At 59.4% G+C, this 55,590-nt stretch carries 59 protein-coding genes (1 of these 59 running past the window's edge); 12 read left to right on the top strand and 47 right to left on the bottom strand.

Annotation, left to right across the window (positions count from 1 at the left end; genetic code table 11):
• Window positions 1-18 precede the first annotated feature (18 nt).
• Window positions 19-711, bottom strand: a complete 693-nt coding sequence (locus GOW56_RS07470; RefSeq protein ID WP_171205474.1) for an HAD family hydrolase — start codon at window positions 709-711, stop codon at window positions 19-21.
• Window positions 712-735: 24 nt separating this feature from the next.
• Window positions 736-1,020 carry a DUF3572 domain-containing protein gene (locus tag GOW56_RS07465; RefSeq protein WP_171115067.1) on the bottom strand — a complete coding sequence of 95 codons (285 nt, stop codon included), beginning with the start codon at window positions 1,018-1,020 and terminating at the stop codon, window positions 736-738.
• Between the two features lie 88 nt (window positions 1,021-1,108).
• On the opposite strand from GOW56_RS07465, the gene GOW56_RS07460 reads away from it, so the two are divergent.
• Window positions 1,109-2,509: a diguanylate cyclase gene (locus GOW56_RS07460; RefSeq protein WP_171205473.1), complete on the top strand. Its 1,401-nt coding sequence runs from the start codon at window positions 1,109-1,111 to the stop codon at window positions 2,507-2,509.
• 5 nt (window positions 2,510-2,514) lie between these two features.
• Here the strand turns inward: GOW56_RS07460 and GOW56_RS07455 are convergent, their stop codons facing one another.
• The 4 genes from GOW56_RS07455 to GOW56_RS07440 are packed head-to-tail and all read right to left on the bottom strand — an operon-like array spanning window position 2,515 to window position 4,422.
• Complete coding sequence (locus tag GOW56_RS07455) at window positions 2,515-2,988, bottom strand: periplasmic heavy metal sensor (RefSeq protein ID WP_171205472.1); 474 nt, start codon at window positions 2,986-2,988, stop codon at window positions 2,515-2,517.
• A complete protein-coding gene (locus GOW56_RS07450; protein ID WP_171115064.1) occupies window positions 2,985-3,338 on the bottom strand; it encodes a hypothetical protein in 354 nt (117 codons plus the stop codon). Before GOW56_RS07450 ends, GOW56_RS07455 begins: the two co-directional genes overlap by 4 nt.
• Window positions 3,328-3,945 (bottom strand): RNA polymerase sigma factor, encoded by a 618-nt coding sequence (locus tag GOW56_RS07445; protein ID WP_171205471.1) that lies wholly within the window; start codon window positions 3,943-3,945, stop codon window positions 3,328-3,330. The genes GOW56_RS07450 and GOW56_RS07445 overlap by 11 nt, the downstream gene beginning before the upstream one ends.
• A 6-nt stretch (window positions 3,946-3,951) precedes the next feature.
• Window positions 3,952-4,422 carry an EF-hand domain-containing protein gene (locus GOW56_RS07440; RefSeq protein WP_171205470.1) on the bottom strand — a complete coding sequence of 157 codons (471 nt, stop codon included), beginning with the start codon at window positions 4,420-4,422 and terminating at the stop codon, window positions 3,952-3,954.
• Between the two features lie 219 nt (window positions 4,423-4,641).
• On the opposite strand from GOW56_RS07440, the gene GOW56_RS07435 reads away from it, so the two are divergent.
• Window positions 4,642-5,040 carry a DUF983 domain-containing protein gene (locus GOW56_RS07435; RefSeq protein ID WP_171205469.1) on the top strand — a complete coding sequence of 133 codons (399 nt, stop codon included), beginning with the start codon at window positions 4,642-4,644 and terminating at the stop codon, window positions 5,038-5,040.
• A 25-nt stretch (window positions 5,041-5,065) separates the two neighbouring features.
• The gene (locus tag GOW56_RS07430) at window positions 5,066-5,767 is read left to right on the top strand and encodes an NUDIX hydrolase (RefSeq protein ID WP_171205549.1); all 702 of its coding nucleotides are present in this window, start codon (window positions 5,066-5,068) and stop codon (window positions 5,765-5,767) included.
• A gap of 10 nt (window positions 5,768-5,777) precedes the next feature.
• Here the strand turns inward: GOW56_RS07430 and GOW56_RS07425 are convergent, their stop codons facing one another.
• From GOW56_RS07425 to GOW56_RS07275, 32 genes are all read right to left on the bottom strand, one after another.
• Window positions 5,778-7,445, bottom strand: coding sequence for a ribonuclease J (locus GOW56_RS07425; RefSeq protein ID WP_152458572.1), 1,668 nt, complete (start codon window positions 7,443-7,445; stop codon window positions 5,778-5,780).
• Window positions 7,442-8,221, bottom strand: coding sequence for a type III pantothenate kinase (locus GOW56_RS07420; protein ID WP_152458573.1), 780 nt, complete (start codon window positions 8,219-8,221; stop codon window positions 7,442-7,444). Before GOW56_RS07420 ends, GOW56_RS07425 begins: the two co-directional genes overlap by 4 nt.
• A gap of 11 nt (window positions 8,222-8,232) precedes the next feature.
• A complete protein-coding gene (locus GOW56_RS07415) occupies window positions 8,233-8,982 on the bottom strand; it encodes a biotin--[acetyl-CoA-carboxylase] ligase (protein WP_152458574.1) in 750 nt (249 codons plus the stop codon).
• Between the two features lie 54 nt (window positions 8,983-9,036).
• Window positions 9,037-10,479 carry an NADH-quinone oxidoreductase subunit NuoN gene (gene nuoN / locus GOW56_RS07410; RefSeq protein WP_171205468.1) on the bottom strand — a complete coding sequence of 481 codons (1,443 nt, stop codon included), beginning with the start codon at window positions 10,477-10,479 and terminating at the stop codon, window positions 9,037-9,039.
• Window positions 10,480-10,494: 15 nt separating this feature from the next.
• The gene (locus GOW56_RS07405) at window positions 10,495-12,039 is read right to left on the bottom strand and encodes an NADH-quinone oxidoreductase subunit M (protein ID WP_171205467.1); all 1,545 of its coding nucleotides are present in this window, start codon (window positions 12,037-12,039) and stop codon (window positions 10,495-10,497) included.
• Window positions 12,039-14,189 (bottom strand): NADH-quinone oxidoreductase subunit L, encoded by a 2,151-nt coding sequence (gene nuoL, locus GOW56_RS07400; RefSeq protein WP_171205466.1) that lies wholly within the window; start codon window positions 14,187-14,189, stop codon window positions 12,039-12,041. The genes GOW56_RS07405 and nuoL overlap by 1 nt, the downstream gene beginning before the upstream one ends.
• 6 nt (window positions 14,190-14,195) lie before the next feature.
• A complete protein-coding gene (gene nuoK / locus GOW56_RS07395; protein WP_005984024.1) occupies window positions 14,196-14,501 on the bottom strand; it encodes an NADH-quinone oxidoreductase subunit NuoK in 306 nt (101 codons plus the stop codon).
• A 4-nt stretch (window positions 14,502-14,505) separates the two neighbouring features.
• A complete protein-coding gene (locus GOW56_RS07390; RefSeq protein WP_171115048.1) occupies window positions 14,506-15,108 on the bottom strand; it encodes an NADH-quinone oxidoreductase subunit J in 603 nt (200 codons plus the stop codon).
• Window positions 15,105-15,515: a carboxymuconolactone decarboxylase family protein gene (locus GOW56_RS07385; protein WP_152458579.1), complete on the bottom strand. Its 411-nt coding sequence runs from the start codon at window positions 15,513-15,515 to the stop codon at window positions 15,105-15,107. Before GOW56_RS07385 ends, GOW56_RS07390 begins: the two co-directional genes overlap by 4 nt.
• A complete protein-coding gene (gene nuoI, locus GOW56_RS07380; protein ID WP_152458580.1) occupies window positions 15,512-16,006 on the bottom strand; it encodes an NADH-quinone oxidoreductase subunit NuoI in 495 nt (164 codons plus the stop codon). Before nuoI ends, GOW56_RS07385 begins: the two co-directional genes overlap by 4 nt.
• A 1-nt stretch (window position 16,007) precedes the next feature.
• Window positions 16,008-17,045: an NADH-quinone oxidoreductase subunit NuoH gene (gene nuoH / locus GOW56_RS07375; protein WP_152458581.1), complete on the bottom strand. Its 1,038-nt coding sequence runs from the start codon at window positions 17,043-17,045 to the stop codon at window positions 16,008-16,010.
• Window positions 17,046-17,249: 204 nt separating this feature from the next.
• Window positions 17,250-19,271: an NADH-quinone oxidoreductase subunit NuoG gene (gene nuoG, locus GOW56_RS07370; RefSeq protein ID WP_171205465.1), complete on the bottom strand. Its 2,022-nt coding sequence runs from the start codon at window positions 19,269-19,271 to the stop codon at window positions 17,250-17,252.
• Between the two features lie 5 nt (window positions 19,272-19,276).
• Window positions 19,277-19,681 carry a DUF5333 domain-containing protein gene (locus GOW56_RS07365; RefSeq protein ID WP_171167319.1) on the bottom strand — a complete coding sequence of 135 codons (405 nt, stop codon included), beginning with the start codon at window positions 19,679-19,681 and terminating at the stop codon, window positions 19,277-19,279.
• Between the two features lie 98 nt (window positions 19,682-19,779).
• Window positions 19,780-20,130 carry a hypothetical protein gene (locus tag GOW56_RS07360; protein WP_171167317.1) on the bottom strand — a complete coding sequence of 117 codons (351 nt, stop codon included), beginning with the start codon at window positions 20,128-20,130 and terminating at the stop codon, window positions 19,780-19,782.
• 37 nt (window positions 20,131-20,167) lie between these two features.
• On the bottom strand, window positions 20,168-20,584 hold the full coding sequence (locus tag GOW56_RS07355; protein ID WP_171205464.1) for an MAPEG family protein: 417 nt from the start codon (window positions 20,582-20,584) through the stop codon (window positions 20,168-20,170).
• Between the two features lie 5 nt (window positions 20,585-20,589).
• Window positions 20,590-21,888 (bottom strand): NADH-quinone oxidoreductase subunit NuoF, encoded by a 1,299-nt coding sequence (nuoF, locus tag GOW56_RS07350; protein ID WP_152458587.1) that lies wholly within the window; start codon window positions 21,886-21,888, stop codon window positions 20,590-20,592.
• A gap of 12 nt (window positions 21,889-21,900) precedes the next feature.
• Complete coding sequence (locus GOW56_RS07345) at window positions 21,901-22,122, bottom strand: DUF5337 domain-containing protein (RefSeq protein WP_171115038.1); 222 nt, start codon at window positions 22,120-22,122, stop codon at window positions 21,901-21,903.
• 30 nt (window positions 22,123-22,152) lie between these two features.
• Entirely contained in the window at window positions 22,153-23,310 is a 1,158-nt protein-coding gene (locus GOW56_RS07340; protein WP_171115036.1) for an NADH-quinone oxidoreductase subunit E, read from the bottom strand.
• Entirely contained in the window at window positions 23,310-24,533 is a 1,224-nt protein-coding gene (locus GOW56_RS07335; RefSeq protein WP_171115034.1) for an NADH-quinone oxidoreductase subunit D, read from the bottom strand. Before GOW56_RS07335 ends, GOW56_RS07340 begins: the two co-directional genes overlap by 1 nt.
• Window positions 24,533-24,655 (bottom strand): hypothetical protein, encoded by a 123-nt coding sequence (locus GOW56_RS21995; RefSeq protein WP_256367742.1) that lies wholly within the window; start codon window positions 24,653-24,655, stop codon window positions 24,533-24,535. The genes GOW56_RS07335 and GOW56_RS21995 overlap by 1 nt, the downstream gene beginning before the upstream one ends.
• Before the next feature lies 1 nt (window position 24,656).
• Window positions 24,657-24,830 (bottom strand): hypothetical protein, encoded by a 174-nt coding sequence (locus GOW56_RS07330; RefSeq protein ID WP_010442775.1) that lies wholly within the window; start codon window positions 24,828-24,830, stop codon window positions 24,657-24,659.
• The gene (locus GOW56_RS07325; RefSeq protein ID WP_171205463.1) at window positions 24,830-25,435 is read right to left on the bottom strand and encodes an NADH-quinone oxidoreductase subunit C; all 606 of its coding nucleotides are present in this window, start codon (window positions 25,433-25,435) and stop codon (window positions 24,830-24,832) included. The genes GOW56_RS07330 and GOW56_RS07325 overlap by 1 nt, the downstream gene beginning before the upstream one ends.
• Window positions 25,428-25,754 carry an antibiotic biosynthesis monooxygenase gene (locus GOW56_RS07320; protein ID WP_171115030.1) on the bottom strand — a complete coding sequence of 109 codons (327 nt, stop codon included), beginning with the start codon at window positions 25,752-25,754 and terminating at the stop codon, window positions 25,428-25,430. Before GOW56_RS07320 ends, GOW56_RS07325 begins: the two co-directional genes overlap by 8 nt.
• Window positions 25,751-26,284, bottom strand: coding sequence for an NADH-quinone oxidoreductase subunit B family protein (locus GOW56_RS07315; RefSeq protein ID WP_010442777.1), 534 nt, complete (start codon window positions 26,282-26,284; stop codon window positions 25,751-25,753). The genes GOW56_RS07320 and GOW56_RS07315 overlap by 4 nt, the downstream gene beginning before the upstream one ends.
• On the bottom strand, window positions 26,275-26,640 hold the full coding sequence (locus GOW56_RS07310) for an NADH-quinone oxidoreductase subunit A (RefSeq protein ID WP_068335558.1): 366 nt from the start codon (window positions 26,638-26,640) through the stop codon (window positions 26,275-26,277). The genes GOW56_RS07315 and GOW56_RS07310 overlap by 10 nt, the downstream gene beginning before the upstream one ends.
• Window positions 26,641-26,834: 194 nt before the next feature.
• On the bottom strand, window positions 26,835-27,617 hold the full coding sequence (locus GOW56_RS07305; protein ID WP_171205462.1) for a crotonase/enoyl-CoA hydratase family protein: 783 nt from the start codon (window positions 27,615-27,617) through the stop codon (window positions 26,835-26,837).
• Window position 27,618: 1 nt separating this feature from the next.
• Window positions 27,619-28,470: a hydroxymethylglutaryl-CoA lyase gene (locus GOW56_RS07300; protein WP_171205461.1), complete on the bottom strand. Its 852-nt coding sequence runs from the start codon at window positions 28,468-28,470 to the stop codon at window positions 27,619-27,621.
• A gap of 78 nt (window positions 28,471-28,548) precedes the next feature.
• The gene (locus tag GOW56_RS07295) at window positions 28,549-30,483 is read right to left on the bottom strand and encodes an acetyl/propionyl/methylcrotonyl-CoA carboxylase subunit alpha (protein WP_171205460.1); all 1,935 of its coding nucleotides are present in this window, start codon (window positions 30,481-30,483) and stop codon (window positions 28,549-28,551) included.
• 5 nt (window positions 30,484-30,488) lie between these two features.
• Complete coding sequence (locus GOW56_RS07290; RefSeq protein ID WP_171167307.1) at window positions 30,489-30,914, bottom strand: ASCH domain-containing protein; 426 nt, start codon at window positions 30,912-30,914, stop codon at window positions 30,489-30,491.
• 1 nt (window position 30,915) lies between these two features.
• Window positions 30,916-32,520 (bottom strand): carboxyl transferase domain-containing protein, encoded by a 1,605-nt coding sequence (locus GOW56_RS07285; RefSeq protein WP_171205459.1) that lies wholly within the window; start codon window positions 32,518-32,520, stop codon window positions 30,916-30,918.
• On the bottom strand, window positions 32,517-33,062 hold the full coding sequence (locus tag GOW56_RS07280; protein ID WP_171205458.1) for a hypothetical protein: 546 nt from the start codon (window positions 33,060-33,062) through the stop codon (window positions 32,517-32,519). The genes GOW56_RS07285 and GOW56_RS07280 overlap by 4 nt, the downstream gene beginning before the upstream one ends.
• Window positions 33,059-34,585 (bottom strand): AMP-binding protein, encoded by a 1,527-nt coding sequence (locus GOW56_RS07275; RefSeq protein WP_171205457.1) that lies wholly within the window; start codon window positions 34,583-34,585, stop codon window positions 33,059-33,061. Before GOW56_RS07275 ends, GOW56_RS07280 begins: the two co-directional genes overlap by 4 nt.
• A gap of 136 nt (window positions 34,586-34,721) precedes the next feature.
• Here GOW56_RS07275 and GOW56_RS07270 point away from each other — a divergent pair, with 136 nt between their 5' ends.
• The gene (locus GOW56_RS07270; protein WP_171205456.1) at window positions 34,722-35,324 is read left to right on the top strand and encodes an OmpW family protein; all 603 of its coding nucleotides are present in this window, start codon (window positions 34,722-34,724) and stop codon (window positions 35,322-35,324) included.
• A gap of 52 nt (window positions 35,325-35,376) precedes the next feature.
• Here the strand turns inward: GOW56_RS07270 and GOW56_RS07265 are convergent, their stop codons facing one another.
• From GOW56_RS07265 to GOW56_RS07255, 3 genes are all read right to left on the bottom strand, one after another.
• Complete coding sequence (locus GOW56_RS07265; protein ID WP_171115013.1) at window positions 35,377-36,540, bottom strand: isovaleryl-CoA dehydrogenase; 1,164 nt, start codon at window positions 36,538-36,540, stop codon at window positions 35,377-35,379.
• 164 nt (window positions 36,541-36,704) lie between these two features.
• Entirely contained in the window at window positions 36,705-37,895 is a 1,191-nt protein-coding gene (locus GOW56_RS07260; protein ID WP_171205455.1) for a DegT/DnrJ/EryC1/StrS aminotransferase family protein, read from the bottom strand.
• A gap of 39 nt (window positions 37,896-37,934) precedes the next feature.
• Complete coding sequence (locus GOW56_RS07255) at window positions 37,935-38,606, bottom strand: HAD-IA family hydrolase (RefSeq protein ID WP_171205454.1); 672 nt, start codon at window positions 38,604-38,606, stop codon at window positions 37,935-37,937.
• Between the two features lie 134 nt (window positions 38,607-38,740).
• Here GOW56_RS07255 and glmU point away from each other — a divergent pair, with 134 nt between their 5' ends.
• Genes glmU through GOW56_RS07235 form a run of 4 tightly spaced genes read left to right on the top strand, consistent with a single transcriptional unit; the run spans window position 38,741 to window position 43,158 of the window.
• Window positions 38,741-40,093: a bifunctional UDP-N-acetylglucosamine diphosphorylase/glucosamine-1-phosphate N-acetyltransferase GlmU gene (gene glmU, locus GOW56_RS07250; RefSeq protein WP_171205453.1), complete on the top strand. Its 1,353-nt coding sequence runs from the start codon at window positions 38,741-38,743 to the stop codon at window positions 40,091-40,093.
• A 3-nt stretch (window positions 40,094-40,096) separates the two neighbouring features.
• Window positions 40,097-41,920 carry a glutamine--fructose-6-phosphate transaminase (isomerizing) gene (glmS, locus tag GOW56_RS07245; RefSeq protein ID WP_171167300.1) on the top strand — a complete coding sequence of 608 codons (1,824 nt, stop codon included), beginning with the start codon at window positions 40,097-40,099 and terminating at the stop codon, window positions 41,918-41,920.
• A 3-nt stretch (window positions 41,921-41,923) separates the two neighbouring features.
• The gene (locus GOW56_RS07240) at window positions 41,924-42,466 is read left to right on the top strand and encodes a pyridoxamine 5'-phosphate oxidase family protein (RefSeq protein WP_171167297.1); all 543 of its coding nucleotides are present in this window, start codon (window positions 41,924-41,926) and stop codon (window positions 42,464-42,466) included.
• A 5-nt stretch (window positions 42,467-42,471) separates the two neighbouring features.
• A complete protein-coding gene (locus tag GOW56_RS07235; RefSeq protein ID WP_171205548.1) occupies window positions 42,472-43,158 on the top strand; it encodes a DNA alkylation repair protein in 687 nt (228 codons plus the stop codon).
• On the opposite strand, the gene GOW56_RS07230 is transcribed toward GOW56_RS07235, so the two are convergent.
• On the bottom strand, window positions 43,146-43,577 hold the full coding sequence (locus tag GOW56_RS07230) for a hypothetical protein (protein ID WP_152458607.1): 432 nt from the start codon (window positions 43,575-43,577) through the stop codon (window positions 43,146-43,148). The two genes, GOW56_RS07235 and GOW56_RS07230, sit on opposite strands and share 13 nt — an antisense overlap.
• A 90-nt stretch (window positions 43,578-43,667) precedes the next feature.
• Here GOW56_RS07230 and moaA point away from each other — a divergent pair, with 90 nt between their 5' ends.
• Together moaA and GOW56_RS07220 are read left to right on the top strand one after the other, a co-directional pair.
• Window positions 43,668-44,675, top strand: a complete 1,008-nt coding sequence (moaA, locus tag GOW56_RS07225) for a GTP 3',8-cyclase MoaA (protein WP_171205452.1) — start codon at window positions 43,668-43,670, stop codon at window positions 44,673-44,675.
• A gap of 1 nt (window position 44,676) precedes the next feature.
• On the top strand, window positions 44,677-45,975 hold the full coding sequence (locus GOW56_RS07220; protein WP_171205451.1) for a 3-deoxy-D-manno-octulosonic acid transferase: 1,299 nt from the start codon (window positions 44,677-44,679) through the stop codon (window positions 45,973-45,975).
• Between the two features lie 71 nt (window positions 45,976-46,046).
• Here the strand turns inward: GOW56_RS07220 and GOW56_RS07215 are convergent, their stop codons facing one another.
• The 5 genes from GOW56_RS07215 to GOW56_RS07195 are packed head-to-tail and all read right to left on the bottom strand — an operon-like array spanning window position 46,047 to window position 52,615.
• Entirely contained in the window at window positions 46,047-47,210 is a 1,164-nt protein-coding gene (locus GOW56_RS07215) for a M20 aminoacylase family protein (RefSeq protein ID WP_171205450.1), read from the bottom strand.
• 22 nt (window positions 47,211-47,232) lie between these two features.
• Complete coding sequence (locus tag GOW56_RS07210; RefSeq protein WP_171205449.1) at window positions 47,233-48,396, bottom strand: M20 aminoacylase family protein; 1,164 nt, start codon at window positions 48,394-48,396, stop codon at window positions 47,233-47,235.
• 16 nt (window positions 48,397-48,412) lie between these two features.
• Complete coding sequence (locus GOW56_RS07205; protein WP_152458612.1) at window positions 48,413-49,579, bottom strand: M20 aminoacylase family protein; 1,167 nt, start codon at window positions 49,577-49,579, stop codon at window positions 48,413-48,415.
• A 40-nt stretch (window positions 49,580-49,619) separates the two neighbouring features.
• Window positions 49,620-50,789, bottom strand: coding sequence for an acetylornithine deacetylase (gene argE, locus GOW56_RS07200; RefSeq protein ID WP_171205448.1), 1,170 nt, complete (start codon window positions 50,787-50,789; stop codon window positions 49,620-49,622).
• Window positions 50,790-50,794: 5 nt separating this feature from the next.
• Window positions 50,795-52,615 carry an ABC transporter ATP-binding protein gene (locus GOW56_RS07195; protein WP_171205447.1) on the bottom strand — a complete coding sequence of 607 codons (1,821 nt, stop codon included), beginning with the start codon at window positions 52,613-52,615 and terminating at the stop codon, window positions 50,795-50,797.
• Window positions 52,616-52,900: 285 nt separating this feature from the next.
• On the opposite strand from GOW56_RS07195, the gene GOW56_RS07190 reads away from it, so the two are divergent.
• On the top strand, window positions 52,901-54,607 hold the full coding sequence (locus GOW56_RS07190) for a peptide ABC transporter substrate-binding protein (protein WP_171114988.1): 1,707 nt from the start codon (window positions 52,901-52,903) through the stop codon (window positions 54,605-54,607).
• 94 nt (window positions 54,608-54,701) lie between these two features.
• Window positions 54,702-55,590, top strand: the 5' portion of a protein-coding gene (locus GOW56_RS07185) for an ABC transporter permease (protein WP_170343754.1). It continues 119 nt past the right edge of the window; the window shows 889 of its 1,008 coding nt (coding positions 1-889); the start codon lies at window positions 54,702-54,704; its stop codon lies off the right edge, out of view.

The raw sequence follows: 55,590 nt of genomic DNA, 5'->3' as shown, positions 1-55,590 counted from the left end.
GAATCTCGGATTTGAAAATCAGATTTTGGCCAACCATTCGGGAATATGTCCGATATCCGGCAAAATCACATCCGCCATCGGAGCCAATGCATCCGCCTCGGCCAAACCGGTCAAAACACCGATCGTGGTCATCCCCGCCGCACGCCCGGCCTGCAAGTCATGAAGACTGTCACCCACCATCGCTATACGAGATGGCTCGACCCCGATATGGGCGGCAAAGGCCAGCAACTGGCCCGGTCCCGGCTTGAACCCGTGACCACTGTCATACCCGGCGACGAAATCGAAATGCCCCCTTATTCCGACAGATTCGAGATGCTGCAAAGCGGGATGTTCACTGTCATTCGTCGCAACGCCCAGCTTGATTCCGGAATTTTGCAGACCTTCCAGGAAAGGAACCAATGGCACGGCGGGCACCTGCGGGGCCGAGGCGGCCTCGGAGTTCATCAAATCAATGATCTCCTGCAAGGTTACGCCATCGACATGGGCAATCAGAACTTCTGCGATTTCCTCGACCGTGGCGGCGATTACAATGCTGTCTTCGGTATATTTCCCTTGCTCGAAATCATATCCGATGACACGGCCAAGCTCGGTGGCGCGATCTTCGTCCCAGTTGGACAGGCGCAACAGCATCGAGCGTCCGAACCCTCCCCAAGTATTGGCAAAGTCAAACAGCGTGCCATCTTTGTCAAAGATGATCGCATCTATCGGCATCCGGTGCTCCTGCGGAAAATATGGTTATGTCCAGTGTATCTCAGCGCCGCCGGACAATACCGCCCTTGCCTGGGCGGGAAGATCATAGGCGAGTGAATTGGCGTCACAAAACGCCATGACCCACGAATCGTCAAGCACCAGAAAATCAAGAACCGATGCCAGAAACTCGGTATCGCTTGCCCGATCGCGCACATCCTCGATCGATGCGCCCGTAGAGCCCAGAAAAACAGGCAAAAGCTCGTCATTTCTGACCAGCCAGGCCAGGGCCGTCAGCGCAAGAGTTTCGGCGGAATCAGAGGATATCGGCATAAACTTGGGTCAGATCCGGTCTTGGAAAGGGTTTGTTAACCAGAGTCATAAACACTTTGTTCACGCATGCAATCAACGGTGAACAACTATGTCTGTGCAGGGAACCATCCTTGTCCTCGACGGGGTATCGACCAATCGCATCATGCTGAAGGTACAGCTGACGGCGGCCTGGTATCACGTGGTGCAGGGCGAAAAGCTTGAAGGGTTGCCCGCACTCGTGCGGCGTACGCAACCGGATCTGGTTCTGACGGCCCAGACGTTGCCGGACGGAACGGCTGCGGATGTGAAGAAGGCGATCGCGAAGGAACCCGGCCTTGACGACGTTCCGGTCGTGGTGATTGCCGCGCAAAATGACCGGGACGCCCGGCTGCGGGCGTTGAAGGACGGGCTGGATGATGTTCTGACGCACCCGTTCAAAGACACTTTGTTGTTGGCGCGGATTCGCAGCCTTCTGCGTGCCCGTGCGGCCACTCAGGATTTGCAGGTCAGCAACGGATCGCAACCGATTGGCTTCGCAGAGCCGGCCCAACCGGTAATCAGACCGTCCAAAGCGGCGCGGGTTGATATTCTGACCCACACGGCCCGAAACGGCACGCTTTGGCAAAAGGCCCTGGAAGATCAACGTCAATTTGATTTGAACTGGCATCTTCAGTCAAACCTGCGAGGTGTTTTGTCCGGCTCTGTTCCTGATGCGATCGTGGTTGAACTGGGCTCGAACCCGGCAGGTCTGAATATCCTTGCCGACCTCAGATCACGCGGCGTGACCCGGCACACGGTTTTGATCGGGGTGCTGAAAGACGAAGACGCCGGACAGGCTTCGGAAGCTCTGGACCGAGGGGCCGATGCTGTCTGTCTGGGCGGGTTCTGCGCGCAAGAGATCCTGCTGCGGCTTGAAAACCAGATTGCCCGCAAAGCGCGACTGGATCAGATGCGGGTCTCTCTCAAAAGAGGCATCGCGGAATCCTGGATCGACCCGTTGACCGGGCTGCACAATCGCCGCTACGCCATGCGCGCGCTGGATCAGATCGCGCGCCAATCGGCCAGAACGGGGCGCAGTTTTGCGATCATGCTGGCCGATCTGGATCACTTCAAGGCAATAAATGATGGCCATGGCCATGCAAGCGGCGATTACGTTTTGACGCAAGCGGCGGAACGTATGCAAAATGCCTTGGGATCCCGTGGCTTTGTCGCCCGCATCGGGGGAGAAGAGTTCATGATCGGCGTGCCCGATGTATCGCCCAAACAGGCGCTGAACCTGGCCGAAACCGTTTGTGACAGCATCTGTCAGTCCCCGTTCCTGTTACCGGACCATGGGGCACAAGTTGATGTGACGGTCAGTATCGGATTGAAGTTGTCTCAGGTCGGTTTCGCCCGGCAAGACTGTGCGGCTGAAAGCGTGGAAAACCTGATCAAATCCGCGGACAAAGCGCTTTATGCTGCGAAGAAGGCAGGGCGCAATCAGGTGAGTATCCGGCAAAGTGCCGCCTGATCTGTTCAGTCTCTTTTCTTGTGCCCATGCGGCCCGCGTTTGACGACCTCCTGCAATCGGTCTGCATAGGCCTGCCGTTCCTCATCACTCATGGCGGTCACACGTGCCAGCCATTGCGTTTGCAAGGCCTGCTGCAAATCGGCGGTGGCCTGTGCTTGTTGTTGCAACAGAACCTGAACGGCCACCGGGTCAAAGGGCGTTGCACGCAACGCCTGACTGAGCGCTTCAAAATCCTGAGCGCGACCCTTGGATCCCTTTTTGTGCAGGCCCGTCAGCTCGCCCCGCATCGCCTTTCGATCATCCTTGGGCAGGGCCCGGTACAACGCGGGGCCGAAGCCGGGCGGTGATTTGGCATGATCCCCACCTTTGAGGCGCAATACGGTGCCCACAGCGACACCGACAACCAGCAGGTTCAGCGCCAGTGACAGGGCCAGGACGACAGGAACCCACCTGCGTTTGGGCTTGGGATCAGCGTTCATTCCGTGCTCTCCAGAAAACTCGAGTCAAATCCAAGGTCCGCGACGAGGAAGGGTGTCTCCTCTGACGTCAACAGGTTGGCCGGGTCCGGCAGAAAGGCCGGTGCGGAAAACCCGATCCAGACCCCGGCAGCGCTTGCGGCGACAAGCCCGCCAAGGCCCTGCCATCCTCCTACATTGCTTATCAACCTGTTCCATATCGAAGGCATCGGCTGCGGTGCGGGCGCAAGGCGACCGAGGCGAACAGTTTCAGCATCCGTCTGGATGCGCACGGCAAGATCGTCTGGCAGTACTGGTCGCTGCCGCTGTGCCTGTGCAAACAAGTGATCCAGTTCCAGGTCTTCATCCGCCATTGTCATACCCCAGTTCTTCGCGTCGTCCGGCCAAGATCGCGGTCAGGCTGCGCTTGCCTCTTGCGGTCAGGCTTTCAACTGCTTCTACCGAAATGCCCATTATCCCGGCAATCTCGGGGTTGGGCAGCTCTTCAATATGGCGCAGCACGACCGCTTGTCGCTGCCGCTCGGGCAGCTCAGCCAAAGCCGACTGCAGGGCATCCTTGCGCGCCTCGTCCTGCATGCGGTCAACAACGCTGGCCTTGCCATCTTCGGGTTCGGGAACGTCCGACAACCTGTCGGGTGTCTTCTTGCGCCTGATGTCCACGCACAGGTTCAGCGTCACCCGATACAGCCAGGTCGATACCTTGGCCTGACCCGAAACCCAATTCGGCGCCATCTGCCACAACCGCATCATCGCATCCTGCGTCACGTCTTCCGCCTCGGCCCGATTGCCCAACATGCGCAAAGCAACCGAGTAACAGCGAGGCCCCAAACGATCGGTCAGGATCCGTGCCGCCCCCGCCTCGCCGTCGGCGAATTGCCTCAGCAACGCATCGTCGCTGAGTGTGTTCGCGGTGCAACCCGCACCGCGAACATCTTGTGGGTGGGAGGTCAGGTCCTCCATCCTGCATCAGTTATCGCTTGCATTCGATTTTTGATGCTTTTTCTTATGGTGCCGTCCCATCCGATCTTTGGCATCGGCAAATTCCTGTTCCGAGATTCCGCCACTGTTGTCCGCATCCATCCGATCAAACATCTTGTCAGCCCGGCGCGGTTTCGGCAACTCATCCTGGCTGAGGAAGCCATCTTTGTTCGCGTCGTTGTTTTCGAACATCCTGGCAACCCGATCGCTGGCTTTCTTCTGGGCGGCAGCCTGCATTTCTTCCTGGCTCAGCTTTCCATCCCCATTGGTGTCCGCCTCGGTGAAACGAGCGGTGCGGTGCGCCTCCATCTCTTGTTGCGTCACCTGACCATCGCCATCGGCGTCCAGTTCCTGAAAGGACACCGGCTCGCGGCCACCCGGGCCAGCGGCCAGAACAGAAGTACCGGTAATCGCAACAGCCGACATAACAATGGCCGAGATGAATGTAACGTTTTTCATTTCCGTTTCCTTTTGTTGACGCGGCCCGAGTGCCGCCGCTCATACCCATTCAAACGGGCCGCGCCAGGAATTCCGTCGCTGAAATCGATTTTATTTTTGAAAGGTTCGGGGTCGCCCCATGCCGACGTGTCGGGCAGACGTTGCAAAGCGACGCACCCCCCTTTTAAATTTTCACGATCAGGCCCATTATCCGCAAAAGATTACTGCGCGAGTTACATTATGACGGATCAGACGATCGAGACGACCTCTGAAGATGAGCGTGAGACATGGCCCGCCCTGGTCAAGGGGTTTCGCTGCAAATGCCCCAACTGCGGGGAAGGCAAGCTGTTGCACAGCTATCTCAAGGTCAATGACTCCTGCTCGAACTGCGGGCAGCAGTTGTTTCACCATCGCGCAGATGATGGGCCCGCCTACCTGACAATCCTGCTGGTCGGCCATCTGCTGGCGCCTGCTCTGCACGTGTCCTATGTGCATTGGCGGCCCGATCCGTGGACCATGGCCATCGGCTTTTCCGTCGCCTGCGTCGCCCTGTCCCTGTACCTGTTGCCACGCCTGAAAGGTGCGGTGGTGGCATATCAGTGGGCACGCCGCATGCATGGCTTTGGAAAAACCGCGTGACCCGACCCAGTTGACCAGTTTGGACATGACACTCGACAAAACAGCCATCCGGGACGCAGCGACGGTTATCGTGCTGCGGGACAGATGGACAAACCCCTCGATCCTTATGGGGCAGCGCGGGTCCAAAGCGGCCTTCATGCCGAACAAGTTCGTCTTTCCCGGTGGCGCGGTTGATCCGGCTGACGCGGATGTTCCATTGGCAACGGATTTGCCGGATCTGTGCTTTGAACGTTTGGGCGAACAGGCCGAGCCGGGGATTCAACACGCCCTCGCCGCGGCCGCCATACGCGAGCTTTGGGAAGAAACCGGTCTTGTTCTTGGCCAGCCGGGTACATGGCCCGGTCATGTAGCTGACGATTGGCAGAGCTTTGCCGCGTTGGGTTACCTGCCAACTGCGGCTGCGCTTCAGTTCGTCTTTCGCGCGGTAACTCCACCGGGCCGTCCCCGCCGGTTCGATGCGCGGTTCTTTCTGGTCGACGCCGACGCTCTGCAACGTGACGTGGATGATTTCAGTCACGCCTCGGATGAGCTGTCGCACCTGCAATGGGTGCCACTGGATCGGGCACGGGATCTGGATCTGCCGTTTATCACCGAGGTCGTTCTGGCGGAAATAGCGGCCCGGGTTACATCCCCCGAGCCGCCATCGTCGGTTCCATTCTACAAAAACAACGAAGAAGCCAACCTGTTCCTGCGTCTCAGGGGCTATCCGATGCCAACCCACGACTGACGGATCGGTTTCACCGCATCCGGCTGACCACCACCGTCACTTCGGGCTTTTTGCCAATTTCGGCTTTGGCTGTCTGCCGCACGATGCGGCGCATTTCTTCTTCCAGCTTGTCGTCATCGCGCAGGGTCTTGGCGGCGGCCCGCATCAGGAACTGGTTCAGGTCCTCTTCCAGAACTTCGACCAACGCGGCACGGGACGTGCCGGTTTCGGGCAGCCCCATGGTATCGCACCACGGCTCGCCCAGCGGTTCGTCTTCTTCGTCCAGAACCACCGTCACCGTAACATGGCCGTTCAAAGCCATGCGGATACGATCCCGCACCACGCCGTCAAGGGCGCCGATCTTCACGGTGCCGTCCAGATATGTGCGACCGGTTTCAACATAATCGACGACCACAGGCGCATTGCCGCTGAGATCCAGCATGGTGCCGTTCACTGCCAGCACTCCGGTTCTGCCGCCCTGCTCTGCCAGTTTGACATGCTCGCGCAGGTGCCGGTGTTCGCCATGCATCGGGATCACGAATTGCGGATCGGTCAGTGCGTGCACTTTCTCGAGGTCCGGCCGGTTCGCATGGCCCGAGACATGATAAAGGCCCGAACTGTCATCGACGACATCCACGCCCTTTTCGCTGAGCTGGTTCATGATAAAGATCACGCCCCGCTCGTTCCCGGGAATGGTTTTCGAGGAAAACAGGAACAGATCGCCCTCGGCCAGCTCCAGACCACGGTACTTGCCACGGGCCAGTTGGGCGCTTGCGGCCCGTCGTTCCCCCTGGCTGCCGGTCACGATCAGCATCAGGTTCTGGCGCGGAAGGTCCAGAGCCTCTTCGGCGCTGATCACCTTGGGAAAATCCGCAAGAATACCGGTTTCGGTCGCGGCTTCGATCATCCGACGCATCGCGCGCCCCAGCAGGACGACGGAACGCCCGGCCCGCGCACCCGCCTCGGCCAGCGTTTTGACCCGCGCGACGTTTGACGCAAAAGTGGTCGCCACGACCATACCTTCCGCGCCTTCGACCAGCTTGACAATCTCGGGGCCAACTTCGGATTCCGAACGCCCCGGATGGGTCGAAAACACATTCGTACTGTCACAGACCAGCGCCTTGATGCCGGGCTTGGCGACCTCGGCCCACAGGTCAGGGTCAAAAGCCTCTCCAACGACCGGAGCAGCATCCAGCTTGAAGTCGCCCGAATGCACGACACGCCCTGCGGGGGTGTCGATGACCAATGCGGCACTTTCGGGAATCGAGTGCGAAACAGGAAGGAAGCCAACCGTGAACGGCCCGACGGACACCTGTTCAGGCCAGGCGGAAACGGTCGTGACCGCCTCGGTCGGGTGTGCGTGTTCTTCCATCTTGCGGCGCGCGATATTGGCCGTGAAGGCACGCGCATAGACCGGCGCACCCAAAGCTTCATAACAATGGGCCACGGCACCGACATGGTCTTCATGGGCGTGCGTGATGAAAACACCATCCAGCCGGTCGGCACGCTCTTTCAGCCAAGAGATATCGGCATAGATGAGGTCAACGCCCGGCGTTGTGTCCATATCAGGAAAAGTGACGCCCAGATCCACCAGAATCAGGCGTTCCTTTCCCGGTTCACCGTAGCCGTACACATAGGCGTTCATGCCAATTTCGCCCGCGCCACCCAGCGGCAGGTAGATCAATCTTTCACTGCTCATACGGAGCCATTATCCTTGTTGTAGCGATGGATCACGGTCAGGCCGTGCATCGTCAGATCATCTTCGATTGCGTCGAACCCCACGTCGGCCTGATCGAACAAGGGGGCCAGCCCGCCGGTTCCAACGACTTTCATCGGCATTCCATACTCGGCCTTGATCCGGGCGATCAGCCCCTCGATCAAACCGGAATATCCCCAATACACGCCAGATTGAATACAACCAACCGTATTCGTACCGATCACCTTGTCAGGTCGGGAGACATCGATATGCGGCAGCGCCGCGGCGCCCTGATGCAGGGCCTCAAGGCTCAGGTTCACACCGGGGGCGATAATGCCCCCCACATATGCGCCGTCGGCGGCGACAACGTCGAAATTCGTTGCGGTTCCGAAATCCACGACAACCACATTGCCACCATGGCGGTCAAAAGCGCCCACGGCATTGGCCAGTCGATCCGGGCCAGGCACCGTGCCTTCATCCACACGCGGCGGGACAGGCAACAGGCAATCGGGCTTGCCCACAACCAATGGTCTGCAACCAAAAAAACGATCGGCGAAGATACGCAGGTTGAACACGACGCGCGGAACGGTCGAGGCGATGATCACATCGGTGATGTCCGCCTCGATCCCGTAATGCTTCACCAGCGTCGAATACCAGGTGAAATAAGCGTCTGCCGTGCGCGCATGGTGGGTCGAGGTGCGCAGGGTACACAAAAACTCCTCACCGTCCCAGATCGAAAAGACGGTATTGGTATTGCCGCAATCGATGGCCAGAAGCATCCGCGCCCCTCTCAGAAATAGACATCCGCCGCAGGAATGCTCACGCGGCCTTTGGCGGTGTTTAAGACAAGGTTACCGCTTGCGTCCACCGTTTCGAAGGTTCCAACCGTTTCTGACGTACCGGTCCGCGCGGTGATGACCTCGCCCAACCGGGCCGCGCGGGACAGCCAGGCGGTGCGGATCGGTTCGAACCCATAGGTGACGAACTGGGTTTCATACGCGGCGTAGGCCGCGGCCAGTTCGGTCAGAAAATCCTCGGGCGAGACATGTGCCCCGGTTTCCGAAAGAAGTGAGACGGGACGAACCGCACCGGGCTCTACCGCGTCGGCATCCGGGGCATTGGCCAGATTCACTCCGATGCCGATGGACAGATGCCCCACGCCATGCCCCTGCCCCGTGCTTTCCAGCAGGATACCGGCAAGCTTGCCGCCGTTCAGCAGCACGTCATTGGGCCATTTCAGCGACAGTCCGGCAGCCCGCCCGGTAACGGCGACGCACGCGTCAAAAAGGGCCAGCGCCGCCACGAAACTGCGCAAAGCCGCCTGTTCCGGCGCGCCCTGAGGACGCATCAGCAAGGTCGCCGCCAGGTTGCCCATCGGGTTGGCCCAGCTTCGTCCGCGCCGCCCGCGCGCCGCCGTCTGGTGATGCGCCATGATCCAGACGGGACCACGCGCATTCGGAGCAATCCGCGCCGCTTCATTCAGCGTGCTGTCGACTTCCTGCACCTCGTGCAGGCCATAGCCTTGGGGCCATTTTGTCATATCAAAAAGGCTCGGTCGCGCAACCGAGCCCCTCTTTCCGGTTGTGCAAAACGATCAGTTGACAAGCGTGGCCGCTGCGGCAGCTGCCGCGCCCTCGACGCCGAACTGATAGAAGATACCGACCAGCATCAGGGCCGCAGACCCCATCAATGCCACCCACAGAACAGGGGTCGACCGGGTTTCGATCGGCTCTTCGTTCTCGGCCCCGAAATACATGTAGAACACGACCCGCAGGTAATAGAAGGCACCGATGACCGAAGCGATGGCCGAGACGACGACCAGACCGGTCAGCCCTGCACTGACGCCCGCCTGCCAGACGCCGAATTTCGCAAAGAAACCAAGCATCGGAGGCACGCCCGCAAGGCTGAACATCAGGATCAGCACCGCCAGCGCCTTGCCCGGATCACGCTTGGAGTATTGCCGCAGAGCGTCAATGTCGGTGATGGGTTTGCCGTCACGCTCCATCATCAGAATGAAGGCAAAAGTGCCGATATTCATGGTCACGTAGATGGCCAGATACATCAGCATCGCCTTGATGCCCAGCTCGGTACCGGCGGCCAGACCAATCAGCGCATAGCCCATATGGGCAATCGACGAAAACGCCATCAGACGCTTGATGTCGCGCTGCCCGATCGCGGCCACGGCCCCCAGCAACATCGACAGTACGGACAGCAGGACAATCACTTGCTGCCAGTCTTCGACAACGCCACCGAAAGCATCATGCAACAGGCGCGCGAACAACGCCATCGCCGCAACCTTCGGCGCCGTGGCAAAGAAGGCCGTGATCGGTGTGGGAGACCCCTCGTAAACGTCCGGCGTCCACATATGGAACGGTACGGCCGAGACCTTGAAGGCCAGACCCGAGATCAGGAAGATCAGGCCAAACAGCAGCCCCAACGAAACATCACCATGGTGAACTGTCTGGATGATGCCCGAGAACAACGTTGTGCCGGTGAAGCCATAGACCAGCGAGGCGCCATAAAGCAGCAGCCCCGAGCTCAGCGCACCCAGCACGAAATACTTCAGACCTGCCTCGGTCGATTTCGCGCTGTCACGACGCAGAGCAGCCACGACATAAAGCGACAGCGATTGCAGCTCGAGCCCCATGTAAAGCGACATCAGATCGCCTGCGCTGACCATCATCATCATCCCCACGGCGGCCAGTGCCACCAGCAACGGGTATTCAAAACGCAGCAGATCACGGCGCGCCATGTATTCCTGGCTCATGACCAGAACGGCACCCGCCGACAGCAGGATGGCAACCTTGGCAAAGCGGGCAAAGCCGTCATCGACGAACATGCCGTTGAAGGCCACGTTTGTACCCCCGCCCTGAGTTGCAATCCAGATTGCCAGAAGGGCCATAAGACCTGCCGTGGTCCAGACCAGCAAAGGCGCCAGCCCGTCCTTTGTCGTGTAGACAGCCCCCAGCAGCGCCGCCATCGCATAAAGCGCCAGAACGATTTCCGGCAGGATGATTGTCAGATCAGCCTGGATCATGTCCCCAAAGCTCCCTTAATGCGAAGCGGCTGTCTGGGTCGCAGCCTCAGCCGCGGCCAGAGCCGTGTCATAGTTCGAAATCAGAGCCGCTGTGGATTGCCCGATCACATCGGTTACCAGCGACGGGTAGACACCCAGCAGGATGGTCATCACGATCAGAGGGGCGAAGATCAACCGCTCGCGCGAGCTCATGTCGGTCATCGCCTTGAGGCTTTCCTTGATCAGATCGCCAAACACGACCCGACGGTAGAGCCACAGCGCATAAGCCGCCGAGAAGATCACACCGGTCGCAGCCACCGCCGTTACCCAGGTGTTGACCTGGAACGCGCCCATCAGGGTCAGGAATTCGCCGATGAAGCCCGATGTGCCCGGCAGGCCGACATTGGCCATGGTAAACAGCATGAAGACCAGCGCGTATGCGGGCATTCGGATCACCAGACCGCCATAGGCCTCGATATCGCGGGTGTGCATCCGGTCATAGATCACGCCGACACAGAGGAAGAGCGCCGCCGAGATGAACCCGTGGCTGAGCATCTGGAAGATCGCGCCATCGATGCCCTGCTGGTTTGCCGCGAAAATACCCATGGTCACAAAGCCCATATGCGCGACCGAGGAATAGGCGATTAGCTTCTTCATATCCTCCTGCACCAGCGCCACCAACGAGGTATAGACAACCGCGATGGCAGACATCCACAGCACCAGATCGGTCATCACGGCCGAACCCACCGGGAACATCGGCAGGCTGAACCGCAGGAAGCCATAGCCGCCCATCTTCAGAAGGATCGCCGCCAGTACGACCGAGCCCGCCGTGGGCGCCTGAACGTGGGCGTCCGGCAACCAGGTGTGCACAGGCCACATCGGCATTTTCACCGCGAACGAAGCAAAGAAGGCCAGGAACATCAGGGTCTGCATGCCACCGACAACATAGATGCCCAGCACGCTGAAGCCCTCGGACGAGAACTGGTGCGTCATCAGCGCGGCAATATCCGTGGTGCCCGCATCCGCATACATCGCAACCATGGCGACCAGCATCAAGACCGAGCCGAGGAAGGTATAGAGGAAGAACTTGAAGCTGGCGTAGATCCGATCCTTGCCGCCCCATATCCCGATGATCAGGAACATCGGAATAAGACCTGCCTCGAAGAACAGGTAGAACAGCACCAGATCAAGCGCCATGAAGACGCCCAGTATCAGTGTTTCCAGCAGCAGGAAGGCAACCATGTATTCCTTGACGCGATCCGTGACATTCCAGCTGGCCAGAATGGTCAGCGGCATAATGAAGGTCGTCAGCAGAACGAACAGGACACTGATGCCATCAACACCCATCTTGTATTTGAGGCCCATCAGCCACTCACCCTCTTCCACCATCTGGAAGCCGGGGTTCGACGGGTCAAAGCCGGTATAGATGCCGATGGAAACCAGGAAGGTCACAGTGGTGGCCAGCAGAGCAATCCACTTGGCGTTCCGCTGTGCCGCCGCATCGTCACCTTGCAGGAACAAGGCCAGAATGCCTGCGGCGATGGCGGGGATAAACGTGACGATCGAAAGGATATAGTCCATTACTGGGCCCCTCCGCCGATCGACATCCAGGTCACAAGGGCCGCGATGCCCAGCACCATCCAGAAGGCATAGGTAAAGATGTACCCGGTCTGCGCCTTGCCGGCGAGGCGGGTGAAGAAGGGAACGACGCCCATTGCTACTCCGTTCAGGAAGCCATCGATTGTATTGCCGTCACCGCGTTTCCACAGGAAGCGGCCAAGCGCCACAGTGGGTTTTACGAAGACCACATCGTAGATTTCGTCGAAATACCACTTGTTCAGAAGGAACAGGTACAGCGGACGCTGATTTGCAGCCAGACGTGCCGGCAGCGACGTGTTCAGGATGTAGAACCAGTAGGCCACGACAAAGCCCAGCAACATGGCGACGAAGGGTGAAACCTTGACCCATTTCGGAGCCGCATGCGCTTCGTCCAGAACATGGTTGTCCGGCGCCATGTAAAGCGCGCCCTCGCCGGGCTGGCCCACAAAGACATAGTGATGATCGCCACCCTTGGCATCCTTCTCACCATGACCTTCATCGGCATGGCCGTCAGCTGCGTGGCTTTCATCCGCATGGCTGTCTTCACCGTGCGAAGCATCCGCCGCCGCATGATCACCGGCCTCGGCATGTTCTGACGCTTCGGCAACCGGAATACCGTAGAACTTGCCGACCTTGTCCGCATGGCCAAAGAAATTGCCATACCAGATCATCCCGGCAAACACCGCACCCAGCGACAGAACGCCCAGCGGCACCAGCATGGTCATCGGGCTTTCATGTGCGTGGTCATGCGTATGCTTGTCGCCACGCGGTTTACCATAGAAGGTCAGGAAGATCAGGCGCCAGCTGTAGAACGAGGTGAACATCGCTGCGATCACCAGCATCCAGAAGGCATAGCCGGTTCCGCCCGCATAGGCGCTTTCGATGATTGCGTCTTTAGACAGGAACCCGGCAAAACCGATTGTGGTAAGCGGAATGCCGACGCCCGTGATGGCCAGCGTTCCGATCATCATTGCCCAGAAGGTGTAAGGGATCTTTTTGCGCAGACCACCGTATTCCGTCATCTCCTGCTCGTGATGCATGGCGTGGATCACGGACCCCGCACCGAGGAACAGCAGCGCCTTGAAGAAAGCGTGCGTGAACAGGTGGAACATGGCCGCCGAGTACATGCCGACGCCCGCGGCCACGAACATGTATCCCAGCTGGGAACAGGTCGAATACGCAATGACGCGCTTGATGTCGGTCTGTACCAGACCCACGGTCGCCGCGAAGAACGCAGTCGAGGCCCCAAGGAAGGTGATGAACCCGGTCGCGCCCGGCGCGAACTCCATCAGCGGCGACATGCGGCAGACCAGGAACACGCCCGCTGTCACCATGGTGGCCGCGTGGATCAGGGCCGACACAGGCGTCGGGCCTTCCATCGCGTCCGGCAACCAGGTGTGCAGGATCAGCTGCGCGGATTTACCCATCGCACCGATGAACAGCAGAACACAGATCACCTCGACCGCGGTCCATTCGCCCCACAGGAAATGCAGCTTTTCTTCTGCAAGCGCGGGTGCCGATGCGAAAATGTCCGAGAAGTTGATGCTGTCGGTCAGGAAGAACAGCGCAAAGATGCCCAGAGCAAAGCCGAAATCGCCCACACGGTTGACGATGAACGCTTTCATCGCCGCCGCATTTGCCGAAGGCTTGCGATAGTAGAAGCCGATCAGCAGGTAGGATGCGACCCCCACGCCTTCCCAGCCAAAGAACATCTGCACAAGGTTGTCCGCCGTCACCAGCATCAGCATGGCGAAGGTAAAGAAGGACAGATAGGCGAAGAAACGTGGCTTATAGCTTTCGCCTTCGCGCCATTGCGGGTCGTGATCCATGTAGCCAAAGCTGTAGAGATGCACGAGCGCCGAAACCGTGGTGACCACGATCAGCATGATGGCGGTCAGCCGGTCCAGACGAATGGCCCACGAGGTCGAGAGCGATCCGCTTTCGATCCAGCGCATGATCTCGATCTGTTGTGTGTGCCCATCGAACGAGAAGAACACGAGCCATGACAGCAGACAGGCCAGAAACAGCAGGCCCGTGGCCGTCCACATGGCCGCTTTCTCACCTATGAACTTCCAGCCAAAGCCGCAGATCAGCGCACCCACCAGCGGGGCAAAGAGGATTGTGGTTTCCATGATCCCTTACCCCTTCATCATATTGACGTCTTCAACCGCGATGGTGCCGCGGTTGCGGAAGAAGCAGACCAGAATGGCCAACCCGATCGCCGCCTCGGCCGCCGCAACGGTCAGCACGAACAGCGTGAAGACCTGCCCGACCAGATCGCCGAGGAAACTGGAAAACGCCACGAGGTTGATATTCACCGCCAGCAGCATCAGTTCGATGCTCATCAGCAGGATGATGACGTTCTTGCGGTTCAGGAAGAGACCGAAGATGCCGATGACGAACAGCGTCGCCGCGACCGTAAGATAGTGTTCAAGTCCGATCATGGTCTCAAAGTCCCTGCCCCGGTTTCACGTCCTTCAATTCCATTGCCTTGGCCGGGTCGCGCATCATCTGGCCGACGATGTCCTGACGCTTAATGTCCTGACGGTGGCGCAGCGTCAGCACGATGGCACCGATCATAGCCACCAGCAGGATCAGGCCCGCCAGCTGGAACAGAAGGAAGTATTGATCGTAAAGGATGACACCCAGCGCCTCGGTGTTGTGGCGGTCCGCCGGGACCGGCTGCGCCAGATTGGCCGCCGCACCTTGCGCGCTGTCCCAGGCCCCGAAGGCCATGACGAACTGCATCAAGATGACCAGACCGATCAGCAAGGCCAGCGGCATATAGCGTGCCATTTCGGCTTTAAGCTCGGCAAAGTCCACGTCCAGCATCATCACCACAAACAGGAACAGAACCGCGACCGCGCCCACGTAAACGATGATCAGCAGCATCGCCACGAACTCGGCCCCCAGCAGCACGAACAGCCCCGCCGAGGATAGAAACGCCAGGATCAGCCACAGCACCGAGTGCACCGGCTGGCGGCTGATCACCGTGAACAGCCCGCCGGTGATGGCGCTGATGGCAAACAGATAGAAGGCAAAGACGGTCATTGATCCTCATCCTCGTTGTCGCCCATGACCTCTTGCGCCAGATCCAGCGCGCGGGTCATGGCCGGGATGCCGGCAAAGACCGACATCTGACCGATCGTTTCCACGATCTCTTGTTTCTTTGCGCCTGCCTCCAGTGCATGGCGCACAGTCTGGCGTACGGCCGAGTCCGCCTGAGCGCCCTGACAGGTCAGCCCGGCCAGCGTCAGCAACAGGCGAGTCTTGGCATCCAGCCCGTCCTTGTTGACGGTGTTGCCGAACATCATCTCCATGACCTCTTTCGGCATGGTCGGCCACAGCGCCTCGAACCCCTTGGGCGAGAAGCTTTCCATCGCCGGGTTCATCGCCTTGGCCATGTCCTGAGCCTGCTTCATCATCAGCTCGAACGGATTTGTCGGGCTGTCAGTCATCGGTAAGGCGCGTCCAGTTCCAGATTGCGGGCGATCTCGGCTTCCCAGCGTTCGCCGTTGTCCAGCAGTTTCTGCTTGTCATAGAACAGCTCTTCTCGGGTTTCCGTCGCGAATTCGAAATTCGGGCCTTCGACGATGGCATCGACCGGGCAGGCCTCTTGGCAGAAACCGCAATAGATGCATTTGGTCATGTCGATGTCGTACCGCGTGGTGCGGCGGCTGCCGTCTTCGCGCGGCTCGGCGTCGATGGTGATGGCTTGCGCAGGGCAGATCGCCTCGCAGAGTTTGCAGGCGATGCAGCGTTCTTCACCATTCGGATAGCGGCGCAGAGCGTGTTCGCCGCGGAAACGTGGGGACAGAGGCCCCTTTTCGTGCGGATAGTTCACCGTGGCCTTGGGCGCGAAGAAATACTTCAGCCCCAGCTTCATGCCGACCCAGAAGTCTTGCAGAAGGAAGTATTTGGCAGCGCGGGTATAGTCAATTTGAGTCATATCAGCCTCCTACGCTCCAACGGGCAAATGCGCCCCAGAACCAGTCGAATTTCGCCGCGAAGGCCACGAAAACCACCCAAGCCAGCGAGAATGGCAGGAACACTTTCCAACCCAGCCGCATCAGCTGGTCATAGCGGTAGCGGGGCGTGATCGCCTTGACCATCGCGAAGATGAAGAAGAAGAACGCCATCTTGGCGACCATCCACAGCACGCCATCGGGCAGGCCCGGGATCGGCGACAGCCAGCCGCCGAAGAACAGCAGAGAGGTCAGCGCGCACATCAGGAAGATGGCGATGTATTCGCCTGCCATGAACAGCAGGAAAGGCGTGGCCGAATATTCGACCTGATAACCGGCGACCAGTTCCGATTCCGCCTCGGGCAGGTCGAAGGGCGGGCGGTTGGTTTCGGCCAGGGCCGAGATGAAGAACAGGAACACCATCGGGAAATGCGGCAGCCAGTACCAGCTGAAGAACCCGAACGAGCCGTCCTGAGCACGCACGATGTCACCAAAATTCATCGAGCCGGTCGAGATGATCACACCGATGATGATCAGGCCGATCGAAACCTCGTAGGAAATCATCTGCGCGGCCGAGCGCAGCGAGCCCAGGAACGGGTACTTTGAGTTCGACGCCCAACCGCCCATGATCACGCCATAAACCTCGAGCGAGGACACGGCGAATACATAGAGGATGGCCACGTTGATATCCGACAGAACCCATCCATCGTTGAACGGGATCACCGCCCAGGCGATCATGGCCAGAACGAAGGATGTCAGCGGTGCGAGGATAAAGACCGTCCGGTCGGCGCCCGCAGGAATGACGACCTCTTTCACCACATATTTCAGGGCATCCGCCACCGATTGCAGCAGGCCATAGACGCCCACCACGTTGGGGCCGCGGCGCATCTGGACAGCAGCCCAGATCTTGCGGTCCCCGTAAACAAGGAACAACAGTGAAATCATCACAAAGGCAACAACGGCAAGCACTTGCGCCAGAATGATGATGGCTATTCCGCCTGGGGTGTTAAAGAATTCAGCCATTGGTCCTCACACCGTGGGTATTCCGTTTTCCGCGCGCGATGCAAAGGCCAGAAGCCTGCGCAAACTGCGGCTGGGTCGGCGCGTTGGTGTAAACAGCATCTGCCGCCATTGCGCCACCCTTAATATTCGGTTTCACACGCAAATCTGGCGCGGCGAACTGCCACCCGGCAGCCGCTTTTGCCTGCGATATGAAACAGGTCTGGTTCATTCCGCCGCGATCTTCTCGGATTTGCGGGCCTGCGCCTGTGCCGACAACTCGGCCATCAGCTGTGACGCCCGTGCGATCGGGTTGGTCAGGTAGAAATCCTTGATCGCATAGCGGAAAGTTGCGTTGCCCAGAGCACCGGCGTCGAGAGCTTTCACTTCGTTCTCGATCACTTCGTCGATGCGGGCCAGATGCGGAACCGCCTCGATCAAGGCCGTGCGCAACTGTGCCAGAGAGTCGAAGGGCAGTGTTGCGCCCAGTTCGGCCGACAAGGCGCGCAGGATGGCCCAGTTCTCCTTCGCCTCACCCGGCGCAAAACCGGCCCGCATCGCCAGCTGAGGACGACCTTCGGTGTTTACGAACACGCCGTTTTCCTCGGTATAGGCCGCGCCTGGCAGTATCACATCGGCGCGGTGTGCGCCCCGGTCACCATGGCTGCCCTGATAGATCACAAAGGCGCCTTCGCCGATCTCGACCTCATCCGCACCAAGGTTGTAGATCACGTCGGCGGCGCCGATCGCGTCCATTCCGCCTTCGTTCGTGGCACCCACATCCATCGCACCGACGCGCGACGCCGCAGTGTGCAAAACGATCAGACCACTTTCCGTATTGGCCGCAATGGCTTGCGCAGCAGCCAGCACGGCGGCGCCGTCCGCTTCCTGCAAAGCGCCCTGCCCGATGATGACCAACGAACGTTTGCTCTTGATCTCATCATCTCCGCCCATATCGACAACTTTTTGCAGCGCTGTTCGATCATCGCCAACGTGGTGATACTCATATGTCAGATCGACCGCAGGACCGACCAAAGCGACTTCGGCCCCATGCGTCCATGCCTTGCGGATACGCGCGTTCAGGACAGGCGCTTCGTCACGTGGGTTGGTACCGATCAGCAGGATGCGTTCCGCGGTGTCGATGTCTTCAATCGCGGCAGTGCCAGCGTAAGCGCCACGATTGCCCGCCGGAAGCTTTGCGCCATCGGTACGGCATTCGACAACACCACCCTGCCCTTCGATCATCTGTTTCAGCGCAAACGCCGCCTCGACCGGAGCCAGATCGCCCACGATACCGGCAGGTTTCCCGGCGCCCTTCAGCGCCTCTGCTGCCTGGGTCAGCGCCTCGGACCAAGAGGCCGGGCGCAGCTTTCCGTTTTCACGGACATAGGGCTTGTCCAAACGCTGACGGCGCAGGCCATCCCAGACGAAACGTGTCTTGTCGCTGATCCATTCCTCGTTCACGCCGTCATGATTGCGCGGCAGGAAACGCATGACTTCACGACCTTTGGTATCGACGCGTATGTTCGATCCCAACGCATCCATCACATCGATGCTTTCGGTTTTGGTCAATTCCCACGGACGCGCAGTAAAGGCGTAGGGCTTGGAGGTCAGCGCCCCGACAGGGCACAGATCGATGATGTTGCCCTGCAAATTCGAATCCAGCGTCTGGTTCAGATACGAGGTGATCTCGGCATCCTCACCGCGCCCAGTCTGACCCATCTGAGTTATCCCGGCAACTTCGGTGGTGAAGCGCACGCAGCGCGTGCAGCTGATGCAGCGGGTCATTGCGGTGCCAACCAGCGGGCCAAGATCCAGGTCATCGACCGCCCGCTTTGCTTCCTTGAAGCGGGATCCGGACATGCCATAGGCCATCGCCTGATCCTGAAGGTCGCATTCGCCACCCTGATCGCAGATCGGGCAATCCAGCGGATGGTTGATCAGCAGGAACTCCATCACGCCTTCGCGGGCCTTTTTGACCATGGGCGAGTTCGTCTTGACCACCGGGGGCTGGCCTTCAGGCCCCGGACGCAGGTCACGCACCTGCATCGCGCAGGAGGCCGCAGGTTTCGGCGGCCCGCCGACGACCTCGACCAGGCACATCCGGCAATTGCCAGCAATCGACAGACGCTCGTGATAACAAAAGCGCGGCACTTCGACCCCGGCTTGTTCACAAGCCTGGATCAGGGTCATCGCGCCATCGACTTCGATTTCCTGTCCGTCGATATTGATCTTGCGGAGGTCAGACATGGCTTTCAATTCGCCCTCAAATAAACGCCAATGGCGCTGTTTCTTTGGATTTCCTTCTGCCCCAGAGTGCAGAATGTGTTGGGGTTGTCATAGGTCACGCCATTCGAAGCCAGATACGCCTCGCCCTTGGCGCGCATCCGGTCCTTTTCAGCATCCGATTCGACGTAAGAGCGGATTTCGGTGTCCGAATACCCCAGTTTGTTCGCCTTGGAGCGCAGCCCCCACATCACACTGATCGCTTTCAATCGACGCCCGCTGATCGAGGGGCAATATTCCGAAATTTCATTTGCGATGGCGATGTAATAGAGTTCGTCGTCGATCTCTTTGACATCCCTCAAGGGCGGCTTCGCATTTGCGACGGCAGGCAATGTGATCAAGACAGCCAGGGTGAGTGTTTTGGCAAAAGACATGGATCTTCCCTTCGTTTTGGACGCACCAAAACGAACCGGTCCGGTCTTGCTAGGCAATAGCGGCCGGCAATCCGTGTCGTGATATGCAAAACCGCGCGTCATGGCCGTTGGCATTTTCCCGCAAAGGTCAATTGATCATCACTGATGCGCAGGTTCTGCGGTTCAGTGTCCGGCCCCACTTTCCAGTCGATCCGCGAAGACCCGAAATTCTGCACGCAAAACTTGGTTCCTTCGTGTCGGCCGGCCTCACGCGCGCCGTCCAGCGATGCGGACGCACCCTTTACCACAACGGTAAAGTCCGTTGGCGATGCTTTCTTGTCGACCGCCTTCGCCTTTGCCTTGAACGCCTTTCCATCGAAGAGAATACGATCTTCCGACGGCTTGATGATGCCGCAGGCGGACACGCTTGCCAGTGCCAGCAGGACTACAAGGGTTTTTCGGGCCTTCATACTATCCCTCTTCGTGTTCTCATCTGCCGGGACGCCATCAGAACGCCGCCACCAATGCCATAAGCCCAATCACAAACATGCAGGCCCAGCCCAATACATACAGCACGGACCGAAGGCCACTGTTCGGTTTGCCTATGCCTTTGATGTGCACCACCAGCATCACCAACCGTGCGAGCAAAGCGACAGACGCCAGCAGATTGACCCAGAACGGGCTGGCACCCAGCAATACCGCCGCAGTCACAACAGCCACAAACGCCGGAAGCGTTTCCGTTCCGTTCAGATAGGCCCGGTTCAGTCGATAGGCCTGATCAGAATAGTCCTGCTCAGGGGTTGCCCCAGGCGCGAGGCCCTTGCCCTGCTTGGCCAGCGCTGAAAACGGGGCCAGAAACAGAACCACCAGCGTGAAAAGCACAACAGATGAAATCGCGTGGCTGTATTCTGCGAACATGTCCATCCCGATCACTCCGCCGCCATCGCACCCATACGGCCCGATTTCTGAGCCTTGATGCGATCTTCGATTTCTTCCCGGAAATTCCGGATCAGGCCCTGGATCGGCCAGGCGGCCGCATCGCCTAGAGCACAGATCGTGTGACCTTCCACCTGTTTGGTCACATCAAACAGCATGTCGATCTCTTCCAGCTCGGCCTCGCCGCGCACCAGGCGGTCCATGACCCGCATCATCCAGCCGGTGCCTTCGCGGCAGGGCGTGCACTGGCCGCAGCTTTCGTGTTTGTAGAATTTCGACAGGCGCCAGATCGCCTTGATGATGTCGGTGGACTTGTCCATCACGATCACCGCCGCCGTTCCAAGCCCCGAGCCCAGATCGTTGCGCAGATAATCGAAATCCATGATCGCGTCGCGCATGTTCTCACCGCGCACACACGGAACCGAGGATCCACCGGGGATAACGGCCAGCAGATTGTCCCAGCCGCCGCGAATGCCGCCGCAATGGGTCTCGATCAGCTCCTCGAAGGAAATCGACATCGCCTCTTCGACCACGCAGGGGTTGTTGACGTGACCCGAGATTGCAAACAGCTTGGTGCCCGCGTTGTTCTGGCGACCGAAACCTGCGAACCAATCCGCCCCACGGCGCAGGATCGTGGGCACGACGGCGATGGATTCGACGTTGTTCACGGTCGTCGGGCAGCCATACAAGCCCGCACCCGCGGGGAACGGCGGCTTCATCCGCGGCATGCCCTTTTTACCTTCGAGGCTTTCAATCAGCGCGGTTTCCTCGCCACAGATATAGGCGCCTGCCCCGTGGTGCAGAAACAGGTCGAAATCCCAGCCCGAGCCGGCGGCGTTCTTGCCCAGAAGACCCGCGTCATAGGCCTCGTCAATCGCGGCCTGCAACGCCTCGCGTTCGCGGATGTACTCACCACGCAGATAGATGTAGCAGGTGTGAGCGTTCATGGCGAAAGACGCGATCAGGCAGCCCTCGATCAGCGTATGCGGATCATGGCGCATGATCTCGCGGTCTTTGCAGGTGCCGGGTTCGGATTCGTCCGCGTTGACCACCAGATAGGACGGGCGCCCGTCGCTTTCCTTGGGCATGAACGACCATTTGAGACCAGTCGGGAAACCCGCGCCGCCGCGTCCGCGCAGCCCGGAATCCTTCATCGTCTGGATGATCCAGTCGCGCCCTTTTTCAATCAGGCCAGCAGTGCCGTCCCAATGCCCGCGGGCCTGCGCACCTTTCAGCGTGCGTTCATGCATCCCGTAGATGTTGGTAAAGATCCGGTCCTGATCCTTCAGCATCGCGTGTTACCTTCAGCTGTCCTGACGCATGCGCCAGAGTTGAAAAATGTTGACGCCCGCATAGATGAAACCCGCCAGAGCGGCGAAATCAAACAGCAGCGCATGCCGGGTTGTCAAACCCAGCGCGGGGCCAATGAACAGGTTCATCGCAAGCCAGATCAGCATGGTCACGGCGATGACCACCCCGATATGTCGGCCCTTGCGGGCTATGGCCTGTTCCTTGTCCTTGTCCATCTTCCCCCGAAGCCCGGAACGGGCATCCGTCTAGTCTTCGTATGTGCCCTCGGATTTGGCACGTTTGGCGAATTCGGTTTCCTCACCCGCAGCAAGCTTGGCCGCCTGCTCGATCCAGCCATCGCGTTCGATCCGGCCTTTGAATTTCAAACGCGCATCGACCCAGGCCACATGTTCGGGCGTCCAGGCCGCGATCTGGTCGTAGTGATAGAAACCAAGCTGGTTCAGCGTTTCTTCCAGCTTGGGGCCGACGCCTTTCAACAATTTAAGGTCATCCGCCTTGCCGTCACGTGCCGCGGTTAGAGTGTTAGGCTGGGTCTCCTGAACGTCCTGGCCATCCGTCTTTGCCGCAGCGCCCTCGGGAGATGCCGGTTCGGTATGGGTCGATTTTTTGGTTCCACTCTGTTGTGCCGCCGTCTTGCCGGGTTCCGGCTTTTTCGGCGGTTGAGGAGCGGAACCGGAAGCTTCGGCTTTGCCATCCTTGCCAAGCCACGGTGTCAGTATCGGAACTTCGGTTCCGTCGATACGCTTGACCGTGTCCCCAAGCTCTGTCGCCAGCTCAACACTTGCGTTGTATTTCGGCTTGCCAGCTTCATATTCGGACAGGCTGGAAAGTCCCTTCAACGGCTCGGCCGCGTAACGCCCGTTCTGAGGACCGGGCGTCGGCACCTTGCCCGCCACCAGATCGTCGAGGATTTTGCCAAAGCTCTCGGCGGTCAGATCCTCGTAGTAATCCTTGCCGATCTGCGCCATTGGCGCGTTGGTGCAGGAACCGAGACATTCGACCTCTTCCCAGCTCAGCTTGCCATCGGCAGAAAGTTCATGCGGCTTCGCGGCGATCTTTTCCTTGCAGACCGCGATCAGATCTTCGGCCCCGCAGATCATGCAGGACGTCGTGCCGCAGACCTGAATATGCGCCACAGATCCAACTGGTTGCAGCTGGAACATGAAGTAGAAGGACGCCACCTCGAGCACGCGGATATAGGCCATGCCCAGCATGTCGGCGATGGATTCAATCGCCGGGCGGCTCAGCCAGCCCTCCTGTTCTTGCGCGCGCCACAGCAGCGGAATGACCGCGCTGGCCTGGCGGCCTTCGGGGTATTTGGTGATCTGCGCTTCGGCCCATTGCTGGTTGGCAGCGGTGAAGGCAAAGCTTTCGGGTTGTTCGGGATGAAGACGGCGGAGCATTAGCGGTCAATCTCTCCAAATACGACATCCATGGTGCCGATGATGGCGGCGACGTCGGCCAGCTGGTGGCCTTTGGCGACGTGGTCCATGGCTTGCAGGTGCAGGAAACCGGGAGCGCGCAGCTTGGCGCGGTAGGGCTTGTTGGTGCCGTCGGCGACCAGATAGACGCCGAACTCGCCCTTGGGGGCTTCGACCGCGGCATAGACCTCGCCTGCAGGGACGTGGAAGCCTTCGGTATACAGCTTGAAGTGGTGGATCAGGCTTTCCATCGAAGTCTTCATGTCCGAGCGTTTCGGCGGGGTGATCTTGCCACGCGCAAGCACGTCACCGGGGCATTCGCGGATTTTGACGATGGCCTGCTGGATGATCGACAGCGATTGGCGCATTTCTTCCATCCGCACCAAATAGCGGTCATAACAGTCGCCGTTTTTGCCGACGGGGATCTGGAATTCAAACTCGTCATAGCATTCATAGGGCTGAGCGCGGCGCAAGTCCCATGCAAGGCCCGACCCGCGCACCATCACGCCCGAGAAACCGTATTTCTGAATGTCATCTTCAGTCACGACACCAATATCGGCGTTGCGCTGTTTGAAGATGCGGTTTTCGGTCAGCAGACCGTCAATGTCGTCCAGAACGGCGGGGAATTCGTGGCTCCAGGCCTCGATATCGTCCAGCAGTTCCGGCGGCAGGTCCTGATGTACACCACCGGGGCGGAAATAGGCCGCGTGCAGACGGGCGCCGCAGGCACGCTCGTAGAACACCATCAGCTTTTCACGCTCTTCAAAACCCCAGAGCGGCGGGGTCAGCGCGCCCACATCCATAGCCTGCGTGGTCACGTTCAGCAGGTGGTTCAGGATGCGGCCGATCTCGGAATACAGAACCCGGATCAGCGAACCCCGACGCGGCACTTCAACCCCGGTCAGCTTTTCGATGGCCAGGCACCAGGCATGTTCCTGGTTCATCGGCGCCACGTAATCCAGACGATCGAAATACGGCAGGTTTTGCAGATAGGTCCGGCTTTCCATCAGCTTTTCGGTGCCGCGGTGCAGCAGGCCGATATGCGGGTCGCACCGTTCGACGATCTCACCGTCGAGTTCCAGCACAAGGCGCAGAACCCCGTGCGCCGCAGGGTGTTGCGGGCCGAAGTTAATGTTGAAATTGCGGATCTTCTGTTCTCCGCTCAGCGCGTCCGTGCTGCCGTCATCGTATCTTGAGCCGTCCATCAACGCCCTCGTTTCTTTTTCGCATCGGCCCGAACCCGAACCTTTTCCGCCTCGGCCGCTTTGGCTGCGGCCCCGGCCAGAAGAACCCCCAACGCGCCCAGAATGATCAACTCACCCATCATCTCAGCGGCGCTCCAACTCTTGCAGTTTCAGCCCGACCCACCACAGCAAGGCGATCGTGCCAAAGGGAACCAGACACAGCAGGCACCAGTATTTGTTGATCCCGAAGAAAGGTAAAATCTTTACCATCGGAATGATGGTCAGTGCAGACAGGATCAACCACCAGATGCCACCCATTATTCTGTCCCCTGCTTCTCATCCCCCGGCAGAATGTAATTCGCACCTTCCCATGGGGACATGAAATCGAATTGCCGATATTCCTGCACCAGGCTGACGGGCTCGTAAACCACGCGCTTTTGCGCCTCGTCATAGCGCACTTCGGTATAGCCGGTGGTCGGGAAATCCTTGCGCAGTGGGTAACCACGGAACCCATAGTCGGTCAGGATGCGCCGCAGGTCCGGATGGCCCGAGAACAGGATGCCGAACATGTCGAACACCTCACGCTCGAACCAATTGGCCGAGGGGTGCACGTCAACGATCGACGGCACCATGTCGTCTTCACGGATCGAGACCCGCAGCCGGATACGCTGGTTCTGGTACATCGACAGGAAATGGTACACCACGTCGAACCGTTTGGCGCGCTCGGGGTAATCCACGCCAGTGATGTCCACAAGGGTCGAAAACTGGCAGCTGCGATCAGATTTCAGGAACTCAATGAATTCCACGAGATTCGACGGCGCCACGTCCACGTTCAGTTCGCCATGGGTCACATCCCACGACAGAACACAATCAGACCGTTTCAGCTCCAGCTGTGCGCCGAGTTCTTCGAGTGCTTCACTCATTGCGGCCCTCCTGCAAAACTTCGTCATAGAACGTAGCTTCTGCGTCGTAAGATTTGAAAAACTTCGCCATAAAGTCGGGCATAACCGTCTTTGCGACGTTCTCGCCCGCATAATTCGCAACAGCGGCCATGTCACGCCATTTGGTCAGTACCATGACTTGGCAGGGATCCTGATCGCGCCGGACGAGGAAGGACACGCTTTCAAACCCATCCACGGCGCGCATGCCGGGGAGCGCACGTGTCCGAAAAGTACCGACCCACTCGGCAACATCGTCTCGGGCAACCACAGCCTCCCAGCGCCTGACAACCGGATCACTCATCGCACAATCGTTCCCGTGCGGCGGATTTTGCGCTGCAGCTGCATCAGACCGTAAAGCAGTGCCTCAGCAGTCGGAGGGCAGCCGGGCACGTAGATGTCCACCGGAACAACCCGGTCACAGCCACGCACGACGGAATAGGAATAGTGGTAATACCCCCCGCCATTCGCGCAGGAGCCCATCGAGATCACATAGCGCGGCTCGGGCATCTGGTCATAGACCTTGCGCAGCGCGGGCGCCATCTTGTTGGTCAGCGTACCGGCCACGATCATCACATCAGACTGACGTGGGGACGCCCGGGGCGCGATACCAAACCGTTCCGCGTCATAACGTGGCATCGAGGTGTGCATCATCTCGACCGCGCAGCAGGCCAGACCAAAGGTCATCCAATGCAGCGAGCCAGTACGCGCCCAGTTGATGATGTCTTCGGTCGAGGTCAGCAGAAAACCCTTGTCCTGCAACTCGGCGTTCAGGGCCTGAGTGGCGACTTCTTTGTCGACACCGGCAGTGTTGGCACCTGTCATCACTCCCATTCCAGCGCCCCTTTCTTCCATTCATAGGCAAAGCCGATGGTCAGAACACCCAGGAACACCATCATGGACCAGAACCCGACATCGCTGATGTCTCTGAAGCCCACGGCCCAGGGAAACAGGAAAGCGATCTCTAGATCGAAGATGATGAACAGAATCGAAACCAGATAGAATCGGACGTCGAATTTCATCCGCGCATCGTCGAAGGCATTGAAACCACATTCATATGCGCTGACCTTTTCGGGGTCGGGATTGCGGACGGCCAGTACGACGGCGGCCAGAATCAAGACGATCCCAAGGCCCACGGCAACGGCCAGAAACACCAGAATCGGGAGGTACTCCCGCAGCAGGTCTTCCACGAATAGCTCCTTTCCTGCGCACATGTCTTGTCGGGTGCGCCGTCAATTGGCGTGTTGACTGGACATTCTCTATCTCTGCGGGGTCAGAGGGTCAACCGAACACAGCCCCCTTCGCGATCAAACCTGCGTTTGACAGCGCGGCATAGAATCGCAGCACCTGCGTTTGACTTTGGCTTGGCGGAACCTGGTAAAACCTACTTATTCCATGCAGGTTTTCGTTTTTCAAAAAACGCCGCGATCCCTTCGCGTGCCTCTTGTGTTTCCCAGCGCTCGACCAACTCGCCTATGGTCTGATCGATCACGGCATCGTCGATGCGCGGACCCAGAGCGCGTACCAGCGCCTTGGCAGAGGCAACCGCCCCGGGCGCGCAAGACAAATAGGGGCGAATTTCGTCCTCAACCGCGTCCGAAAGCCGATCTGCCGAAACAGTTTTCGCCAGCAGGCCCAGATCAACGGCCTCGGACGCATCGAACAAACGAGCTGACATGAACACCCGGCGCGCGCGGGCTTCGCCCATACGGGCGATGACATAGGGGCCAATTGTTGCGGGGATCAGCCCCAGGCGCGTTTCGGTCAACCCCATCTTCAGACTGTCGACCCCGATCGCGACATCGCACACGGCCGCCATGCCCACCCCGCCCCCAAAGGCATTGCCCTGCAACGCCCCGATCAGAGGCTTTGGCATCGTGTTCAGAGCCTGCAACATCTCGGCCAGCTTGCGCGCCTCGACGAAACGCGTCTTTTTGTCAGCCGCCATCTGGTCCTGCATCCACCCCAGATCACCGCCGGCACAAAACGTCTTGCCCGCTGCGACCAGAACGACCGCCCGGACCGCGTCATCCTGACCAAGTTGCGATGCCGCCTCGGTCAATTCCGTGATCATCTGCCCCGACATGGCATTGTGTTTTTCAGGCCGGTTCAGGGTAAGCGTCGCGACACCACGCATATCCGTCGAGATCGTGATCGTTTCAAACATGTCAGCCCCTCAAAGCCCTGGCCATCTGCGCGGCCTTTTCAATGACGTCGATATCCAGGCCAGTTTCATACCCCAGCCGCTGCAAATGCGCCGCAACATCCTCGGTGGCCACGTTACCGGCGGCACCCGGGGCGTAGGGGCAACCGCCCAACCCGCCCACGGCTGCATCGAACACCCGCACGCCCAGCGCCAATGCCGCATCGATGTTGTCGATCGCGCGCCCGTTGGTGTCATGAAAATGCCCCGCCAGCCGCGTCACCGGAACCCTCTCGCGCACAGCCAGAAGCATATGTGCAACCTTGTCCGGAGTTCCCTGCCCAATCGTGTCGCCCAGCGAAACCTCGTAACAGCCCAGCGCGAAAAGCCGATCAGCAACCTCAGCCACTTTTTCGGGCGGCGTCGGACCGTCATACGGGCAATCCGTCACGCATGAGACATAGCCACGAACCGGCAGGTCGATATGGCGCGCCGCCTCCAGAATCGGCGTGAACCGCTCGATCGACTCGGCGATGGAGGCATTGATATTGGCCTTCGAGAATCCTTCGGAGGCCGAGGCGAACACGGCGATCTCGTCCGCCTTGGCCGCCAGCGCGTCGCCATAGCCATGCATGTTCGGCGTCAGCGCGGCATAGCGCACCCCACTCGCACGCGTAATCCCCCCCAGTACCTGAGCGGAACCCGCCATCTGCGGCACCCATTTCGGGGACACGAAGCTTGCAACTTCGATCCGGCGAAAACCCGCACGGCTGAGACAGTCGATCAAGGCGATCTTGTCCGCGACCGGTATTTCGCGCTTTTCGTTTTGCAGCCCGTCGCGCGGCCCGACCTCATAGACTTCGACCAGCTCACCCATGTCCGCCCCCCTTCTGGATTGTCGTCGTTTCAAGCAAATATCGTCTGACCTTGGCACGCCGCGTTGCGCGGGTACAGATCAAGCTTCGTCCTCCAACCTCACCAGAGCAGCCCCGGCTTCGACCTGCGAACCATCCTCGACCAGCACTTCGGCAACGATCCCGTCCCGCGCCGCAAGCAGCGAATGCTCCATCTTCATCGCTTCCAAAATGGCCAGACGATCGCCTTTCTGTACGGTTTGTCCCGCTGTGGCAAAGACGGCTTTGACCAGACCGGGCATAGGCGCCTCGATCACATTGGTGTCGCCGGTCGCGCTGGTATCCCGGTCCAGCGGATCGATGACGTCGAAGCTCTGACCGTAATCGGTGAAAACCGTCAGGGTCCCGTTATGTGCGGCAACGCGAGGCATCGGCGTGCCGTTCAACATCCAGCGCCCGGCGGTGCGTTCCGCAACGACGCGGTTTTCGCCAACCTGCCAAATCTGGCGATCCGGCCCATCGACCTGCACGTCCAGATCCAGCACGTCGTCGCGACGGGACAATTGCACGGCACGATGCAGCGGCGCCCATAGCGAAAACCCGGTTTCCGGATCGACATCCACCAGATCCAATGCCGTCATCGCAGCCGCGACCGCAGTAACATCCGACGGCTCGGGTTCCTGCACCAACGTTTCAAGGTCCCGCCCGATCAGACCCGTATCGACATCGCCCGAGGCAAATCCTTCGTGACGCGTCAACGCGCCCAGAAAGGCCAGATTGGTAACAGTACCCGCAACTTCGGTCTGTTGCAGCACCCGGTTCAACGTCTCAAGCGCAACGGCACGCGTCGATCCATGCACCACCACCTTGGCGATCATCGGGTCATACCACGGGCTGATCGTGTCCCCGGCGCGAACGCCGCTATCGGCGCGACAATTGTCGGGGAAAACCAGATGAGTCAGCGTTCCCGTCGCGGGCAGGAACCCTTTCGGCACATCCTCGGCATAAAGACGGGCCTCGAAGGCATGGCCAGAGATCGCAAGATCATCCTGTTTCTGGGGAAGGCTCTCGCCTGCGGCCACGCGAAGCTGCCACTCGACCAGATCGATCCCCGTGATGGCCTCTGTCACCGGGTGCTCCACCTGAAGGCGCGTGTTCATTTCCATGAACCAGAATCTGTCGGGGCGCAGCCCGTCCGAGGCATCGACGATAAATTCGACCGTGCCCGCGCCTTTATAGCCGATCGCCTCGGCGGCCCGCACGCCGGCCTGACCCATAGCCTCGCGCATTTCAGACGTCATGCCTGGGGCGGGGGCTTCTTCGATCACCTTCTGATGGCGGCGCTGCAACGAGCAGTCCCTTTCGAACAGATGCACGGCATGAGTACCATCGCCGAACACCTGCACTTCGATATGGCGGGGTTTTGCCACGAATTTTTCGACCAGCACGGCATCATTGCCGAAGGCGGTCCGGGCCTCACCCCGCGCGCTGTCGAGAGCGGTCGCGAAATCCTCAGGGCGTTCAACAAGGCGCATCCCCTTGCCGCCGCCGCCCGCGACGGCCTTGATCAGAACCGGATAGCCGATCGCATCCGCCGCACCGGCCAGATGCTCGGGGTCCTGATTGTCGCCGTGATAGCCGGGTACGACCGGAACGCCGGCCTTCTCCATCAGAACCTTGGCCGCGTCCTTGAGGCCCATCTTGCGGATCGCATCCGCCGAAGGGCCGATGAACGTCAGCCCCGCCGCCTGCACGGCATCCACGAAATCGGGGTTCTCGGACAGAAAGCCATACCCCGGATGGATCGCCTGTGCACCGGTATCCAGCGCGGCCTGAATGATGACGTCGCCCTTCAAATAGCTGTCCGCCGGGGCGGGGCCGCCAATATGAACCGCCTCGTCCGCCATTTGCACATGCTTTGCCGCCGCGTCCGCATCGGAATAGACAGCAACGCAGGACACGCCCATCTTCTGAGCCGTCTCCATCACCCGGCAGGCGATCTCGCCCCGGTTGGCAATCAGGATTTTGTTGAACATGTCTTTCACCCTTCCACTGCCAGATCTTCGACTAGACGGAACCGTTCGCACACGAGTTTCATCTCAGGATCAAAGCCGCCGTTTCGCTGGAAATATCGACGATGATCTTCCCGCCATCCTTCAAGCGTTTCATTTTCACCTTCCGCCAAGGCGAATTCCTCGGTCACATCGCAGTAACGCTGGATCGAAACATCAACGGTTTCAATGACCAACGCCGGAGTGTCATCCCAGTTCAGCGCAATATCGCGGCGACCGGACTTGGGCATCTCAAGGCTGTCATCAGGATAGTTTCTGAGCGCGTCGCAGGTCGCTGTTTTACGGCCAGAACGGACCAAGGCCAGAAGCTCTGAACTCAGCACGGGGTTGTCGCCGAATTTGAAGGTTTGTGCACCGGGATAGCGGGCGATTATGTCTTTCAAACTCTCGCTCATCTCACATCCTGAACACGCCGAAACGTGTCTCCTCGATCGGGGCATTCAAAGCGGCGCTGAGCGACAGGGCCAGCACATCGCGGCTTTTGCGCGGGTCAATGATGCCGTCATCCCACAGCCGCGCCGAGGCGTAGAGCGGGTGCGACTGTTCCTCGAACATATCCAGCGTCGGGCGTTTGAACTCGGCCTCTTCTTCGGCGGACCACGTGCCGCCCTGCCGTTCTATCCCGTCGCGTTTGACGGTGGCCAGAACGCCAGCGGCCTGCTCGCCGCCCATCACCGAAATGCGCGAATTCGGCCAGGTCCACAGGAACCGGGGCTGATAGGCACGACCGGCCATGCCATAGTTCCCGGCCCCGAACGAGCCGCCGACCAGCATCGTGATCTTGGGCACCGACGTCGTGGCCACCGCCGTAACCATCTTGGCCCCATGCCGCGCGATGCCTTCGTTTTCGTATTTGCGACCGACCATGAACCCGGTGATGTTTTGCAGGAACACAAGCGGGATTTTGCGTTGCGAACACAGCTCGACGAAATGGGCACCCTTCTGCGCCGCCTCGGAAAACAGCACGCCGTTGTTGGCGATGATCCCCACCGGGCAGCCTTTGACATGGGCAAACCCCGTGACCAGCGTTTCGCCGAAGCGCGGTTTGAATTCGTCGAACCGAGACCCATCGACCAGACGCGCAATCACTTCACGGATGTCATAGGGCGTGCGCAGATCAGCAGGGACAACGCCCAGGATTTCCTCGGGGTCATAGGCCGGATCTTCGGGGCTGGCCCAGTCCACCGTCTGCGGCTTGCGGCGATTGAGTGACCCAACCGCCCGACGGGCCAAGGCCAGCGCGTGCGCATCATCCTCGGCCAGATAGTCGGCGACGCCGGACAGGCGCGTGTGTACATCGCCGCCGCCCAGATCTTCGGCGCTGACAACCTCGCCCGTCGCGGCCTTGACCAGAGGCGGGCCGGCCAGAAAAATCGTGCCCTGTTCTTTGACGATGATCGTCACATCCGACATCGCCGGCACATAGGCGCCACCGGCCGTGCATGACCCCATGACCACGGCGATCTGAGCGATCCCCTTCGCGCTCATCCGCGCTTGGTTGTAGAAGATGCGGCCAAAGTGATCGCGGTCGGGAAAGACCTCATCCTGATTGGGCAGGTTCGCGCCACCGCTGTCGACCAGATAGATGCAGGGCAGATGGTTTTCCTCGGCAATCTCCTGCGCCCGCAGGTGTTTCTTGACCGTCATCGGGTAATAGGTGCCGCCCTTCACGGTGGCGTCGTTGCAGACCACCATGACCTGCTGCCCCTGCACAAGTCCAATGCCCGCGATGACGCCAGCGCAGGGCGCGACATCGCCATACATCCCATGCGCCGCCGTCGCCCCGATTTCGAGGAACGGAGACCCCGGATCCAGCAGGTTCGCCACCCTCCGGCGGGGGAGCATCTTGCCGCGGGATTCATGCCGCGCGCGGGATTTCTCACCACCGCCCATGCGGGCTGCCTCGGCGGCGGCAGAGATCTGCGCCAGCGCGTCGAGATGGGCTGCGCGGTTGGCCTTGAAGCCCTCAGAGGCGGGCATGGCTTTGGATGTGAGTTTCATAAGGTAGCCTCCGAAAGATCAAAACCTGAATAAAAGAACCAACAACCGAGAAGAAAAACAGCAAAACTGATCACGCCAAGAACGTGTGGAATTAACCAAGTCCACCACACTTTTTGTTTCTTCGTATCGATCTCACGCTGAAAGTCCCTGCCTGCTTCAGCACTTTCATGACGAGAAGGCAGATACGCCTTAATGATGGACTGTTGGTCACGAGAGCGAGCCAGTTCTTGGTTCTCGTACAACAATGTCCAATTCAAGTGGATTATGTAGGTACAAACAAGTGAAGCTAGAAGACAGAAAGCAAAACATGTGCCAGCCAGAATTGCCATCTTTTCATTGTATTCCGGCGAGAGCTTCGCCAGAGCTGGAAGAGCAACAAGTGCACCGCCCGATATGAGCATAAAATTCTTTACAGCTAAGATACCGTACTCGTAACCGCGCTCGGAATAGGACCGCAGGTACTCTCCGTGAAAGTCATTGTTTCTCTGTCTTGCGGCTTCATAACCCTGCCAGTCGTCAACTGGTTTTTTGTTTTCTGTCATTTCTTGCCTTCCCCCGCCGCCCGCGCCTTCAACTCCTTGCGGATCACCTTCCCCGTCACCGTCATCGGCAGTTCCTCCAGAAATGCCACCTCGCGCGGATAGGAATAATGCGCCAGACGGTCCTTGACCCAATCCTGCAACTCGGCACCCGTGGCCTCGGCCCTCGGTTTCAACACCACATACGCCTTGACGATCTCGGTCCGCAGCGGGTCGGGCTTGCCGACCACGCCCACGGTGGCCACCGCCGGATGGGTCAGCAGGCAATCCTCGATCTCGGCCGGGCCAATGCGGTAGCCGGCCGAGGTGATCACGTCATCGTCGCGGCCTACAAAGCGCAGATAGTCGCCTTCCCACACGCCACGATCTCCGGTGATCAGCCAATCACCCCGGAACTTCTCGGCCGTCGCTTGCGGATTGTTCCAGTATTCCAGCAGCATCGACGCCGAACCCCGCCGGATGGCGACATCGCCTTCCTCGCTGGTCGGGTTGCCGACATCGTCGATCACCGCGACTTCATGCCCGGGCACCGGCTTGCCGATACAGCCGGGTTGAACAGGGAAATCCTCGGCGCAGGAGGATACGACCATGTTGCATTCGGTCTGGCCGTAGAATTCGTTGATCGTCAGACCAAACGCACCTTGGCCCCAGGCCAGCATCTCGGCCCCCAGCGGCTCACCCCCGGACGCAACCGAGCGCAAACCGGGGATCGCCTGATCAGCCGCCTTGAGCATCCGCAAGGCGGTCGGCGGAAAGAACACATTCCGCACCCCGCCCCGCGCAATGATCTCGGCGCAGGCTTCCGGGGTGAACTTCTCAAGCCGTGCCGCGACAACCGGAATGCCCAGCGCAAGGCCCGGCATCAGCACATCGAACAACCCGCCGATCCACGCCCAATCCGCCGGGGTCCACAGGCAGTCTCCTTCGCGCAGGTGATTGTGGCTGATCGAGACACCCGGCACATGCCCGGTCAGAACCCGATGCCCGTGCAGTGCGCCTTTCGGGCTGCCGGTTGTACCAGAGGTGTAGATCAATACGGCAGGATCCTCGGGCCCGGTCGCGGCATAGGGCAGCGCAGGACCGGTCACGCCAATTTCGGATGCGATAAGAGGTTCAGCCAGATCGCCCAGCAGATCCGCTCCTTCAGCATCGGTCAGCACGATCTGAACGCCTGCATCGCGCGCTCGCGACCGCAGCGCATCCTGCTTGAACAACTTGAACAAGGGCACCGAAATCGCGCCGATCTTCCAGATCGCCAAATGAGCTGCCGCACACCAGGGTGACTGGCTCAGCAGCACTCCGACCCGATCACCGGGCCAGACGCGGGCCAGCAGGGCGCGGGCGATCCCATCAGCCATTTGCGCCAGTTGCCCAAAGGTTATCAGCCGCTGCCCTGATCCGGTCAGATCGATAAGCGCCACCTGATCACCTGGATGGTTCAGACATTGCTGCGCCATGTTCAGCCGGTCCGGTATGTCCCAGCCTCCTCCTGAGCGCAAACCCGGTATGCGCTCAGCGTGCAGCAACGCGAATTCCCCTTGTTTTCCTGATGCTTCGCGACCTGACCTTGGGCAGACACATCACGCAAACTTGATGCAGATCAGAGTGGCCGGACACCGCCTTTGCGAAACCAAGAGCATCAACATAACCAAAGGCAAGAATATGACAAAGAAACTCGCCGCTTTGACACTGTCTACCGCGTTGGCCGCCCTGGCGGCTCCGGCTTTGGCCCAGTCGCAAGGGGACTGGACGCTGGGTATCGGTGTTGGCTATCTGGACCCGAAATCCGACAACGGCACGCTGGCCGGTGCGGCAGCGACGATCGACGCGGACACCCGCCCGATTTTCACCGCCGAGTACTTTATTCGCGACAACCTGGGCATTGAGCTTCTGGCTGCGACCCCGTTCAAACACACCGTGGCCCTTGGCGGTACGGACGCGGCCACGGTCAAGCACCTGCCGCCCACCTTGTCGCTGAACTATCACTTCCCGACCAACAGCGCCTGGAAACCCTATGTCGGCGCCGGTCTCAACTATACGATCTTCTTCGACGAGCAATCGCCCCTGGGTAACATCAAGGTCGATGACTCCTTCGGCGTCTCGTTGCAGGCCGGTCTGGATTACATGGTCACCGACAACGGGGCGATCCGCCTGAACGTGCGCTGGTTCGATATTGACTCGGACGTCTCGCTCAACGGCGCGCCCATCGGCACCGCGGAAATCGATCCCTGGCTGGTCGGTGTTTCCTACGTCCATCGGTTCTGATCCCGTTGCCAAAGCGCCCTGCGGTTACCTCGTCCGCAGGGCGTTCTTTCTTTCAGAGCATTTCATTCATCATTTCGCGGCCGATCAGCATCCGGCGAATCTCGCTGGTGCCTGCGCCGATTTCCATCAGCTTGGCATCCCGGAAAATCCGGCTGACTGGCGCATCCGACAGGAAGCCCGCCCCGCCCAGCGCCTGAACCGCCTGATGGGCCTGAACCATCGCCTGTTCCGACGCGTAAAGGCAGCACGCTGCGGCATCCTGCCGGGTCACGTCACCGCGGTCACACGCCTTGGCGACCTCATAGACATATGCCCGCGCCGAGTTCATCGCGGTGTACATGTCGGCAATCTTGCCCTGCATCAACTGAAAGCTGCCGATAGGTTTGCCGAACTGCTTGCGTTCCGCCAGATAAGGCATCACTTCGTCCAGACAGGCGGCCATGATGCCGGTCCCGATGCCTGCCAGCACGACCCGTTCATAATCCAGCCCCGACATGAGCACGGCAACACCCTTGCCCTCTTCGCCCAACACGTTCTCGAACGGCACCTCGACGTCTTCAAAGATCAGCTCAGCCGTGTTCGACCCGCGCATACCCAGCTTGTCGAAATGGGGCGAGGTTGAAAAACCCTTCATCTCTTTTTCGATCAGAAATGCGGTTATACCCTTCGATCCAGCATCGGGGTCCGTCTTGGCATAAACCACCAGAGTATCCGCATCCGGCCCGTTGGTGATCCAGTATTTGTTACCGTTCAGACGGTAATGGTCGTTCCGCTTTTCCGCGCGCAGCTTCATCGACACCACATCCGACCCGGCCGAAGGTTCCGACATGGCCAGCGCCCCCACATGCTCGCCCGAGATCAGCCGCGGCAGGTATTTCTGCTTCTGTTCTTCATTGCCGTTCAGCTTGATCTGGTTCACGCACAGGTTCGAATGCGCCCCGTATGACAAAGAAACCGAAGCTGAAGCGCGCGCGACCTCTTCGACGGCGATCGTATGCGCCAGATAAGACATGCCTGCACCGCCGTACTCTTCCGGCACTGTAACACCCAGCAGACCAAGCTCTCCCATCTCTTTCCACAGCTCGTTCGGAAAGGCATTGGTGGCGTCGATCTCGGCCGCCATCGGCTTGACACGCTCCTGCGCCCAGCGATGCACCATCTCGCGCAGGGCATTCACATCCTCACCCAGATCGAACTTCATCGTGGCCATGAACATCTGCGTCTTCCCTCCGCTTTAATGAACAAGTGTTCAATAAATCTCTAGCAGCGAATCTTTTGCCGGTCAATCTTTGTGACAGCGCGTCCAAAACGGAAAACACCGCCCCGAAAAGGGCGGCGTTTCAAAAGATCGAGCGTGCGCCGCAGGCGCACTCCGCTTGGTCAAGACTGATAAACCGCGCTCACTTCGGCCCGGATGATCCGGGCGATCAATCGACAATCCTCCAGGGAAAACGTCAAAGGCACGCGCATATCCATAACGCCGGCCAGAACGCGGTCACTTTTAGGCATCCGCTCGCTATCGAAATATCGCCAACTGTCATAGCGCGACGTGAATCCTGTCGGTTCGGCACCGCCGAACCACTTCAACTCAACCCCACGCGCCGCGCAACGGCTGATCACTTCGGCTATCCGTTCAGGCGCCCAATCCAGCAGCAGGAACTGAATCGAAGACCCGACATAGGTTTCCTCTTCGGGCCGTTCGACGATCGTCAGGCCCGACGTACCCCGCAACCCGGTTTCGATCTCGCGATAACGTTCGTTCCACCGGGCCACCTGTCGGTCCAGATCCCGCAATTGCGGGCGCAGGATCGCCGCGCGCAAATTGTCCATCCGGCCCGAGACGTTGGGCGTGGTGTATTTGATCCGCTCGAACACGTCCGGCCCCGGCGCCGCAAGATGGCGTTCGTACAACATGTAGGACCCCGACAACATCGTAGCCTTTGCCGCCAGTTCCTCGTCATCGGTGACCAGCAAGCCCCCTTCGCCCGAATTGACATGCTTGTAGGTCTGACAGGAATAACACCCGATCGCGCCCTGCCGTCCTGACAACTGACCGCGCCAGGCTGCACCCATCGTGTGTGCGCAATCCTCGATCACGATCACCCCGGCCGCGTCACACATCTGCATCAGCCGGTCCATATCACACAGATGCCCGCGCATATGGCTGAGCATCAGAACACGCGCTTGATCCAGTTTGCCCTCAAGATCATCCAAATCGATGGTCAGGTCTTCCGTCACTCCGACAAAAACTGCCCGCCCGCCGACCGAGGCAATCGACCCCGGGACCGGGGCCAGCGTAAACGCATTGGTTAAAACCGGATCGCCCGACTGCACGCCGACCGCGCGCAGGGCCGTGGCCAGAGCGTAACCGCCAGACGAAACCGCAAGACAGTATTTAGCCCCCATCTGCGCCGCAAATTCCTGCTCCAGCAGGGCCGTTTCCCCCAACTCTCCGGGGACGACATTGTATCGATGCAGACGCCCATGGCGCAGAACGGCCAGTGCCGCCTCGATTGCATCTTCCGGAAGGGGTTCTTGCTGCGTAAAGCTGCCAGAGAATACGTCGGTCATGGTCTTGTTCTGAGGCTCCGAAAGGGTCCGGTCAAGGTTTCAGGCTGCCGCACCGATCAGATCAGGCACGAGGCCGGGCAAGTCGTCAAAATGATGCAGAAGGGCTTCGGGTTCCAGCGCCGCCATGTCATCCCCCGATGGCCCGAAGGTAACCAGCACCGAAGGAACGCCCGCCGCTCTGGCGGTGTTGCGGTCGGTATCCGAGTCACCGACCAGCACGCACAAGTCCGGATCGCCCCCGGCACGGCGCGCGGCTTCACGCAAAGGCGCCGGGTCCGGTTTGCGGACCGGCAGCGTATCGGCCCCGACCAAAGATGCAAAACGGTTCCGTACTCCCATGCGCGTCAGCAACAATTCGGCCAGATGTTCCGGTTTGTTCGTGCAAATGCCCACACCGTAACCCGCGTCACTCAGCATCTCGACCGCCTGTAGGGCACCCGGGTAGAAACTGGTGTGGGTGTCGATGTCCTGCGCGTAGGCCTCAAGAAGAACCGGGTAATAGGCCTGCACCGTATCCTCGTCATAGGCCCCGACTCGTTTTAGCCCGTGGGTCAGCATCATGCGTCCACCTCGCAGCGCCACACCGGAATCTGGCCCGTGGACCAGTACATCCCCGTGCCCCATCATGCGGAAACAATGGTTCGCGGCCGCCAGCAAATCGCCGGATGTGTCCGCCAAAGTGCCGTCCAGATCGAAGATGACGGTGCGCATTTCGCCCCCTTGCTCGGCAGGTTTTCGCCGTATCCTGTTTCAATCGGCAATCTTGTTTGATGGCCGAACGGCTTGCGCCTTTGACCTCAGCGGATAAAACGGAAGGCAACAAAACACAAAGAGAAAACGAATTCATGACCACTGCACTTGTCATCCTTGCCGCCGGAAAAGGCACCAGGATGAATTCGGACCTTCCCAAAGTTCTGCATCCCATCGCTCAGGTTCCGATGCTGATCCATGCGATGCGCGCCGGATCTGTCCTGTCGCCCGAACATACCGTGATCGTCACCGGCCACGGGTCCGAAGCTGTGGCAAAGGTTGCACGGGCCGAGGATGAAGGGGCGCAGATCACCGTGCAGGAAGACCAGTTGGGTACGGCCCATGCGGTCGCCCAGGCCCGAAGCGCATTGAGCGGGTTCGAAGGTGATGTGGTTGTTCTTTATGGCGACACCCCGTTCTTGCAGCCCGACACGCTGGAAAGGATGATCGAGGCACGGTCAGGGAATGACCTTGTCATTCTTGGCTTTGAAGCAGCCGATCCTGCCCGTTATGGCCGGCTGGTTATGACTGGCGACGTGCTGGAACGCATTGTCGAATTCAAGGATGCGTCGGATGAAGAACGATCCATAACATTCTGCAATTCAGGGCTTTTGGCCTGCAATGCGCAGCTGCTGTTTTCGTTGATCGACGAGGTCGGAAACGATAACGCTTCGGGCGAATACTATCTGACCGACGTGGTTGAAATTGCGCGCCGCCGGGGGCTGAACGTGACCGCAGTCGCGTGCGACGAGGCGCAGACGCTGGGCGTGAACTCTCGCGCTGATCTGGCGGCCGCCGATGCCGTATTTCAGGCACGCGCCCGTGCCGAGCTTCTTGACCTGGGCGTCACCTTGATGGCGCCTGACACGGTGTATCTGGCCGCGGATACGGTGGTCGGGCGCGATACTGTGATCGAACCGAATGTGGTGTTCGGCCCGGGCGTCACGGTCGAAAGCGGCGCAACGATCCGCGCCTTTTCTCATCTTGAGGGCTGCCATGTCAGCCGGGGCGCTGTCGTCGGCCCCTACGCTCGCCTGCGCCCCGGTGCCGAACTGGCCGAAAACACGCGGGTCGGCAATTTTGTCGAGATCAAGAATGCCGAAATCGCCGAAGGCGCGAAGGTCAATCACCTCAGCTATATCGGGGACGCTTCGGTTGGCGCTGCGACCAACATCGGCGCAGGCACGATCACCTGCAACTACGATGGCGTGATGAAGCACAAGACCACGATTGGTGAGAATGTCTTTGTCGGCTCGAACACCATGCTGGTAGCGCCGGTCACAGTGGGCGACGGCGCGATGACCGCGACGGGCACTGTCGTGACCAGGGATGTGGACCCTGATGCGCTGGCTGTTGCGCGGGCCAAGCAGGAAAACAAGCCCGGATATGCGCGTAAATTGTTTGATATGTTGAAGGCGACGAAGGCTCGCCGCGATAAAAAGGCCTGAGATATGTGTGGAATAGTAGGTGTTTTGGGGCAGCACGAGGCCGCCCCTATTCTGGTAGAAGCCCTGAAACGGCTGGAATATCGCGGCTATGACAGCGCCGGGATTGCAACCGTCAACGACGGCGCATTGGGCCGGCGGCGCGCGGTTGGCAAGCTGGTCAACCTCAGCGACCTTCTGGTGCATGATCCTCTTCCCGGAAAATCCGGCATCGGCCATACCCGCTGGGCCACGCATGGCGCCCCGTCGGTCAACAATGCACATCCGCACAAGGCGGGCCCGGTGGCCGTCGTTCACAACGGCATCGTCGAAAACTATCGCGACCTGAGGGCCGAACTGGCCGAACATGGTGTTGATTTCCAAACCGAAACCGACACGGAAACGGTTGCCCTCATGACGGAACACCACCTGAACTCGGGCCTGTCCCCGGTTGAGGCCGCGTTCAAGACGATCGACCAGTTGGAGGGCGCCTTTGCGCTGGCCTTTCTGTTCGACGGAGAGGACGACCTGATCGTGGCGGCCCGCAAGGGATCACCACTGGCCATCGGACATGGGGATGGCGAGATGTATGTGGGCTCTGACGCCATCGCCCTGGCGCCTCTGACCAACCAGATCACATATCTGGAAGAAGGCGACCGCGCGGTTCTGACCCGAACGTCGCTTGAAATCCGCAACGAAGCCGGTGAGCTGGCCAACCGGGAAAAGCGCAAGATCAAGCTGGATCATACGCGTGCGGACAAGGGCGAGCACAAGCATTTCATGGCCAAGGAAATCGCTGAACAGCCCATCGTTGTAGCAGAGGCGATCCGGTCCTACCTGCCCACGGGCGGTGACCGCGTGGCACTGCCCGATGCCGATCTGGATTTTAGCAAGCTGGACCGTCTGACCATGGTGGCCTGCGGCACCGCGTTTTACGCCTGCCTGACCGCGAAATACTGGTTCGAGCAACTGGCCAAGATGCCGGTCGAGGTCGATATCGCCAGCGAGTTCCGCTATCGCGAACCTCCGATCACGGATCGAACACTGGCGCTTTTCGTCAGCCAGTCGGGCGAAACCGCCGACACGCTGGCCGCGTTGCGGTATTGTGAGGGCAAGGCAGACAAGATCGTTTCGGTCGTCAACGTGCCCGAAAGCTCGATTGCACGCGAAAGCGATATCGCCTTGCCGATCCATGCCGGTGTCGAAATCGGAGTGGCGTCGACAAAAGCCTTCACCTGCCAGTTGAGCGTGCTGCTGATGCTGGCGCTCAAGGCCGCAGCAGACCGGGGCACGATGACGGATGAGGACATCGCCGATCATGCCGCCGCGCTGCGCGGGTTGCCGACCGTATTGAACGCCGCACTCGATCAGAACCGGGCAATCCGCAAAGCCGCCCAACGCCTGTCCGAGGCACGCGACGTCCTGTTTCTGGGCCGTGGCCTGATGTATCCGCTGGCAATGGAAGGCGCGCTGAAGCTGAAGGAAATCAGCTATATCCACGCCGAAGGTTATGCGTCAGGAGAGTTGAAACACGGCCCCATCGCCCTGATCGACAAGCATATGCCCGTGGTTGTCATGGCACCCCGTGACACCGTGTTCGACAAGACCGTGTCGAATATGCAGGAAGTGATGGCGCGTAAGGGCAAGGTGATCCTGGTTTCTGATGATGACGGCATTGACGAGGCCGGCGACGGCGTCTGGAGCACCATCCGCATGCCGCATGTTCACACCAGCCTTGCACCGATCCTGTATTCGGTTCCCGCGCAATTGCTGGCCTATCACACGGCGGTTGCCAAGGGCACGGATGTGGATCAGCCGCGCAATCTGGCCAAGTCGGTCACGGTGGAGTGAATTATGGCCAAGCAGTTCCCGCAGCTTGATGAAGCGCATCAAAAGTTCATCGAAGATCAGCACATGTTCTTCGTCGGCACCGCTGGGGCCGAAGGTCGTGTCAATATTTCCCCCAAGGGAATGGATTCGCTGCGGGTATTGGGGCCGAACCGCATCGTCTGGATGAACCTGACCGGCAGTGGCAATGAAACGGCGGGGCATCTTTTGCAGATCAACAGGATGACGCTGATGTGGTGTTCCTTCACCACACGTCCGATGATCCTGCGCACCTATGGCACGGCACGTTGCCTGCATGTCGGGGATGATGGCTGGGACGACCTTGCCGGCCTATTCCCAAATCACCGAAGCGCACGGCAGATCTATGACCAGTCGATCGACATGGTACAGACCTCTTGCGGCTATGCCGTGCCTTTCATGGAATTCCAATCCGACCGCGATACAATGCAGAAATGGGTGGATGGAAAATCAGACGAGGACATCCGCTCGTATTGGGTGGAAAGGAACAGCCATACGATTGATGGAAAGCCAACCGGCGTACCGACGTGAGCCCGATGCTGAGTGGATATCTCGATCAGATCAAAGCGCATGGTGACCCCGAGCGGGCGACCCAGATGGCCAGTTACCACAAGGCGGATCGCATCTATCTGGGCGTCGCGAACCCGGTTCTCAACGACCTGACCAAGGCGTGGCGGAAAGAACTGGACGTGCCGGCGCGGGTCGCATTGGCGGACGGGCTATGGCAAAGCAACATCCACGAAGGGCGACTTGCTGCATCCAAGCTTTTGACTCAGGCACGCATCCGACCGGATGCGGCGGTTTGGAATTTGCTTCAAAGCTGGCTGCCGGATTTCGATGCCTGGGCCGTTGCGGACCATGCGTGCATGGCGATGCAAAAACGGCTTTCAGCAGATCCCGAACGGTTGGACGAAGTCGAACTGTGGACCCGATCCGATCACATGTGGACCCGGCGCGCGGCCATGGTTGCAACCCTGCCCTGGACCAAACAGAACCACCCCAAGCCTGACGATCTGCACCGCCGTGATCGCATCCTTGGCTGGGCTGCGGGATATGTTTCGGACCGCAACTGGTTCATCCAGAAATCCATCGCCTGGTGGCTGCGCGAACTGTCCAAACATGACCCGGAACGCGTGATCGCCTTTCTGAAACAACACGGTGATGCCATGAAGCCGTTTGCCCGCCGCGAAGCAGGCAAATACCTGAAAAATCAGTTCACATAGACCTCAAGCTCGACAAGTTCGTCGAAGGGCACCAGCAGGGCCCTCATGGCGTCCAGCGACAAGCGGCTGCCGCTGCTGTCCGGACCGGAAACCGGGACCAACGTAATATAGGCCTGCGCCCCGGTCCGTGGCACGACGACACGCGCCGTAACTTCGCTGTCCACCAGCGGCGTCTGCATCCAGCGCCCCGGAGTGGTCGGATCCCCAAGCCCGGCGATGGTGGTTTTCGCCCCAACCCAGTTCGGGCGCGCGGAAACCGGTTCGGGTTGCAACACCTCTTCGGCAACTGCTGTGCCCGTTTCCGTGTCAGACACCGTCTGGGCGGGCGCGTCGCCCCCGCCGAACACTCGATCAGTCGTTGACTGCACGGCGTCGCATCCGGCCGTCATTACGCATGTCAAAACAAGTATTTTCTTCATGCCAGAAACCTACAACCCTGCGCCCACCTGTTCCAGCGCAAAGCGCAGTTCGCCCTTGTCGCGGCCATGTTCCAGCTTTACGTATATGGCATGACAGCTCCGCTTATCGACCCGTTTGCCCGCGCCATCACGTATCTCCGCGTCTCCGTCACGGATCGCTGCGATTTCCGCTGCGTGTATTGCATGTCCGAGAACATGACCTTTCTGCCCAAGAAAGACCTGCTGACATTGGAGGAACTGGACCGGATGTGTTCGACCTTCGTCAGAATGGGAGTCGAAAAGCTGCGCATTACGGGTGGTGAGCCTTTGGTGCGTCGCAACATCATGACGTTCTTCAATTCGATGACACGTCATCTGGACAGCGGTGCATTGAAGGAGTTGACGCTGACAACCAACGGTTCGCAACTGCACCGATTTTCCGAAGACCTTTATGCGGCCGGTGTGCGTCGGGTGAATGTCTCGCTGGACACTCTGGATGATGACAAGTTCGCCAAGGTGACGCGCTGGGGTCGCCTGAAACAGGTTTTGAACGGAATCGACGCCGCGCAAAAAGCTGGCCTGCGGATCAAGATAAATGCCGTTGCCCTGAAAGGGTTCAACGAGCCCGAACTTCCTAAAATCACGGAATGGTGCGCCCAGCGGGATATGGATCTGACCTGGATCGAAGTCATGCCCATGGGCGATATCGGCAACGAAGACCGCCTGGATCAGTACTGGTCGCTCAAGGACGTGCGGAAAGAATACGAAAACCACTATTCGGCCACCGATCTGGCCGAACGCAGCGGTGGCCCGGCCCGTTACGTGCGCCTCGAGGAAACCGGCCAGAAAATCGGCTTTATTACGCCGCTGTCGCACAATTTCTGTGAAAGCTGCAACAGGGTCCGCCTGACCTGCACGGGCGAACTCTACATGTGCCTGGGTCAGGAAGACATGGCCGACCTGCGCGGCGCCCTGCGCGATCATCCTGATACCGAACAGCCACTTGAGGACGCGATCCGATCTGCGATCAATCTCAAGCCCAAAGGGCATGACTTCGACTATTCCCGTCAAGCCGTCGATGGCCGGATGAGCCGTCACATGAGCCATACAGGCGGCTGATATGCCGGATCACGACGGCCGCCCCACGGCGTTGTACCATGTGTACTGCGCCCTCACATCTCTGGCAGCGCCTCTGATTTGGCGGGTCGTTCGGAACAAGCTGCGTGCAGCAAACGTACCTGATAAGCGTCAACAAGAACGCCTTGGCCATGCCAGCCTGCCCAGACCAAATGGGCGTTTGGTCTGGTTCCACGCCGCCAGCGTCGGCGAAAGCCTTTCGGTCCTCAGCCTGATCAGACGGCTAGCAGACCGCCTGCCCGAGGCCGAGTTTCTGATCACCTCGGGCACCCCGACCTCAGCGGCTCTGATCGAAAAACGCCTGCCGCCCCGCACACGGCATCAATTCCCGCCGCTGGACACGGCAGGCCCGGTCCGGCGCTTTCTGAACCATTGGCAACCAGAGGGCGGAGTTTTCGTCGAAAGTGAAATATGGCCGCGTTTGATCGTCGAAAGCGCAAGACGCGGCGTTCCGCTGGCTCTTCTGAATGCACGACTGTCGGACAAGTCCGTTGCCGGTTGGAAAAAACGCCCCAGAACAGCGCGGTTCGTATTGGGCAAGTTCAACCTGTTCCTGACACAAAACGGCAAAACCGCAGCCAACCTGATAGCCATGGGTGCCCCTGTCGGCCGCGTCCGGCCCGGCACCAATCTCAAGGCCATGTCAGACCCTCTTCCCATAGACCACGGCACGCTGGACGACATTGGTTCTCAGATTTCTGGCAGACCTGTGTGGATCGCCAGTTCAACCCATGCCGGTGAAGAGGAAATCGTTCTGGCCGCGCATAAATCACTTCTGGAACGCTGGCCCGATCTGCTGCTGTTGCTGATCCCCCGCCACCCAGAGCGCCGCGGCGATATCGCAAAACTACTGGACGCCTCCGATCTCAACGCCGCGTTCCGATCAGAAAGTTCCCCGATCAAAACCGAAACCCAGGTATATGTCGCCGACACATTGGGCGAGACCGGCACATGGTACGCTCTGTCTCCCATCGTGTTCCTGGGCGGCTCCCTTAAAAATATCGGCGGCCACAACCCTTTCGAACCCGCCCAGGCCGGAGCCGCCGTGATAACCGGTCCCGGATACTTCAATTTTGCTGAAACATTCGCGCCGTTGATCAAAACCGGTGGCGCCATCGAGGTTCAAACCGAAACAGATCTCTCTGCGGCGGTCGACCATTGGCTTTCAGACGACCAAGCCCTGACCCGGGCCCGCAGCGCCGCCCAATCCTGCGTCAAGACGCAAAGCAACGCACTGGATTCCGTCGTGGAAACGCTGTGCCGTTCGCTCGACCTGACGTAAGTAGGCGGGATCCTTCTTCATCTGGCCAAAAATATCCCGGGGGTGTGGGGGCAGAGCCCCCCCCCGCCCCATCAGGCCGCCGGCATCCGCTGCTCGACGATCTCTGCCCACCAGCTGCACCCGGCGGGAATCGCCTCATCGTTGAAGTTGTATTCCGGGTGGTGAACCATGGCCGTATCGCCGTTACCCACTAGAATATAGGCGCCTGGGCGCTCCTCCAGCATAAAGGCAAAATCCTCGCCGCCCATGACCAAAGGCGCATCATCACAATCACCAGATACCGACCGGGCAACAGCTGCTGCAAACTCTGTCTGCTCTTCACTGTTCACCATCACCGGATACCCGCGGATATAGGTCACATCGGCGGTGCCTCCGAACGTTGCCGCCACACCATTGCAGATCTCATTGATCCGCTTTTCGGCCAGATCCCGCATATCCTTGCTCATGGTGCGCACGGTACCCTTGATCTGAACAGTCTGCGGGATCACGTTGAACGCTTTCGACGAGGTCTCGAACGACGTCACCGACACCACGACCTGGTCGATCGGATCGGCATTGCGCGAGGAAATCGTCTGAAGCGCCAACACCGCCTGCGCGGCCAGTACCGTGGTATCTACTGTTTCATGCGGCTTGGCAGCATGACCGCCGCGCCCTTCGAAAGTGATGTCGAACTGATCGGTTGCGGCAAAGAAAGAGCCGGGACGGATGGCGAACTTGCCCACAGGTTGTCCCGGCCAATTGTGCATGCCGTAGACTTCCTGAATATTCCAGCGTTCCATCATGCCATCTTCACACATTTCACGACCACCACCGCCGCCCTCTTCGGCAGGCTGGAAGATTACAACAACCGTGCCATCGAAATTTCGGGTTTCAGACAGATACTTCGCCGCACCAAGCAGCATCGCCGTGTGGCCATCATGGCCGCAGGCATGCATGGCGCCCGGCGTTTTCGACGCATAGTCCAACCCCGTCGCCTCATGGATCGGCAACGCATCCATATCCGCCCGCAAACCGATCACCTTGCCGCTGCGGTCCGATTTGCCCTTGATCACGCCAACAACGCCTGTACGCCCGATGCCGGTGACGACCTCGTCGCAACCAAACTCCTGCAACTTCTCGGCCACCATTGCGCTGGTGCGGTGCGTTTCGAACAGGATTTCAGGGTTTTGGTGCAGATCCCGTCGCCAGGCGGTGATCTCATCCTGCAATTCGGCAAAGCGGTTTTTGACTGGCATGTCTATTCTCTCCTAATTCAGTTCAAGCCGCCGGCATTCGGCGCTCGACCATTTCTGCGAACCACGAACATCCAATCGGGATGATCTCGTCGTTGAAATCGTATTCAGGGTGGTGCAACCCGGCGCTGTCACCGTTGCCCAGAACGATGAAGGCTCCGGGCCGTTCCTCCAGCATGAACGAGAAATCCTCGCCCCCCATCACCATCGGCGCCTCGATGCAGCTGCCTCCGACCGAGACTGCGGCCTCTGCCGCATATCCCGTCTGAGTTTCGGCATTGATCGTCACCGGAACGCCGCGCGAGTAATTGACGTTCACGGAACCACCGAATGTTGCTGCAATCCCTTCGGCGACCTCTTTGAGGCGCTGTTCGATCAGATCTCGCATCTGGTTGGAATGGGTCCGGACCGTGCCGCGTATCTGCGCCGATTGCGGGATCACGTTGAACGCTTTCGATGATGTCTCGACAGACGTCACCGACAGCACGGCTTGCAGGATCGGATCGGCATTGCGCGACACGATCGTCTGCAATGCCACGATCAATTGCGACAGCATCACCGTCGTATCGACCGTCTCATGGGGTTTTGCAGCGTGACCTCCGCGCCCTTCAAGATGGATATCAAATTCGTCCGCTGCGGCCAGCAAAGGGCCCGAACGGATCGCGAACTGCCCGGTCGGCAGGCCCGGTACGTTGTGCATCGCATAGACTTCCTGAATGCCGAACCGGTCCATCAGACCGTCCTTGCACATGGCCTCGGCGCCATTCCCGCCCTCTTCGGCGGGCTGAAAGATCAAGATTGCAGTGCCATCGAAATTGCGCGTCTCAGACAGGTACTTTGCCGCCCCCAAAACCATGGCGGTATGCCCGTCATGCCCGCAGGCATGCATCGCGCCTGATGTCTTCGAGGCATAGTCCAGCCCGGTCTGTTCCTGCATCGGCAGCGCATCCATGTCGGCGCGCAGGCCAATCACCCGGCCCTGCGTGTCGCTCTTTCCCCGAATGACCCCGACCACGCCGGTGCGACCGATGCCTGTAACGACCTCATCACAGCCGAATTCCTTCAGCTTTTCCGCCACCAGCGCGCTGGTGCGATGAGTGTCGTACAGAATTTCCGGGTGTTGGTGAATGTCACGCCGCCAGCCTGTGATCTCTTCGTGCATCTCTGCAAGGCGGTTTTTGATCGGCATGTCACTCTCCCTCAAATTATGCCACGGGCAATCGTCGTTCCACGATCTCGGCAAACCAACTGCAACCGGCGGGAATCGCATTGTCGTCAAAATTGTATTCCGGGTGATGGCACATCGCCGTGTCCCCGTTCCCGATAAAGATGTAAGCTCCGGGCCGTTCTTCAAGCATGTAGGCAAAATCTTCCGACGGCATGATCGGATCGGTGCTGTCATTGACCTTGCCCGCCACGGCCTCGGCCGCCTCGGCAGCGTATGCCGTTTCGGCCTCGGAGTTCACAGTCACAGGATAGCCGGGCGTCCAGACGACATCCGCCTTTGCGCCAAAGGCCGAGGCCGTATCCTCGGCGATCCTGCGCACGCGTTCTTCCGCAATGGCGCGGTATTCGGGGTCGAGCGTCCGGACGGTCCCCTGCAAGCGGACGGTATGCGCGATCACGTTCGACGCGACACTGTCCGTTTCAAACGTACCCACGGTCAGCACCACGCGTTTGATCGGATCGACGGTGCGCGCTACGACGGATTGCAACGACACGACGATATGCGAGGCCACCAGCGTGGTGTCTACCGCATCATGCGGTGCGGCGGCGTGTCCGCCCTTGCCGGTGATCGTGATTTCGAATTCATCAGATGAGGCCAGCAAGGCGCCGGGTCGGATCGCGAATTCGCCCACCGGCAACCCCGGCATATTGTGCATGCCATAGACCTCATCAATGCCCCAGCGATCCATCAGGCCGTCCTGACACATGGCCAGACCGCCTGCGCCACCTTCTTCGGCGGGCTGAAAAATCAGAACTACGGTGCCATCGAAGTTTCGGGTTTCAGCCAGGTACTGGGCGGCCCCAAGCAGCATCGAGGTATGCCCGTCATGCCCGCAGGCGTGCATCTTTCCCGATACGGTCGAGGCATAATCCAACCCCGTCGCTTCTTCGATCGGCAATGCGTCCATGTCAGCACGCAACCCGATCACGCGCCCGGTCGTATCCTGCCGCCCCCGGATCACGGCCACGACACCCGTCCTGCCAATTCCCGGCGTGATCTCATCCACACCAAATTCCCTGAGACGCTCGACTACGAAAGCAGCCGTTTCATGCACGTCATACATCAGTTCAGGATGTGCGTGCAGGTGGCGGCGCCACTTGGTAATATCGCCATGCATCTCTGCAAGTCTGTTTTTGACAGGCATCTCAAGACCCTCCCCTGAACCACTGAGGCCACGTTGAATGTTACGCCGCGCTCAGCCCTTCAACCAATCGTTGCATGAACCTATGCCCAGCTTCGAACTGCGCGATCGATATGAACTCGTTCGGCTGATGAGCCTGCGCGATATCACCCGGGCCGCAGATCACGGCTGAATACCCGGCCGCCTGAAACTGCCCCGCCTCGGTCCCATAGCTGACGACGTGGCTTGCGTTGTCCCCGGTCAGGGCGCGCACCAAAGCTTCGGCTTCTCCGTCCTGTTCGGGCACCAGCCCCGGGATCGCGAAATGCTCGGACAGTTCGATGCGCGCATCGGGGTGAACTGCCTGCATCCGAGCTTCGACCTGGCGGACCTGTTCGATATAGGCATCGCGCCATTCAGCCTGCGTTTCGTCCGGCACCGTGCGGAAATCCATCATGAAAGTGCAGTCTTTGGCGGTGATGTTATGGGCTGTCCCGCCTTCAATCATGCCGACATGACAGGTTGTCCACGGCGGGTCAAATACAGCCGCGATTTCGCTCGGCTCAGCAGCCATGCTTTCGGCATTTCTATGATTTGCCCAATCGATCAAAGGCGCCGCCGCCATGATGGCGTTCACGCCAGTATGCATGATCGAGCTGTGCACTTCGAACCCGACGATATGTGTATCGATGCCGAACCCGCCCTTATGCCCCGTCACCGCCTGCATCATCGACGGCTCACCCACTATCACTGCCGATCCCTTGGGCAGAACCTGTTGCATTGCTTCAATCATGGGCGGCGCACCGGTGCATCCGACCTCTTCATCAAAGCTGAGCGCCAGCTGAAGCGGCCGGCTGATATTGGCGTAGTGTGCTTCGACCAGGGCCCAGATGGCCAGGGCGTCAAACCCCTTCATGTCGCAGGTGCCGCGACCGAAGTACTTGCCGTCTTTCTCGGTCACCGTGAAAGGATCAGTGTCCCACGGCTGACCGTCCACCGGCACGACATCCGTGTGACCGGACAGAACCACCGCGCCTTCTTCCATTGGACCAACATGCGCAAAGATCGCGGCCTTGTGCGGTTGGTCCGGATCTGGCCAGCGGTGGCTTTCGATTCCGTGGCCCTGCAAGTAGTCCTGAACCCAATCCACCAGCGGCAGATTGGTATCACGGCTTACGGTCGGAAATGAGATCAGCTGTGTCATGATCTCAAGCGGGGTCAGGCGTTTCGCCATTGGGGTCAATACCCGCTGTCGGTGGTCAGGATGAAGTGCCCTGCCTCAACCTCTTGATATTGCGAAGGTTCCGGCGTGTAGTTGGTGGGGTGAATAGGAGAAGGGATCGGTTTGAAATTCAGATCCTTTTCCGATTTCCGCTTGTTCGGGTCCGCGATCGGAACCGCCTTCATCAGCGCCTGTGTATAGGGATGCTGCGGGTTCTCGAACACCCGCGCCCGGGGCCCGAGTTCGACAATGCGCCCCAGATACATGACCCCGACATAGTGGCTGACCCGTTCGACAACGGCCATGTCGTGGCTGATGAACAGGTATGACAGGCCCAGCTCGGACTGCAATTCCATCATCAGGTTCAGAACCTGCGCCTGAACCGACACGTCAAGGGCCGAGACCGCCTCATCCGCAATGATCAGCTTGGGGTTCAGGGCCAAAGCGCGGGCAATGGCAATCCGCTGACGCTGACCGCCCGACATTTCATGCGGGAAGCGACGCATGAAGCTGCGCGGTAATTGCACTTTATCGAACAATTGTGCCACGCGATCCTGAAGTTCGGATCCCGACGCCACATCATAATTGCGCATCGGCTCGGCGACCTGGTCGACCAACTGCATCTGCGGGTTCAAGGACGCGAACGGGTCCTGGAAAATCATCTGCATGTCCAGCCGCGCCTTGCGCAAACCAGACGGATCAAGCTTCATGATGTCGACACCGTCCAGATCAATCTCGCCCGCCAACGGCTCAACCAGCCGCAGGATCGAGCGCCCTGCCGAAGACTTGCCGCATCCGGATTCCCCTACAAGACTGAGCGTTTGCCCTTTGTTCAGAGTGAACGAGACATCCTCGACCGCATGAACGTTCGAAATCGTGCGCCGCAAAAGCCCGCCTTTGACCGGGAACCGTGTTGTCAGGTTCTTGACGGTCAGCAGAACCTCTTCCGTACCCGGAATTGGCGCAATATTCTGCCCTTCGACCCCCAGCAGCTTCATTGGCTCGGGCGCAGATTTTCCCTGCATCTCGCCCAGTTTCGGCACCGCGGCCAGCAACGCCTTGGTATAGTCGTGCTGTGGGTTTTCAAAGATTTCCTTGACCGTGCCTTCTTCGACCTTGTTGCCGCGGAACATCACAACAACGCGGTCAGCCATCTGGGCAACCACGGCCATGTCGTGGGTGATGAACATCACCGCAGTTCCGGTTTCCCGCTTGAGGCGGTCCATCAAGGCCAGGATCTCGGCCTGAATGGTCACATCCAGCGCCGTGGTGGGTTCGTCGGCGATCAACAGGCGCGGCTCACAGGCCATCGCCATGGCAATGACAACACGTTGGCGCATCCCGCCCGACAACTCGTGAGGGTATTGTTTCAGACGGCGCTCGGGCTCTGGGATACGAACCTGACGCAGCAATTCCAGCGCCCGTTGCTCGGCCTGCGCTTTCGTCATGTCCTTGTGGATGCGCAAACCTTCGGTCAACTGGCGGCCCACGGTGAAAACAGGGTTCAGCGCGGTCATCGGCTCTTGAAAGATCATCCCGATCTCGTTGCCGCGAATCTGCTTCATCAGATCCTGATCGGCCTTCGCCAGGTTCATTTCTTCGCCATCACGACGATCAAACAGCAATTCACCGCCCGCGATTTCGCCGCCACCGAACTCGACCAGACGCATCAAGGACAAAGATGAAACCGACTTCCCCGAGCCCGATTCGCCAACGATACAAACGGTTTCGCCTGGTTTGACCTCGAACGAGACGTCCTCAACACCAACAACGGGACCGTCCTTTGTCTGAAACTCCACCCGCAGTTTTTTGATTTGAGCAATAGGCTGATCCAGCACGTGCGCGCTCCCTTGACGAGGTTATTCTTGTTCTGAATGCCGAACGCTACGGCGGGCCACCGGGAAAAGTCAAACCCATTACACATTTTCGCGACGGCACCACTTGCATTTTTCTCAAGTTCTGTTTCGATACCCAACGTAACCGCCTTGGGGAGGCAGCGCCGATTTATGTCGTTAGCGCTATTATCTTTATTGATCAAAAACTTACCCCGAAGCGGCAACGCCAAACCCGCAGGCCTTGCGGAGATAATCGAGACACGAACGTGTCCAATTCGGGAGTGACTTATGAAAATCAAAACCCTTTTGCTTGGTGCGATCGCAAGCACGGCAATGGCCCCGATGGCCTTTGCCGAGCGCGGTTCGGACGGCAATGTCAGCATCATCTATTGGCAGGCTCCGTCGATCCTGAACCCGTTCCTGTCCGGCGGTACGAAAGACGTGGAATCAGCCTCGCTGGTGATCGAACCACTTGCCCGCTACGACCAGGACGGCAACATGGTGCCATATCTGGCGTCTGAAATCCCGACCGTGGAAAATGGCGGTGTCAGCGAAGACCTGACGTCGATCACATGGAAAATTGCACCGGGAATCACATGGTCTGACGGCTCTCCGTTCACCGCTGCTGACGTGAAGTTCACCGCCGATTACTGTATGCACCCGGAAGGTGGCTGCGCGCAGGTGACCAAGTTCGAAGGCGTCACCTCGGTCGAAGCTGTTGATGACCTGACCGTCAAGGTCACTTTCGACGCACCGACCCCCTTCCCCTATGGCCCGTTCGTCGGCGGTGAAAGCCCGATCCTTCAAAAGGCCCAGTTCGAAAACTGCATGGGCGCAAAAGCCCCGGAATGCACCGAACAGAACTTCAACCCGATCGGCACCGGCCCCTTTGTCGTCACCGAGTTCAAACCGAACGACGTGATTACCTTCAAGGCCAACGACAACTATCGTGATCCGGCAAAACCTGCCTTCGCGACCGTGACCTTCAAAGGCGGCGGTGACGCGACGGCTGCAGGTCGTGCCGTCATGGAAACCGGTGAATTTGACTATGCCTGGAACCTGCAACTGGCTCCGGAAGTGATCGCACAGATGCAGGAAGGTGGCAAAGGTACGCCGGTTGCGGGCTTCGGTCCGCTGGTCGAGCGCATCATGCTGAACCAGACCAACCCGTCGCCCGAGTTGCCGGAAGGCGAGCGTTCGACGGCCAAGCATCCGCACCCATTCCTGAAGGACCCGGCCGTTTACAAAGCCATGTCGATGGCCATCGACCGTCCGCTGCTGGTGGAAATTGGCTATGGTCAGGCTGGTAAAGTGACCTGCAACTGGGTTCCGGCCCCTGCCGCGTTCAACTCGACCTCGATGACCTGCGACACCCAGGATATCGAAGGCGCCAAGAAACTGCTGGATGATGCCGGCATCGTCGATACCAACGGCGACGGCGTCCGCGAGAAGGACGGCGTTCCGCTGAAGATCGTCTATCAGACCTCGACCAACGCTGTCCGTCAGGACTTCCAGGCGCTGATCAAGGAATGGTGGAGCCAGATCGGCATTGAAACCGAATTGCGCAACATCAACGCATCGGTCTTCTTCGGTGGTGACCCGGGCTCGCCCGACACGTTCCAGAAGTTCTATGCCGACGTTGAAATGTACGCCAACACCTTCAACGGCACCGACCCGCAGTCCTATCTGGGCAACGGTCTGTGCGACAAGGCACCGCGTCCCGAGACGCAGTGGCAGGGCGAAAACATCAGCCGCTTCTGCAACGAAGAGTTCGACAAGCTGCACGCTCAATTGGCCGAAACCGCTGGTCTGGAAGCGCGTGCGGAAATCGCCAAGCAGCTGAATGACATCATGGTTCAGAATGGTGGCATGATCCCGCTGGTTCACCGTGGTCGTCTGTCGGCGCACGCAAACACCCTGGGTGGCGTTGTCCTGAACGTTTGGGACAGCGAGCTGTGGAACATTGCGGACTGGTACCGCAAGACCGGTTCCTAAGCACTGACCTTGCAAAACCGCGCCCCGATCGTTATCGGGGCGCGGTCATTTGCATCCCACCCCAACAAGAAGACGCATATAAAGGCGCCTCTTAATGCTTAATTTCACAATCAGACGACTGGTGCTGGCCGTTCCAACGCTGCTGTTCATCAGCCTCGTCATCTTCCTGCTCCTCGAACTCGCACCCGGCGATCCGATGGCGCAGGTTCCGCTCACCGTTCCCCCCGAAGTCAAGGAAAAGATGCGCGAGGCGCTCGGCCTTGGCCAGCCGATGCATATCCGGTTCTGGAAGTGGATCGTGCAGTTCTTCTGGATCGAACCGCAGGTCCTGATCGACTCGATGTTCGGTACAACCTTTTCCGAAGGCGACCTGCGCGTGATATCCTGGCAGACCCGCTCGCCCGTCATGGACATCGTTGTTCAGCGTATCCCGCAGACTCTGTGGGTTGTCGGCACCGCCTATGTGGTCGCCATCCTGATCGCCCTGCCCATCGGCATCTATTCGGCTTATCGTCAGTATTCCTGGTTTGATCAGATGGGTACTTTCGTGTCGATGGTCGGTTTCTCTGTCCCGCCCTTCTTTTCGGGTGTGCTGGTGATCGTGATCTTCTCGGTCCAACTGGGCTGGTTCCCGTCGATCTATGACACCACGCATGTGGTCAACAGCTGGGACAGCTTCGTCGTGCAGCTGAAGCAGATGATCATGCCGGTCATGGTGCTGGCTTTGCAGATCACGGCACAGCTCAGCCGTTTCATGCGCGCCTCGATGCTGGACAATCTCAATCAGGATTACGTCCGCACCGCGCGCGCCAAGGGGCTCAGCGAATACACCGTGGTCATGGTCCACGTTCTGCGGAACTCGATGATCCCCGTGGTCACGGTCATTGCACTGGGTATCCCGGCCATCTTCGGCGGCGCCATCATCACCGAGCAGGTTTTCAAGGTGAATGGTATCGGCCAGTTGCTGATTGGCGCCATTCAGG

It is taken from the genome of Ruegeria sp. HKCCA0235A (assembly GCF_013033235.1).
Taxonomy (GTDB): Bacteria; Pseudomonadota; Alphaproteobacteria; order Rhodobacterales; family Rhodobacteraceae; genus Ruegeria.
Note: the sequence above shows the minus strand (reverse complement) of the source record. Positions and strands in the feature narration are given on the sequence as shown.

Excerpts from the sequence above, each read along its gene's own strand:
- GOW56_RS07240 (WP_171167297.1), top strand. The coding sequence starts at position 41,924 with ATGGCCAAGCAGTTCCCGCAGCTTGATGAAGCGCATCAAAAGTTCATC.
- GOW56_RS07290 (WP_171167307.1), bottom strand. The coding sequence starts at position 30,914 with ATGAGCGAGAGTTTGAAAGACATAATCGCCCGCTATCCCGGTGCACAA.
- argE (WP_171205448.1), bottom strand. The coding sequence starts at position 50,789 with ATGGCGAAACGCCTGACCCCGCTTGAGATCATGACACAGCTGATCTCA.
- GOW56_RS07340 (WP_171115036.1), bottom strand. The coding sequence starts at position 23,310 with ATGCTCCGCCGTCTTCATCCCGAACAACCCGAAAGCTTTGCCTTCACC.
- nuoF (WP_152458587.1), bottom strand. The coding sequence starts at position 21,888 with ATGCTGAAGGATCAGGACCGGATCTTTACCAACATCTACGGGATGCAT.
- GOW56_RS07305 (WP_171205462.1), bottom strand. The coding sequence starts at position 27,617 with ATGTTTGAAACGATCACGATCTCGACGGATATGCGTGGTGTCGCGACG.
- GOW56_RS07230 (WP_152458607.1), bottom strand. The coding sequence starts at position 43,577 with ATGAAGAAAATACTTGTTTTGACATGCGTAATGACGGCCGGATGCGAC.
- GOW56_RS07460 (WP_171205473.1), top strand. The coding sequence starts at position 1,109 with ATGTCTGTGCAGGGAACCATCCTTGTCCTCGACGGGGTATCGACCAAT.
- GOW56_RS07455 (WP_171205472.1), bottom strand. The coding sequence starts at position 2,988 with ATGAACGCTGATCCCAAGCCCAAACGCAGGTGGGTTCCTGTCGTCCTG.
- nuoK (WP_005984024.1), bottom strand. The coding sequence starts at position 14,501 with ATGATCGGACTTGAACACTATCTTACGGTCGCGGCGACGCTGTTCGTC.
- nuoL (WP_171205466.1), bottom strand. The coding sequence starts at position 14,189 with ATGGAAACCACAATCCTCTTTGCCCCGCTGGTGGGTGCGCTGATCTGC.
- GOW56_RS07430 (WP_171205549.1), top strand. The coding sequence starts at position 5,066 with ATGACACTCGACAAAACAGCCATCCGGGACGCAGCGACGGTTATCGTG.
- GOW56_RS07320 (WP_171115030.1), bottom strand. The coding sequence starts at position 25,754 with ATGAGTGATCCGGTTGTCAGGCGCTGGGAGGCTGTGGTTGCCCGAGAC.
- GOW56_RS07335 (WP_171115034.1), bottom strand. The coding sequence starts at position 24,533 with ATGGACGGCTCAAGATACGATGACGGCAGCACGGACGCGCTGAGCGGA.
- GOW56_RS07390 (WP_171115048.1), bottom strand. The coding sequence starts at position 15,108 with ATGACCGTCTTTGCCTTCTATCTGTTTGCCATCAGCGCCATCACCGGC.
- GOW56_RS07330 (WP_010442775.1), bottom strand. The coding sequence starts at position 24,830 with ATGGGTGGCATCTGGTGGTTGATCCTGTCTGCACTGACCATCATTCCG.
- GOW56_RS07265 (WP_171115013.1), bottom strand. The coding sequence starts at position 36,540 with ATGTTCATGGCCACGATGAAGTTCGATCTGGGTGAGGATGTGAATGCC.
- GOW56_RS07465 (WP_171115067.1), bottom strand. The coding sequence starts at position 1,020 with ATGCCGATATCCTCTGATTCCGCCGAAACTCTTGCGCTGACGGCCCTG.
- GOW56_RS07385 (WP_152458579.1), bottom strand. The coding sequence starts at position 15,515 with ATGACTGACAGCCCGACAAATCCGTTCGAGCTGATGATGAAGCAGGCT.
- GOW56_RS07300 (WP_171205461.1), bottom strand. The coding sequence starts at position 28,470 with ATGGGTGAGCTGGTCGAAGTCTATGAGGTCGGGCCGCGCGACGGGCTG.
- moaA (WP_171205452.1), top strand. The coding sequence starts at position 43,668 with ATGACAGCTCCGCTTATCGACCCGTTTGCCCGCGCCATCACGTATCTC.
- GOW56_RS07450 (WP_171115064.1), bottom strand. The coding sequence starts at position 3,338 with ATGGCGGATGAAGACCTGGAACTGGATCACTTGTTTGCACAGGCACAG.
- GOW56_RS07220 (WP_171205451.1), top strand. The coding sequence starts at position 44,677 with ATGCCGGATCACGACGGCCGCCCCACGGCGTTGTACCATGTGTACTGC.
- GOW56_RS07345 (WP_171115038.1), bottom strand. The coding sequence starts at position 22,122 with ATGGACAAGGACAAGGAACAGGCCATAGCCCGCAAGGGCCGACATATC.
- GOW56_RS07285 (WP_171205459.1), bottom strand. The coding sequence starts at position 32,520 with ATGAAACTCACATCCAAAGCCATGCCCGCCTCTGAGGGCTTCAAGGCC.
- glmS (WP_171167300.1), top strand. The coding sequence starts at position 40,097 with ATGTGTGGAATAGTAGGTGTTTTGGGGCAGCACGAGGCCGCCCCTATT.
- GOW56_RS07355 (WP_171205464.1), bottom strand. The coding sequence starts at position 20,584 with ATGGACATGTTCGCAGAATACAGCCACGCGATTTCATCTGTTGTGCTT.
- GOW56_RS07295 (WP_171205460.1), bottom strand. The coding sequence starts at position 30,483 with ATGTTCAACAAAATCCTGATTGCCAACCGGGGCGAGATCGCCTGCCGG.
- GOW56_RS07405 (WP_171205467.1), bottom strand. The coding sequence starts at position 12,039 with ATGGACTATATCCTTTCGATCGTCACGTTTATCCCCGCCATCGCCGCA.
- GOW56_RS07315 (WP_010442777.1), bottom strand. The coding sequence starts at position 26,284 with ATGGGAGTGATGACAGGTGCCAACACTGCCGGTGTCGACAAAGAAGTC.
- GOW56_RS07210 (WP_171205449.1), bottom strand. The coding sequence starts at position 48,396 with ATGCCGATCAAAAACCGCCTTGCAGAGATGCACGAAGAGATCACAGGC.
- GOW56_RS07470 (WP_171205474.1), bottom strand. The coding sequence starts at position 711 with ATGCCGATAGATGCGATCATCTTTGACAAAGATGGCACGCTGTTTGAC.
- glmU (WP_171205453.1), top strand. The coding sequence starts at position 38,741 with ATGACCACTGCACTTGTCATCCTTGCCGCCGGAAAAGGCACCAGGATG.
- GOW56_RS07445 (WP_171205471.1), bottom strand. The coding sequence starts at position 3,945 with ATGGAGGACCTGACCTCCCACCCACAAGATGTTCGCGGTGCGGGTTGC.
- GOW56_RS21995 (WP_256367742.1), bottom strand. The coding sequence starts at position 24,655 with ATGATGGGTGAGTTGATCATTCTGGGCGCGTTGGGGGTTCTTCTGGCC.
- GOW56_RS07280 (WP_171205458.1), bottom strand. The coding sequence starts at position 33,062 with ATGACAGAAAACAAAAAACCAGTTGACGACTGGCAGGGTTATGAAGCC.
- GOW56_RS07325 (WP_171205463.1), bottom strand. The coding sequence starts at position 25,435 with ATGAGTGAAGCACTCGAAGAACTCGGCGCACAGCTGGAGCTGAAACGG.
- GOW56_RS07255 (WP_171205454.1), bottom strand. The coding sequence starts at position 38,606 with ATGCGCACCGTCATCTTCGATCTGGACGGCACTTTGGCGGACACATCC.
- nuoN (WP_171205468.1), bottom strand. The coding sequence starts at position 10,479 with ATGATCCAGGCTGATCTGACAATCATCCTGCCGGAAATCGTTCTGGCG.
- nuoG (WP_171205465.1), bottom strand. The coding sequence starts at position 19,271 with ATGTCTGACCTCCGCAAGATCAATATCGACGGACAGGAAATCGAAGTC.
- GOW56_RS07260 (WP_171205455.1), bottom strand. The coding sequence starts at position 37,895 with ATGACCGACGTATTCTCTGGCAGCTTTACGCAGCAAGAACCCCTTCCG.
- GOW56_RS07215 (WP_171205450.1), bottom strand. The coding sequence starts at position 47,210 with ATGCCAGTCAAAAACCGCTTTGCCGAATTGCAGGATGAGATCACCGCC.
- GOW56_RS07235 (WP_171205548.1), top strand. The coding sequence starts at position 42,472 with ATGCTGAGTGGATATCTCGATCAGATCAAAGCGCATGGTGACCCCGAG.
- nuoH (WP_152458581.1), bottom strand. The coding sequence starts at position 17,045 with ATGGCTGAATTCTTTAACACCCCAGGCGGAATAGCCATCATCATTCTG.
- nuoI (WP_152458580.1), bottom strand. The coding sequence starts at position 16,006 with ATGACTCAAATTGACTATACCCGCGCTGCCAAATACTTCCTTCTGCAA.
- GOW56_RS07420 (WP_152458573.1), bottom strand. The coding sequence starts at position 8,221 with ATGCTTCTGGCCATCGATTGCGGCAATACCAATACCGTCTTTTCGATC.
- GOW56_RS07440 (WP_171205470.1), bottom strand. The coding sequence starts at position 4,422 with ATGAAAAACGTTACATTCATCTCGGCCATTGTTATGTCGGCTGTTGCG.
- GOW56_RS07190 (WP_171114988.1), top strand. The coding sequence starts at position 52,901 with ATGAAAATCAAAACCCTTTTGCTTGGTGCGATCGCAAGCACGGCAATG.
- GOW56_RS07435 (WP_171205469.1), top strand. The coding sequence starts at position 4,642 with ATGACGGATCAGACGATCGAGACGACCTCTGAAGATGAGCGTGAGACA.
- GOW56_RS07360 (WP_171167317.1), bottom strand. The coding sequence starts at position 20,130 with ATGAAGGCCCGAAAAACCCTTGTAGTCCTGCTGGCACTGGCAAGCGTG.
- GOW56_RS07205 (WP_152458612.1), bottom strand. The coding sequence starts at position 49,579 with ATGCCTGTCAAAAACAGACTTGCAGAGATGCATGGCGATATTACCAAG.
- GOW56_RS07365 (WP_171167319.1), bottom strand. The coding sequence starts at position 19,681 with ATGTCTTTTGCCAAAACACTCACCCTGGCTGTCTTGATCACATTGCCT.
- GOW56_RS07270 (WP_171205456.1), top strand. The coding sequence starts at position 34,722 with ATGACAAAGAAACTCGCCGCTTTGACACTGTCTACCGCGTTGGCCGCC.
- GOW56_RS07415 (WP_152458574.1), bottom strand. The coding sequence starts at position 8,982 with ATGACAAAATGGCCCCAAGGCTATGGCCTGCACGAGGTGCAGGAAGTC.
- GOW56_RS07425 (WP_152458572.1), bottom strand. The coding sequence starts at position 7,445 with ATGAGCAGTGAAAGATTGATCTACCTGCCGCTGGGTGGCGCGGGCGAA.